General features: G+C 66.2%; 54 protein-coding genes, 1 tRNA gene and 1 pseudogene. 28 read left to right on the forward strand and 28 right to left on the reverse strand.

The genetic code is table 11. The annotated features are described in order from the left end of the window. Positions 1-80: 80 nt before the first annotated feature. The 6 genes and pseudogenes from AM590_RS02860 to AM590_RS02885 all read right to left on the reverse strand — a co-directional run. A pseudogene (locus AM590_RS02860) lies at positions 81-818 on the reverse strand (mechanosensitive ion channel domain-containing protein); the annotation flags it as partial. Positions 819-1011: 193 nt separating this feature from the next. Next, positions 1012-2670: a tRNA uridine(34) 5-carboxymethylaminomethyl modification radical SAM/GNAT enzyme Elp3 gene (locus AM590_RS02865; protein WP_058826131.1), complete on the reverse strand. Its 1659-nt coding sequence runs from the start codon at positions 2668-2670 to the stop codon at positions 1012-1014. Between the two features lie 129 nt (positions 2671-2799). Continuing rightward, positions 2800-5013, reverse strand: coding sequence for a DHH family phosphoesterase (locus AM590_RS02870; protein WP_058826132.1), 2214 nt, complete (start codon positions 5011-5013; stop codon positions 2800-2802). 126 nt (positions 5014-5139) lie between these two features. Continuing rightward, positions 5140-5667 carry a YIP1 family protein gene (locus AM590_RS02875; RefSeq protein WP_082677639.1) on the reverse strand — a complete coding sequence of 176 codons (528 nt, stop codon included), beginning with the start codon at positions 5665-5667 and terminating at the stop codon, positions 5140-5142. A gap of 83 nt (positions 5668-5750) precedes the next feature. After that, the gene (locus AM590_RS02880) at positions 5751-6338 is read right to left on the reverse strand and encodes a thymidine kinase (protein ID WP_058826134.1); all 588 of its coding nucleotides are present in this window, start codon (positions 6336-6338) and stop codon (positions 5751-5753) included. A gap of 118 nt (positions 6339-6456) precedes the next feature. Next, entirely contained in the window at positions 6457-7035 is a 579-nt protein-coding gene (locus AM590_RS02885) for an NADPH-dependent FMN reductase (protein WP_058826135.1), read from the reverse strand. Between the two features lie 98 nt (positions 7036-7133). On the opposite strand from AM590_RS02885, the gene AM590_RS02890 reads away from it, so the two are divergent. Further along, a complete protein-coding gene (locus AM590_RS02890; RefSeq protein ID WP_058826136.1) occupies positions 7134-7475 on the forward strand; it encodes a DsrE family protein in 342 nt (113 codons plus the stop codon). A gap of 13 nt (positions 7476-7488) precedes the next feature. On the opposite strand, the gene AM590_RS02895 is transcribed toward AM590_RS02890, so the two are convergent. The 3 genes from AM590_RS02895 to AM590_RS02905 all read right to left on the reverse strand — a co-directional run bounded on the left by AM590_RS02895 (position 7489) and on the right by AM590_RS02905 (position 10198). After that, complete coding sequence (locus AM590_RS02895; protein WP_004044712.1) at positions 7489-8133, reverse strand: helix-turn-helix domain-containing protein; 645 nt, start codon at positions 8131-8133, stop codon at positions 7489-7491. Positions 8134-8167: 34 nt separating this feature from the next. Beyond that, positions 8168-9172 (reverse strand): alpha/beta fold hydrolase, encoded by a 1005-nt coding sequence (locus AM590_RS02900; RefSeq protein WP_058826137.1) that lies wholly within the window; start codon positions 9170-9172, stop codon positions 8168-8170. A gap of 108 nt (positions 9173-9280) precedes the next feature. Beyond that, positions 9281-10198: an A/G-specific adenine glycosylase gene (locus AM590_RS02905; protein WP_058826138.1), complete on the reverse strand. Its 918-nt coding sequence runs from the start codon at positions 10196-10198 to the stop codon at positions 9281-9283. Positions 10199-10343: 145 nt separating this feature from the next. On the opposite strand from AM590_RS02905, the gene AM590_RS02910 reads away from it, so the two are divergent. After that, complete coding sequence (locus tag AM590_RS02910; protein WP_004969267.1) at positions 10344-10667, forward strand: hypothetical protein; 324 nt, start codon at positions 10344-10346, stop codon at positions 10665-10667. A 65-nt stretch (positions 10668-10732) separates the two neighbouring features. Here the strand turns inward: AM590_RS02910 and AM590_RS02915 are convergent, their stop codons facing one another. Further along, positions 10733-11170 (reverse strand): hypothetical protein, encoded by a 438-nt coding sequence (locus tag AM590_RS02915; protein WP_058826139.1) that lies wholly within the window; start codon positions 11168-11170, stop codon positions 10733-10735. A gap of 90 nt (positions 11171-11260) precedes the next feature. Between AM590_RS02915 and AM590_RS02920 the strand changes: the two genes are divergently transcribed. Continuing rightward, positions 11261-11524 carry a BolA family protein gene (locus AM590_RS02920; RefSeq protein ID WP_004974320.1) on the forward strand — a complete coding sequence of 88 codons (264 nt, stop codon included), beginning with the start codon at positions 11261-11263 and terminating at the stop codon, positions 11522-11524. A gap of 89 nt (positions 11525-11613) precedes the next feature. Here AM590_RS02920 and AM590_RS02925 read toward each other — a convergent pair whose 3' ends face one another. The 4 genes from AM590_RS02925 to AM590_RS02940 form a co-directional block, all read right to left on the reverse strand. Beyond that, on the reverse strand, positions 11614-12753 hold the full coding sequence (locus AM590_RS02925; protein WP_058826140.1) for an ABC transporter ATP-binding protein: 1140 nt from the start codon (positions 12751-12753) through the stop codon (positions 11614-11616). A gap of 93 nt (positions 12754-12846) precedes the next feature. Further along, a complete protein-coding gene (locus AM590_RS02930; protein WP_058826141.1) occupies positions 12847-13806 on the reverse strand; it encodes a carbohydrate ABC transporter permease in 960 nt (319 codons plus the stop codon). After that, the gene (locus AM590_RS02935; RefSeq protein WP_058826142.1) at positions 13803-14873 is read right to left on the reverse strand and encodes a carbohydrate ABC transporter permease; all 1071 of its coding nucleotides are present in this window, start codon (positions 14871-14873) and stop codon (positions 13803-13805) included. The genes AM590_RS02930 and AM590_RS02935 overlap by 4 nt, the downstream gene beginning before the upstream one ends. A 24-nt stretch (positions 14874-14897) precedes the next feature. After that, positions 14898-16268 (reverse strand): ABC transporter substrate-binding protein, encoded by a 1371-nt coding sequence (locus AM590_RS02940; RefSeq protein WP_058826143.1) that lies wholly within the window; start codon positions 16266-16268, stop codon positions 14898-14900. Between the two features lie 243 nt (positions 16269-16511). Here AM590_RS02940 and AM590_RS02945 point away from each other — a divergent pair, with 243 nt between their 5' ends. From AM590_RS02945 to gatE, 3 genes are all read left to right on the forward strand, one after another. Beyond that, on the forward strand, positions 16512-17921 hold the full coding sequence (locus AM590_RS02945) for a class II fumarate hydratase (RefSeq protein WP_058826144.1): 1410 nt from the start codon (positions 16512-16514) through the stop codon (positions 17919-17921). A 236-nt stretch (positions 17922-18157) separates the two neighbouring features. Next, the gene (locus AM590_RS21320) at positions 18158-18322 is read left to right on the forward strand and encodes an HVO_2901 family zinc finger protein (protein ID WP_191965854.1); all 165 of its coding nucleotides are present in this window, start codon (positions 18158-18160) and stop codon (positions 18320-18322) included. A 47-nt stretch (positions 18323-18369) separates the two neighbouring features. Then, positions 18370-20244: a Glu-tRNA(Gln) amidotransferase subunit GatE gene (gene gatE, locus AM590_RS02950; protein ID WP_058826145.1), complete on the forward strand. Its 1875-nt coding sequence runs from the start codon at positions 18370-18372 to the stop codon at positions 20242-20244. 39 nt (positions 20245-20283) lie between these two features. Here the strand turns inward: gatE and AM590_RS02955 are convergent, their stop codons facing one another. Together AM590_RS02955 and AM590_RS02960 are read right to left on the reverse strand one after the other, a co-directional pair. After that, the gene (locus tag AM590_RS02955; protein ID WP_058826146.1) at positions 20284-20811 is read right to left on the reverse strand and encodes a hypothetical protein; all 528 of its coding nucleotides are present in this window, start codon (positions 20809-20811) and stop codon (positions 20284-20286) included. Position 20812: 1 nt separating this feature from the next. Further along, a complete protein-coding gene (locus AM590_RS02960; protein ID WP_058826147.1) occupies positions 20813-21733 on the reverse strand; it encodes a M48 family metallopeptidase in 921 nt (306 codons plus the stop codon). 181 nt (positions 21734-21914) lie between these two features. On the opposite strand from AM590_RS02960, the gene AM590_RS02965 reads away from it, so the two are divergent. Next, positions 21915-22373, forward strand: coding sequence for a MaoC family dehydratase (locus AM590_RS02965; protein WP_058826148.1), 459 nt, complete (start codon positions 21915-21917; stop codon positions 22371-22373). A gap of 11 nt (positions 22374-22384) precedes the next feature. Here AM590_RS02965 and AM590_RS02970 read toward each other — a convergent pair whose 3' ends face one another. Continuing rightward, positions 22385-23164, reverse strand: a complete 780-nt coding sequence (locus AM590_RS02970) for an RNA methyltransferase (RefSeq protein ID WP_058826149.1) — start codon at positions 23162-23164, stop codon at positions 22385-22387. Next, positions 23161-23748: a hypothetical protein gene (locus AM590_RS02975; protein ID WP_058826150.1), complete on the reverse strand. Its 588-nt coding sequence runs from the start codon at positions 23746-23748 to the stop codon at positions 23161-23163. Before AM590_RS02975 ends, AM590_RS02970 begins: the two co-directional genes overlap by 4 nt. A 142-nt stretch (positions 23749-23890) precedes the next feature. Here AM590_RS02975 and folP point away from each other — a divergent pair, with 142 nt between their 5' ends. Then, positions 23891-25030 (forward strand): dihydropteroate synthase, encoded by a 1140-nt coding sequence (gene folP, locus AM590_RS02980; RefSeq protein ID WP_058826176.1) that lies wholly within the window; start codon positions 23891-23893, stop codon positions 25028-25030. A 188-nt stretch (positions 25031-25218) separates the two neighbouring features. Further along, complete coding sequence (locus tag AM590_RS02985; RefSeq protein ID WP_058826151.1) at positions 25219-25902, forward strand: 6-hydroxymethylpterin diphosphokinase MptE-like protein; 684 nt, start codon at positions 25219-25221, stop codon at positions 25900-25902. Positions 25903-25954: 52 nt separating this feature from the next. Here the strand turns inward: AM590_RS02985 and AM590_RS02990 are convergent, their stop codons facing one another. Next, the gene (locus AM590_RS02990) at positions 25955-26722 is read right to left on the reverse strand and encodes a hypothetical protein (RefSeq protein ID WP_082677640.1); all 768 of its coding nucleotides are present in this window, start codon (positions 26720-26722) and stop codon (positions 25955-25957) included. 389 nt (positions 26723-27111) lie between these two features. On the opposite strand from AM590_RS02990, the gene AM590_RS02995 reads away from it, so the two are divergent. From AM590_RS02995 to sod, 3 genes are all read left to right on the forward strand, one after another. Further along, the gene (locus AM590_RS02995; protein ID WP_058826153.1) at positions 27112-28560 is read left to right on the forward strand and encodes a deoxyribodipyrimidine photo-lyase; all 1449 of its coding nucleotides are present in this window, start codon (positions 27112-27114) and stop codon (positions 28558-28560) included. Between the two features lie 84 nt (positions 28561-28644). Continuing rightward, positions 28645-29250, forward strand: coding sequence for a DJ-1/PfpI family protein (locus AM590_RS03000; protein ID WP_058826154.1), 606 nt, complete (start codon positions 28645-28647; stop codon positions 29248-29250). A 137-nt stretch (positions 29251-29387) separates the two neighbouring features. After that, complete coding sequence (gene sod, locus AM590_RS03005; RefSeq protein WP_058826155.1) at positions 29388-29987, forward strand: superoxide dismutase; 600 nt, start codon at positions 29388-29390, stop codon at positions 29985-29987. Between the two features lie 115 nt (positions 29988-30102). On the opposite strand, the gene AM590_RS03010 is transcribed toward sod, so the two are convergent. Further along, positions 30103-30528: a hypothetical protein gene (locus AM590_RS03010; protein WP_058826156.1), complete on the reverse strand. Its 426-nt coding sequence runs from the start codon at positions 30526-30528 to the stop codon at positions 30103-30105. A gap of 164 nt (positions 30529-30692) precedes the next feature. On the opposite strand from AM590_RS03010, the gene AM590_RS03015 reads away from it, so the two are divergent. Next, positions 30693-30983 carry a DUF5827 family protein gene (locus tag AM590_RS03015; RefSeq protein ID WP_058826157.1) on the forward strand — a complete coding sequence of 97 codons (291 nt, stop codon included), beginning with the start codon at positions 30693-30695 and terminating at the stop codon, positions 30981-30983. A 104-nt stretch (positions 30984-31087) separates the two neighbouring features. Beyond that, positions 31088-31846, forward strand: a complete 759-nt coding sequence (locus AM590_RS03020; protein WP_058826158.1) for an SDR family oxidoreductase — start codon at positions 31088-31090, stop codon at positions 31844-31846. 57 nt (positions 31847-31903) lie between these two features. On the opposite strand, the gene AM590_RS03025 is transcribed toward AM590_RS03020, so the two are convergent. Then, positions 31904-32482, reverse strand: a complete 579-nt coding sequence (locus AM590_RS03025) for an MBL fold metallo-hydrolase (RefSeq protein ID WP_058826159.1) — start codon at positions 32480-32482, stop codon at positions 31904-31906. Positions 32483-32590: 108 nt separating this feature from the next. On the opposite strand from AM590_RS03025, the gene thyA reads away from it, so the two are divergent. From thyA to AM590_RS03040, 3 genes are read left to right on the forward strand one after another with little or no spacing between them, the layout of a single operon-like run. Beyond that, complete coding sequence (gene thyA / locus AM590_RS03030; RefSeq protein WP_058826160.1) at positions 32591-33589, forward strand: thymidylate synthase; 999 nt, start codon at positions 32591-32593, stop codon at positions 33587-33589. Then, positions 33586-34140, forward strand: a complete 555-nt coding sequence (locus AM590_RS03035; protein WP_058826161.1) for a dihydrofolate reductase — start codon at positions 33586-33588, stop codon at positions 34138-34140. The genes thyA and AM590_RS03035 overlap by 4 nt, the downstream gene beginning before the upstream one ends. After that, positions 34137-34349 carry a DUF4177 domain-containing protein gene (locus tag AM590_RS03040; RefSeq protein WP_058826162.1) on the forward strand — a complete coding sequence of 71 codons (213 nt, stop codon included), beginning with the start codon at positions 34137-34139 and terminating at the stop codon, positions 34347-34349. The genes AM590_RS03035 and AM590_RS03040 overlap by 4 nt, the downstream gene beginning before the upstream one ends. A 3-nt stretch (positions 34350-34352) precedes the next feature. Here the strand turns inward: AM590_RS03040 and AM590_RS03045 are convergent, their stop codons facing one another. Both AM590_RS03045 and sufB read right to left on the reverse strand, forming a co-directional pair. Further along, positions 34353-34838 (reverse strand): hypothetical protein, encoded by a 486-nt coding sequence (locus tag AM590_RS03045; RefSeq protein WP_058826163.1) that lies wholly within the window; start codon positions 34836-34838, stop codon positions 34353-34355. A gap of 57 nt (positions 34839-34895) precedes the next feature. Continuing rightward, complete coding sequence (gene sufB / locus AM590_RS03050) at positions 34896-36329, reverse strand: Fe-S cluster assembly protein SufB (protein ID WP_058826164.1); 1434 nt, start codon at positions 36327-36329, stop codon at positions 34896-34898. Positions 36330-36786: 457 nt separating this feature from the next. On the opposite strand from sufB, the gene AM590_RS03055 reads away from it, so the two are divergent. Further along, complete coding sequence (locus AM590_RS03055) at positions 36787-38730, forward strand: hypothetical protein (protein ID WP_157575415.1); 1944 nt, start codon at positions 36787-36789, stop codon at positions 38728-38730. A gap of 180 nt (positions 38731-38910) precedes the next feature. Continuing rightward, on the forward strand, positions 38911-39651 hold the full coding sequence (locus AM590_RS03060; RefSeq protein ID WP_253805834.1) for a hypothetical protein: 741 nt from the start codon (positions 38911-38913) through the stop codon (positions 39649-39651). A gap of 34 nt (positions 39652-39685) precedes the next feature. On the opposite strand, the gene AM590_RS03065 is transcribed toward AM590_RS03060, so the two are convergent. Further along, positions 39686-41578 carry a S8 family peptidase gene (locus AM590_RS03065; RefSeq protein ID WP_253805836.1) on the reverse strand — a complete coding sequence of 631 codons (1893 nt, stop codon included), beginning with the start codon at positions 41576-41578 and terminating at the stop codon, positions 39686-39688. Positions 41579-41953: 375 nt separating this feature from the next. Here AM590_RS03065 and AM590_RS03070 point away from each other — a divergent pair, with 375 nt between their 5' ends. From AM590_RS03070 to AM590_RS03090, 5 genes are all read left to right on the forward strand, one after another. Continuing rightward, positions 41954-42136, forward strand: a complete 183-nt coding sequence (locus AM590_RS03070; protein WP_058826167.1) for an HVO_2922 family protein — start codon at positions 41954-41956, stop codon at positions 42134-42136. 161 nt (positions 42137-42297) lie between these two features. Then, positions 42298-43047 carry a proteasome subunit alpha gene (psmA2, locus tag AM590_RS03075; RefSeq protein ID WP_058826168.1) on the forward strand — a complete coding sequence of 250 codons (750 nt, stop codon included), beginning with the start codon at positions 42298-42300 and terminating at the stop codon, positions 43045-43047. Then, positions 43048-43905 (forward strand): MOSC domain-containing protein, encoded by an 858-nt coding sequence (locus AM590_RS03080; RefSeq protein ID WP_058826169.1) that lies wholly within the window; start codon positions 43048-43050, stop codon positions 43903-43905. A 99-nt stretch (positions 43906-44004) separates the two neighbouring features. After that, entirely contained in the window at positions 44005-45162 is a 1158-nt protein-coding gene (locus AM590_RS03085; RefSeq protein WP_058826170.1) for an amidohydrolase family protein, read from the forward strand. Positions 45163-45246: 84 nt separating this feature from the next. Further along, positions 45247-45321 (forward strand) — tRNA-Glu (locus tag AM590_RS03090). Positions 45322-45423: 102 nt separating this feature from the next. On the opposite strand, the gene AM590_RS03095 is transcribed toward AM590_RS03090, so the two are convergent. Beyond that, positions 45424-46143, reverse strand: a complete 720-nt coding sequence (locus AM590_RS03095) for a helix-turn-helix domain-containing protein (protein WP_042664384.1) — start codon at positions 46141-46143, stop codon at positions 45424-45426. Between the two features lie 303 nt (positions 46144-46446). Between AM590_RS03095 and AM590_RS03100 the strand changes: the two genes are divergently transcribed. Both AM590_RS03100 and AM590_RS03105 read left to right on the forward strand, forming a co-directional pair. Then, complete coding sequence (locus AM590_RS03100; protein ID WP_058826171.1) at positions 46447-47760, forward strand: 5'-deoxyadenosine deaminase; 1314 nt, start codon at positions 46447-46449, stop codon at positions 47758-47760. 84 nt (positions 47761-47844) lie between these two features. Beyond that, on the forward strand, positions 47845-48459 hold the full coding sequence (locus tag AM590_RS03105; RefSeq protein ID WP_058826172.1) for a GNAT family N-acetyltransferase: 615 nt from the start codon (positions 47845-47847) through the stop codon (positions 48457-48459). A 45-nt stretch (positions 48460-48504) separates the two neighbouring features. Here AM590_RS03105 and AM590_RS03110 read toward each other — a convergent pair whose 3' ends face one another. Both AM590_RS03110 and AM590_RS03115 read right to left on the reverse strand, forming a co-directional pair. Continuing rightward, complete coding sequence (locus AM590_RS03110) at positions 48505-48915, reverse strand: hypothetical protein (protein ID WP_058826173.1); 411 nt, start codon at positions 48913-48915, stop codon at positions 48505-48507. A 54-nt stretch (positions 48916-48969) separates the two neighbouring features. Next, positions 48970-50160: a redox-regulated ATPase YchF gene (locus AM590_RS03115; RefSeq protein ID WP_004974239.1), complete on the reverse strand. Its 1191-nt coding sequence runs from the start codon at positions 50158-50160 to the stop codon at positions 48970-48972. A gap of 263 nt (positions 50161-50423) precedes the next feature. Here AM590_RS03115 and AM590_RS03120 point away from each other — a divergent pair, with 263 nt between their 5' ends. Beyond that, a complete protein-coding gene (locus AM590_RS03120) occupies positions 50424-50801 on the forward strand; it encodes a hypothetical protein (RefSeq protein WP_058826174.1) in 378 nt (125 codons plus the stop codon). A 21-nt stretch (positions 50802-50822) separates the two neighbouring features. Then, positions 50823-51233, forward strand: a complete 411-nt coding sequence (locus AM590_RS03125; protein WP_042664399.1) for a hypothetical protein — start codon at positions 50823-50825, stop codon at positions 51231-51233. Positions 51234-51377: 144 nt separating this feature from the next. On the opposite strand, the gene AM590_RS03130 is transcribed toward AM590_RS03125, so the two are convergent. Next, the gene (locus AM590_RS03130) at positions 51378-52913 is read right to left on the reverse strand and encodes a hypothetical protein (protein ID WP_058826175.1); all 1536 of its coding nucleotides are present in this window, start codon (positions 52911-52913) and stop codon (positions 51378-51380) included. Between the last annotated feature and the right edge of the window lie 383 nt (positions 52914-53296).

Here is a 53296-nt window from a genome sequence, read left to right on the forward strand (position 1 = left end):
CTCGTCGTCGCAATCACCAACTACGAACGTGGAGACAATCCGGGAAGTACCGTGATCACGGTGTGAGAACTCTTCTATGACACCCTCTCGGCGTCGTCTATCTCCACCCAGTCGCCGAGTTCGAACGGTCGAGAGAACATCAGCACGAAGCCCGCGATGAGCGACCCGAGGGTCTGTCTCGCGGCCATGCCGACCACGATGCCGAGGAAGCCCGCGCCGACGAGCAGGCCGCCGATTCGGACCTGCCAAACCGTGAGTGCCGCCATCCCGACCGCGAGGAGGACGACCAGTTGGAGGACGCGGAAGACGATGCCCTGCTGGTGGGCGTTGATGTTGTCCGATGCGGTCGCGTAGGAGTCCAGTTTCTCTTCGAGGACGTTCGTCCCGACGAGCGCCCCGGCGAACAGCGCGACCGTGGCCCCGAGTTTGGCGGCGTTCGGCACCGCGACGGCGAGGACCTCGGTGAGGTCCGCGGCGAGGCCGGTGTAGCCCCAGAGGAGCAACAGCGACAGCGTCGCGCCGACGAAGACCGCGAGTTGGAGCGTCCGGACGACGACTGTCGCGGGAAACAGCCACGCCGCGTCGGTGACGGCGTCCGGTACCCGCGGGTGGGCCAGCACCCGCGTTCGGAACTCGGCGGTCGCCCGCGAGACGAGCCGCGGCGCGAGAAAGACCGCGATGCCGAGCGCGAGCGCCACGAGCGCGGCCGAGATACCGAGTCGCTCTTCTGTCGAAACGAACTGTGCGAGCGCCGAGCGGAGGTCCTGAAGCCACGTCGTCGCCTGCCCCTGAACCGCCGCACCCCCCTGAGGTGCCATTCTACCGTGTGCGGTGGGCCAGAAAGTAAAAGCGTGACGGAGCGACACTCAGGAGTGAGAATCGGGCGCGGGAGCCTTCGTCAGCTACAGCCGCTTCGACACGTACGGGCCAGTCCCACCTTTTTCCGAGGCTCGCTACGCTCGCCTCGGAAAAATCTGGACCAAAAACTCGGACCAAAAATCCAGGTACTCCCTACAGCCGCTTCGACACGTACGGGCCGTCCTGGTGGTAGCCGAGTTTCTGCTTGTAGTACTGCCGGACGCCGATACCCGAGATAACCGAAATCTTGTCGTAGCCGGCGTCGCGGGACAGTTCCTCGGCGTGCGCGAGGAGCTTCTTCCCGTAGCCCTTGTGCTGCCAGTCGCCGTCGGCACCGATGCCCGCCTCGGAGCCGTAGACGTGGAGTTCGCGGACGAGCGCCGCGTCCTGAAGCTCGTGGCGGACCGGGTTACCGGGGAACCGGAGGCGACAGAAGCCGACGAGCAGGTCCTCGACGGGGTCCTCGAACGAGATGAAGTGCTCGGTCCCGCCGGCGACCTCGTAGGTCATCACGTCGAGTTCGATGCGCTCTGGGTCCGGGTCGGCCTCGTTCATGCCGACCTCGCGGGCGCGGATGTCCCGCTGGACGATGCCTCGTTCCTCGGCGCGCTGGGCGGCCAGTTGTCGGAGGTTCGACTTCCAGACGCCCGCGTCGATGAAGTCCGCGGGGATGTCCCGCTGGACGCGCTGGAGACGGGTGTACTTCGGAATCATGCCCATGACCTCCGCGACGATGTCGGCTGCCTCCTCGTTGTTCAGCGGTTCGTACTCGTCGCGCCGCCACATGTCGTAGGTGATGGTGTCGCGGACGATGAGCGTCGGGTAGATCTTGAGATAGTCGGGCCGCCAGTCGCTGTTCTCGAACAGTTGGCGGAAGTCCTCCAGACACATCTCCTTGGTCATGCCCGGCTGGCCGGGCATCATGTGGAAGCCGACCTTGAACGCCGAGTCGCGGAGCCGGCGGTTGGCGTCGATGGAGGCCTGCACGCCGTGGCCGCGGTGCATCTCGCGGTTGATGCGCTCGTAGGTCGTCTGGACGCCGACTTCGACCTTCGTCGCGCCCAAATCGAGCATCCGGTCTATCTGCTCGGGGTCGCACCAATCCGGCTTCGTCTCGAAGGTCGTCCCGATGTTGCGGATGTCGTTCGTCTCGTTTTCCGCGATGACGTCCTCGATATACTTGAACTCGACATCCTCGGGGTCGGGTTTGAACGACCGGTCCTCGGCCGGTTCGGGCTCCTTGTCGAGGTCGTAGTCGTTCATGGCTTCGAGCGCCCGCTTGACGAACCACTCCTGGTAGTCGTGGCTCCGGGCGGTCATCGTCCCGCCCATCAAGATGAGTTCGACCTTGTCCACGGGGTGGCCGATATGTCGAAGCTGTTCGAGGCGGAGCGTGACCTGCCCGTAGGGGTCGTAGTCGTTCTGGACACCGCGGGCGGCCGCGGGCTCGTGGCCCGTGTACGACTGCGACGAGGAGAACTCGCTGGCGGGCCCGCCGGGACAGTAGAGGCACTTCCCGTGGGGGCACATGTGCGGCGAGGTCATGATGGCGACCGGCGAGACGCCGGAGGCGGTGCGGACGGGCTTGCGCTGGACGACCTCTTTGACCTCCTCACGGCGGTCTTCCGGGGCGTACTGCAGAATCTCGGTGTTCTTCGGGACTTTCGGCGAGGAGTGTTCCGAACAGGCGTCGAGCTTTGCCGATTCGAGGTCGTCGCGGTCGACGTCGCCCGCGAGGATGCGCTCGACGAGCGCCTCGCAGGTCCGCTCGAACGCTTCGGACTCCGTCTCGGTCTCGGCGCTCACGGACACACCTCCCGTTCGGCGACGTGGTGGCGGTTCATGGGCGCGAATCGGGTCGTTTCGTGGATAAGCGTGTCGCTCGGGAGGCTGGAATACAGCCCTCCGTCGAACCGCGCGAGGAGGAGTCTGGATTGCGGCTTAGAACTGCTCGGCGGCGGCGTCGAGGACGGCTTCGAGCGCCTCGTCGCGCGCGCCGGTCAGGAACTCGATACGACCTTCGCGGATGCCCGCGGCGGCGAGGCCGGCGGCGGGCGCTTTCTCGGCGGCCGACTCGACGACTGCGCGGAGGTCGAGGTCGCCCGTCGAGCGCAGGTAGAGTTCGTCCATGCCGAGCGCGACGGTCACGAAGGCGTCACCCTCGCGAGTGCGGCGGTGGAGTTCGTCCACGAGCAGGCCCGTCGGCGGGAAGTCGAAGCGGTGACTGTAGGCGTCGGAGTCGAGGACGGCCGCGGAGATGGCACCGACATCGCGGCGTTCGAGGTTCGCCTGCGCCGTCTCGATTTCGTCTTCGAGCTTGATGCGGAACTGCTCGGAGACGTGGCCGGCGAGGCCCTCGTCGGCGTCGAACAGCAGGTCGGCGATGAGTTCGCGCTTGTCCTGGTACGACTGGTAGTACGCTTCCAGCGCGACGGCCTCGCGGAGTTCACGGACGCGGTCGGCGTCGAAGCCGTGGGACGCGGCGAGGTCGAGGTACTGCTGCGGGCAGTTCTCCCAGTAGCTGACGGCGGGGAGGTGCGACACGTCGTCGCGGATGTCCTCGTTGACGGCGACAGAAAGCGTGGAGGCGAGCGCGCCGACCGAGAGGTCGCGGGCGTCGGCTCCCTCGCGGGCGGGGTTGACGAGCACGTCGACTTCCTCGGCGACCTCGTCGTCGGCGGGCGCGGCGTCGACGACGACGCGCTCGGAGCCGTAGACGCCGAGCAGGCCGAGACCGTCGAGGGATTCGGCGGTCGAACCGGCACCGAGGAGAAGCACGAGCGGGAGCTTCTCGTCGTGGCGGTCGCGGTCTTCGAGCATCCGCGTCACGTCGTTCGTGGCGGCGTCCATGCCGTAGACGGCCTCCTCAAGCGGGCGACGGGTGAAGTAGTGGTACTCGGCGTCGTCGCGGGGGTGCTCCTCGCGGATGAGTGGGAGCACGGCGCGCTCGACAGCGGCACCGGCGACGTAGCCGTCGGCGGTGGCCGTGTGGCGAACGACGATGGGGCGCGATTCGAGGACGGCGCGGCGGATGGCCTCCGCGGCGTCGAGCAGCGACTTGCCGACGGCGGCGACCGGCTCGTGGGCCGCGAGGGGCGCGACGGCGTCCGGGCGGGCCTCGTCCGAGAGGGCGTCCGCGAGGCGCTGGGCCACGGTGTCGGCCTCGTCGCCGTCGAGAACCGTCAGCTCCTCGGTCTCGATCTGGAGTTCGCCGCGGCGGCGCTCGACCTCGCCGTCGATGCGGACGTAGTCGCCCACTTCGACTTCGGGGTACGCGCGGACGCCGGCCTCGACGAAGGCCGCGCAGTCGGCGATGGCCGTCTCGTCGCGGAGTTCGAACACCGTCGGGCCGCCGGTCTGGCGGACGCTTGCGATTTCGCCCTCGACGCGAATCACGTCGCCGACGCGGTCGTCGATGCTGGCGAGCGTCACGCGCTCTGCCTCGTCAGCGTCGGCGTCAGCCTCGGTCTCGGCTTCCTGCTCGGCGTCGGTGTCGTCCTGCTCGGGCTCCGACTCAGGCTCGGCCTCGCTCTCCGGTTCCGGTTCCGCTTCGACGTCCTGCTCGGACTCGCCGTTGGCGGCGATGTCGTCGACGATGTCGCCGGCGGTCGGCGCGCGGTCCTCGTCTCCGGCGTCGGACTCGGACGCGGCGTCCTGTTCGGGCTCAGATTCGGCTTCCTGTTCGGGTTCCTGTTCGGGTTCGGACTCGGCCGTCTCGGACGACGTGCTCGCGCCGACGGGCTTCGTCGTCTTGCCCGTCTTCGGGCGCGTCTTGACGGTCGCCGGGCCGCTGCTCTCGGCTTCCTGCTCGACGGGCTGGCCGTCGGCGTCGCCGTCGGGGTCGTGGATGCGAGCGCCGCGGAACTCCGAGTCGGACTGGCGAATCGACCAGCCGAGGTCGATGTTGCCGTTGTCGCGGACGTTCTTCACTTGGACGAACACCTCGTCGCCCGGCTCCCATTCGAGGGATTCGAGGCGGCGGTCGAGTTCGCTGCGGTGCAGAAGTCCGGTCACGTTCGAAGCGAGGTCAACGAAGACACCGAAGTCGGCGTACCCGTCGACGGTGCCTTTGTAAAATCGGCCGGGGACGAGCTGGTGGGGGCTATTGCCCCGGAATTCGAACCAGACGTCCTCCTCGTGCGTAATCCAATCCATTGCGTTGAGCAAACAACCCCTAACTAAAACGATTGTCGAAAAACGCTCAGAGGAGAGTAGCGCGTGCACGGGCGAAAAAACGGCGCTCCGTCGGTCAAAACGCGGGAATTCGAGGCGAGGTTCGACTCAGACGAGCGCGAGCGCCGCGGCGAGTTCCGAGAGGGCGCGGAAGCCGCCGAAGGCGTAGCCGAACACCACGCCGGCGGGGACGGCCGCGGCGAGCGCCGCCTTCGGAACCGTCGTCTGGTGGACCTCGCTGATGCCGACGACGAGGAGGGCCGCGCCGTAGACGGCGCACAGCGCGCGGACGCCGGGAATCGGGAGGCTGGCGAAGGCGCACGGCGCGGCGGCGTAGGCGATGACCTGCACCGTCTCGCTCACTCCCGCGCGGCGGGACAAAAGCGGGATGAGAAGCGCCGTCTGGATGGCCGCCGTCAGGTGGAGGAGCGCCGGCGCGACGAACAGCGCGACGACGAGCAGGGCGACGAGCGCGGAGACGAGCGGGCCGCCCTCGATGGCCGGAATCGTCGCCGGCGCGAGGGCGAACCCGAGCCCCTGGTAGACGAGCGCAACCGCGATGGCGAACACCAGTCCGGGCGCTTGGTCGCCGGGCGCGACCCCGTCGCGGAAGAACTGACGAGGGCGGACGACCACGGCGAGCCACGCGCGGAGGAGACCGGTCAGCCCGCGGTCCCGGCCCTCCCGTGGGGTTTCGACCCAAGTAGTCACGCTAGCCTCTAGTCCCGCCGGAGGGTATGACAGTTCCGGCACCGCGCCTCGTAGGACTCCTCCGCGCCGACGAGGATGGTCGGGTCGTCAACGTGGGCCGGCTCGCCGTCGATGAGCCGCTGGTTCCGGGTCGCCGGCTCGCCGCAGATGGTGCAGATGGCCTGAAGCTTATCCACGTACTCGGCGAGCGCCATCAGTTGGGGGACCGGTTCGAACGGTTCGGCGCGGAACGTCTGGTCGGTCCCCGAGACGAGGACGCGCTTGCCGTCGGCGGCCAGCGCCTCGCACACGTCGACCAGCTCGGCCGAGAAGAAGTTCGCCTCGTCGATGGCGACCACGTCCTCGCCGTTGAGTTCCTCGGCGATTTGCCAGACGCCCTCGCCTTCGGAGGGGACGACGCTCGCCTCCCACGAGCGCCCGGCGTGAGAGCCGACCGTCGTCTCGCCGTAGCGGTCGTCGAGTTGGGGTTTGAACACCGAGATCTCCTGTCCCGCGATTTCGGCCCGGCGGAGGCGTCGAAGGAGCTCCTCCGTCTTCCCCGAGAACATAGAGCCGGAGATGACCTCTATCCATCCGCTCTGCGTGATGGCGTGCATATCCTGACTGGGGGACGAGGAGGGTCAAAACGATTGTTCATCTGCCGCGACGGTCGGGAGTCGAGACGGGTCGGCCCACCGAACCGTCGCCGCGTTCGAAACAGCGCGTGACGGCGGCTCAGTCGTCCGCTCCGACGTTCTCGCCGCTTTCGAACGTCGGCGGCTCGGGCTCGATGTTGGCGTAGACGACCGCGTCGCGGCCGAGTCGCTCGACCCGCTTGCGCAGGTCCTCGCTCGCGAGGTCGTCGCCGTCGAACGACGAGGTGACACGGGGAATCGCGACCTGATGGGGGAGCACCCACGAGTTCAGCGACCGGCAGACCGACCGGAGGTGTTCGAGGGCGGTCACGGGGAACGAGCCGCCGGCGACGGCGAGGAGGCCCACGGTCTTCTCGCCGAACTCGTCGAAGCCGCAGTAGTCGAGGGCGTTCTTGAGGACGCCGGAGTACGAGCCGTGGTAGACCGGCGTGCCGAGGATGACCGCGTCCGCGCCGTCGACGACGCGGCGGAGTTCGGCCGAATCCCCTTGCTCGTCGTAGTCGGCATCGAGCGGCGGAAGGTCGTACTCGCGGAGGTCCACGAGTTCCGTCGTACCGCCGGCGGCCGACGCACCGGCGAGAGCGTGTTCGAGCGCCAATCTGGTGTAGCTGTGGTCGCGGAGACTGCCGCAGATGGCGACTACGTGTGGCTGCGTCATACCCTGTATCTCCGAGAGCGCCGTGAAAATCTCGTCGGCCGCACTCGGCCGTGCTGGACGGACACAACACACAGGGACCCAGGGTGCGAAAACCAACCGTGAACGTCGTCTTCCACGTCTCCAGCGCCGACCTCGGCGACTGGCGGCACGCCATCCGCAACGTCCGAAACCTGCTCGACGACGAGACGGTCGAGACGGGCGAGGTCACGCTCCTCGCCAACGGCGACGCGGCGCTCCTCTTTCTCGCCGACTCGCCCGTCCGCGACCGCCTCGACCCGCTGTTCGAGGCCGGCGTTCGCTGTTGCGCCTGTCGGAACTCCCTCGATGGCCGCGGCATCGACACCGACCAACTGGCCGACGGCGTCGAGGTCGTTCCCTCGGGCGTCGGCGAACTCGTGACGCGACAGGCCGCGGGCGACGCCTATCTGAAGGTGCCGTAAGCGTCGGCGCGCGTCACCCCGAACCGACGAACTCCCGGAGCACCGTCGCCTCGGCCTTTCGGAGTAGCTCGCCGGCCGTACTCGTCGAGCAGTCGAGCGCGTCGGCCACGTCTGCGACCGACCCCTCGCGGGGGATTTCGTAGTAGCCGGTCGAGACCGCGGTCTCCAGCGCGGCCCGCTGTCGGTCGGTGAGCTGCGAGGGAGACCGCCGCCGGTCGAAGGGTTGCACGCGCTCGACCGTGAGGTCGCCGAGCGCTGCGATGTCGTCGTAAAACGCGCTGAGCGCCGACACCTCCCCGACCGCCTCGAACCGGACGGATCCGGTGGCGTGGAACACCACCGGCGGGAGGAAGATCACCCGCGAGTCGGCGATGACTCCGAGAAGCGGGTCCGCGAACTCGTAGTCGCGCTGGTGGAGGAAGCCGTAGGTCCCCTCCGCGCCCTCGACGAAGTGCGCCCGAACGAGCGAATCGACGCCCGAAACGAGCGCGTCGGCCGCGTCTCGGTCGCCGTCGAACCAGAACAGCGTCGTCGCGTCGGCCGTCGGACTCCACATCAACAGCTCCGCCCGGTCGACCGGCGAGTCGCGCATCATCCCGCGCTGGAGCGGGTGGACCAGTCGGTCCGGGTAGTCGACCGAGAACTGGGCGTGTTTCATTCCGTTTCGACCGACCGTTTTTCGGTCCGGTATATCAAACGCGGTGGTGCGATTCGGCGGCGGCGGTCGACCCCGGAGAGGCGTCCGAAGCATCCGGGTCGAGCGACCCCGCGGCACGGCACTGTTCGTCCAGCGCGTCGGGGACGCTCCGGAGAAGCGTCCGGAGGTGATCTGCGCCGCGCACCTCTCGAAGCCGCGCGCCGGATATCTCGGATTCGAGGCGTCTCGCGCCGGCTATCGGGACGTTCGTGTCGGCGTCGCCGTGCCACAGAGACACGTCGGCCTCGATGTCGTCGAAGGGAATCCCCCACGGCGCGGCCGCGGCCCGGAAGTCGTCGACTACGCCCCGCCGCGAGCGACTGACCCCTGCAACGAAGTCGTCTCGCACCACTGCGGCGACCCCCTCTGGAACCGCTCCGGCCGCGTCGTCGGCCGTGTACTGCGCGACGACGACCGAGGGGTCGAGTCTGTCGGCGAGCCACGCCTGTCCGCGGAAGAGATAGCCGAGGAGCGCCGGCACGTTCGTCGCCAGCCACGACAGGAGTCGTTGCGTGCCGGGCGTCTCCTCGCGCGCTCCCGGGGGAACCGCCCCCGCGACGACGCTCACGTGCCGAACCCTGTCCGGCCGCGCCGACGCGACAGCCAACGCGTCGCGGCTCCCACCGGAGAACGCGACGACCCCCGCCGATTGCGCGCCGATGTCGTCGAGAAGCGCATCGAAGAAGTCCGCGGGTGCAAGTGCCGCGGACCGCTGGCTCGACTCGCCCGATTCCTCGGGTATCGGGCGCGGCGACGACAGCCCGTAGCCGGGTCTGTCGGGCGCGAGGACTCTGATTCCGCGCTCCTCGGCCGGCGCGTCGAACAGCGCCCCGAGCAGGCGCGACCCCGGCGCGCCGTGGAGAAACACGACCGGGATGCCGTCGGAATCGCCGTACTCGGCGTATGCGAATCGCCCTCCGCCGTCCAGCGCGAGGGTCTTCGCTTCGGCGGACTCCGCGGCTTCGCGAGGGTCGAACGACGACGCGTCGCGTGTTGCCATCGGGTGTACGTAGTCGGAACCGAGGGGTGCGACTGCTGCCGGACTAGTCCGGTGGGATAAATACGGGCGACGAGACAACCGCGGCGAGCGCCATCAACGGAGCGCGGGCTACTTCGCCAGCGAGACGCGGACGCCGTCGTCGCCCTCCGCGACATCGACCAACCCGTCGGATTCGAGGTCGTCTACGAGGCCGCGAAGCCACTCTGTACCGGTGTCGCCGCCGTAATCGACGCGGACTCGCGGCCCCAACTCCGAGAGGCCGAGTTCGTCGTACTCGCCGAGAATCCTGACGACCCGGCCGCGGAACTGCCGCCGACTCCCTTCGAAACTCGGCTGGGTCGGCACGTCGGGCGCGGTGAAGTCACCCGTCTCGTAGGCGTGACAGAACTGCCGCCACGGACAGCCGGACTCGTCGCAGGTGGGCGTCTTCCCGCAGGCGACCCCGCCGAGTTCCATGATGGCGTTGTTCCAGACGCGGGACTCGCCGTCGGGCATGAGTTCCGAGGCGGCGGCCTCGAACGCCGCGTCGTCGTCGGGGACCGCGAAGGCGCGATGGAGGACCCGCTTAACGTTGGTATCGACCACCGCGTCGCCGTTGTTGAACGCGAAGGAAGCGACCGCGTTGGCGGTGTAGGGGCCGACGCCCATCAGTTCCGAGAGGCCGTCGGGCGTCCGGGGGAACTCGCCGCCGTGGTCCTCTTCGACCTGCCGGGCGGCCTCGTGGAGGTACTTCGCGCGGTTGTTGTAGCCCAGTCGGTGGTTCGTCCAGAAGCCCACCACGTCGGCGCGGTCGGCCGCCGCGAGGTCGGCCGTCGTCGGCCACTCGTCGAGGAACGCCTCCCACGCCTCGACCACGCGGCCGAGTTGGGTCTGCTGGCTCATCACCTCGGAGACGAGAATCTCGTAGGGGTCGTCGGTGCGCCGCCACGGGAAGTCCCGGTGGTCGGCCTCGTACCACTCGGTGAGCGCGGACTGGACTGCTTCGCGGTCGAGGTCGGCGGGGAGTTCGGACGGCGCGTCACTCATCGCCCCGGCTTGGGACGGCCCGCGTTTAGCCGTGGCGATGCCGGAGCGTCGGGGCGACTACAGCCAACGGGCGACTGTGTCTCTGCACGACGGACCGCTACCGCGGTCGAAACGCGTATCCCCGTGACGGCCCCATCGCCGGGCGATGACGCTCGACGAACTCACAGACGACGTTGACGCGGCCTACGGAGACCTCGGCGACAGCCTCGACGTGTCGCTCGACCGCGAGACGCGACACGAACTCGCCATGCTCGTCGCCCTGTTCGACCCCGACGACGCGGACGAACTCGTCCGCCGGGCGGTCCACGCGCTGTTCCAGTCGGAACTCGACCGCGGCCAACTCGACTTCCACCTCCGGCAGGGCTACGACGTGACCTACGACGAGTACCTCGCGGGGATGACCTACGAGGAGATGACCGGGCAGTCACAGGCCCCGCCGCGGGACGACGTGCGCCGCTACCAGATGTAACCGCGGGCGAGACCGACACGCCGGGTGACGAAGCGCGCTCCGCGGTCGAGACGCAGCGACTCGGCTCAGACGATTTCGGCTTCGATTTCGACGCCGTCGATGCGGCGGTAGCGGTGGTCCCCGTCGTCGCCGTCGCGGACGACTTCGAACGTCCGGAGGAGCACCACCAGTCGCTCCTCGCCGAGGTTGGCGCGGAGGACGACGCCCTCGCCGGTGACGACCACGTACGGCGGGGACGCGACGGGCGGCGCAGCCATCGGTCTGCCGGTGGCCGTCACCGCGTCGGCGAGCGCCCGCGGGAGGCGAGAAAGCGCGCCGGAACCGTCGAGAGCGCGCCTGAACGGCGGCATGACGCGCTCGCGGTCCGCCACGGAGTCGCCGTCCCACTCCGCGGCGACGGCGGTGGCGCATTGGCCGACGACGGTCAGCAGTCGCTCGTGTTCGTCGCGGAGCACGCGAGCGGCCTCCTCGGCGAGTCCGTCGTGAGATGTCACGTCAGTCACGAACCGAGGTGGGTCGTCACCGGATAAAAACCTCCGCGAGTGCGCCCGGTTCCCGGACGCTTTTTGCCGGCGCGGGCCGCCAGTACGCACATGGAACTCGCCGCCATCGAGGAACTCATCGAATCGCACATCGAGGACGCCGACGCGACGGTCTCGCGGCCGCGAACGGTCGACGAGAACCACGAGGATGACCACTACGCCGCCGTCGTCGTCTCGCCCGCCTTCGAGGGGAAGTCGCTGGTCAAGCAGCACCAACTCGTCTACGACGCCCTCGGCGACCACATGACGACTGACATCCACGCGATGGAACTGAAGACGTACACGCCCGAAGAGTACGCGGCGCTGGAGGAGTGAGCGAACCGCCGCGAGCGACGAACTGAGGAAAAGGGACCGGACCGAAAAGCGACCGACTGACTGAACCCGACCGAACCTGAACGGCCCGCTCAGAGGTTCGCTTCCGGCGCGTCGAGGTCGGCCGACTCTAACGACCGGTTCTGGAGCGTCTCGCCGGTGGTCGCGTCGAACAGGTGAACCGCGTCCTCGGGGATGCGGGCGACGACGGACTCACCGGCTTCGACCCGGCGCATGCCGCCGACGGTGGCGACGAAGCGGCGCTCGCCGCCGAGGTCGAGGTAGACCGCGTTCTCGTTACCCATCGGTTCGACCACGTCGACGGTCGTCTCGTAAGCGTGGTCCGCGGCCGCGTCGCCAATGACTTCGACGTCCTCGGGACGGATGCCGAGCGTGACGCGCTCCGAGCCCTCGACCGCCTCCGCGGACTTCGCGGAGAGGTCGTAGGAAAAGGCGTCGCCGACGAGTTCGTCGCCCTGCACGTCCATCTCGAAGAAGTTCATCGACGGCTCGCCGATGAAGCCCGCGACGAAGCGATTCGCCGGCCGGTGGTACGCCTCCAGCGGCGTGGCGACCTGCTGGAGTTCGCCGTCGTTGAGGATGGCGATGCGGTCGCCCATCGTCATCGCCTCCGTCTGGTCGTGGGTGACGTAGACGGTGGTGACGCCGAGGTCCTCCTGGAGGCGCTGGAGTTCGGTCCGCATCTGCGAGCGGAGCTTCGCGTCCAGGTTGGACAGCGGTTCGTCCATCAGGAACACCTCGGGGTCGCGCACGATTGCGCGGCCGAGGGCGACCCGCTGTTGCTGGCCGCCGGAGAGTTCGCCGGGCTTGCGGTCGAGCAGGTCGCCGATGCCGAGCATGGACGACGTCTCCTCGACGAGTTCGTCGATGTCGGCGTCGGCCATGTTGGTCGACTCCTCCAGCCCGAAGCGCATGTTCCCGCGGACGGTCATGTGGGGGTACAGCGCGTACGACTGGAACACCATCGCGATGTCCCGGTCGCGCGGCGGGCGGTTGTCCATCCGGTCGTCGCCGAGGCGAATCTCGCCCTCGGAGACGGTCTCCAGCCCCGCAATCATGCGGAGCGTGGTCGATTTGCCGCACCCCGAGGGACCGACGAGAACGAGGAACTCGCCGTCCTCGATGGTCACGGAGGCGTCGTCGACGGCGACGACTTTGGATCCGCCGTCGTCGAAGAACTTCGATACGTGGTCGAGCGTGAGGTCAGCCATGGGTCTGTGTGCGTGTCGTGGTGGTCGTCTGCGATGCGACGAGAGGGGTGCGACGGGTGCGGCAGGTGCCGAACGCGCCGCGTGCGAGTCGGCTCATGTGTTGCCCGCAACCCCCTTCGCGAACTTGTCCCCGAACAGGACGTAGACGAGCAACGTCGGCAGGGCGGCGACGAACGCGCCGGCCATCTGCGTGTTGAACGTCTGGATGATGCCGCCGGTCAGTTCGTTGAGCGCGATGGTCGCCACCGCCGCGGGGCCAGACCCCGAGGGGATGATAATGAGCGCGAACAGCAGGTCGTTCCAGACCTGCGTGAACTGGTAGATGAGGGTCACCGCGAACATCGGCATCGAAAGCGGGAGCACGATGCGGCGGTAGACGGTGAACGCGCCCGCTCCGTCGAGGCGGGCGGCCTCCAGCATCTCCGTCGAGAGCTTCTTGTAGTAGCCTCGGAACAGCAGCGTCGTGATAGGAATCCCGTACGCCGTGTGGGTGATGATGAGGTTGATGATGCTCGCGTAGTGCGGGTGCGTGGCGAGTTCGACCGTCCCGAGGACGGGTACCTGCGCCGAGAACACCGTGATGTCGAGAACCGGCGCGAGCAACGACTGCGTGTCCACGATGGCCCAGAGCCGCGACAGCGGGATGAGAACCGCCTGGTACGGGATGAAGATGCCCGCGATGAACAGCGCGACGACGCCGAGTTGGCCGCGCCACTCGAAGTTCGTGAGGCCGTACGCCGCGAAACTGCCGAACAGCGCCGACAGCACCGTCGCCGGCACGGCCAGCATGATGCTGTTGAGGATGGCCGACGACAGCGTGTCGAGGGCGACGCCGAACGGTTCGAGCGTGAAGCCTTCGACCGTCGGCGGCACGAACGGCGGCGACGTGGCGAACTCGGCTTCGGTCTTCAGCGCGGTCATCAGCCCCGATTCGAGGGGCGACAGGTAGAACGCCACCAGCCCGACGAGCGTCGCGTAGAGGGCGACGCGCAGCGGGTCGACGGCTTCGAGGTCGACGCCGACTCGCTCTGCGAGGTCGTCGCGGACGCTCATAGTTCACCCCGCCGGTACTCGCCGTAGAGGTACGGCGCGACCACGGTCAGTGCCACGAGGAACAGGATCACGGCGATGGCGGAGCCGTAGGCCCACTGGTTGGCGGAGAACGCCTGTCGGTACATCATCGTCGAGAGGATGTCCGCCGTCGGCCCGGGGTTGCTCCCGAACAGGACGTACAGGAAGTCGAACGCCTTGAGCGCGAACACCATGAGGACGACCGCGGCGCTCACCGTCGAGGCGCGGAGTTGCGGCAGGATGACCCGCCGGTACATCCGCAGGATGGACGCGCCGTCGACCCGCGCGGCCTCGTACTGGTCGTTCGGAATCGCGCGGAGCCCCGCGAGGTAGACGACCATCGCGTAGCCGCTGAACTGCCAGAGCAGCGCGAAGATGACCGCGAACAGCTTGAAGTAGAACGTGTCGGGGACGAGCGGTATCGCCCCGAGCGCGCCCGTGTCGATGCTGCCGGTGAGCCACTTCGACGCGACGAAGTCGAGGCCGATACTCCGCAGGGAGGCGTTGATGAGCCCCGAATCGAAGTTGTACATCCACCGCCAGAACACCGCCGTCACGACGAACGACAGGCTGAACGGCAGGAGGTAGATGGTGCGGAACCAGTTTTCGAACCGGATGCCGCGGTCGACGAGGATGGCGAGGCCGAGCCCCCCGGCCAGCGAGAGGCCGGTAAACGAGATGAGGAGCACGAACGTGTTTCGGGTGGCGATCCAGAACTGGCCGTCCGAGAAGGCCCGCCGGTACATCTCCAGGTCGAACGTCGAGGGGTCGTACGTCGGCAGTGTGAGCCCGCCGAAGTCGGTGAAGGAGATGACGATGTTCCAGCTGATAGCGCCGTAGACGAAAAAGCCCATCAGCAGGAACGGCGGGAGCCAAAACGGCGCGGAGCGGACCGCGTCGCTCTCGCGGAGCGACGACAACGCCGACCCGAGGTCGGGGGCGTCCCCGGCCGTTTCACTCCCCGCGGCGGCCGTCCCGCCGTCGGTTCGAACCGGCTGGCCGTCGTCTCGCAGACGGTCCAGGAGTCGCTTGAGGATGTGTGATGACATAATCGGAAATGGGGGAGTGCTCCCTTACTGGAACGCCGACTGGATGGCGCTGTAGGCCGCCTCCACGTCGTAGCTGGAGATGAACGAGGCCATCGCGTCCTCGAACGCGGTGAGCGCGTCGGGGGCGACGGCGAGGCCGTGCTGAATCGACAGCGGCTGGGCCTCGGAGTTGGAGAAGTCGTCCATCTGGTTCTGGAGGAACGGCCCGAAGGCGTCCTGCGGCACGTCGGTCCGCGGCGGGATGGAGCCCTTCTTCGGGTTGAACCGCTCTTGGGCGTCGACCGAGCCGACGTAGCGGAGGAACGCCTTCGTCGCCTCGGGGGACGGGTTGTTCGTCGGCATCGGGAACGAGTCCATGTTGAGCGAGTAGAGTCCCTCAGTGCCCGGGAACGCGACGTGGTCCCAGTTGGTCTCGTACTCGAAGTCGTCCTGTGCGCGGTACATTCCCGCCGCCCAGTCACCCTGGTGGAAGAACGCCGCGTCGCCCGAGATGACCTTCGAGTTGGCGTCCTGCCACGAGATGGACCCGGCGTCGTTCGGGTAGTACTCGGAGTACTGCTTGACGATGTCGAGCGAGTCGCGGACGGCGTCCGCGTTGGCCTCGACGTTGCCGGCGGTCACGTCGGCGTACACGTCTGCGCCGTACTCGCCGAGGAGCACCTGCGCCCAGAGCTGGCCGGTCGACCACGCGGAGTTCGTCTGCTGAGCCATCCCGACGTAGCCCGCCTCGTCGACGGTCGCCATCGCGTCCACGAGGGCGCTCGGCGAGTCGATGCTCGCGGGGTCGACGCCCGCGTCCTCGACGACCTCGACGTTGTAAAAGAGGTTGTTGAGGCGGTGGATGTTCAGCGGGACCGAAACGTAGTTACCGGCCGGCTGAGCCGCCTCTTGGGGGCCGTCGAGGTAGGCGTTCTTCATGTCGTTGTGGCCCCAGACGGACTCCTCGATGTCCTCCAGTTTGTCGGCGTCCGTGAAGGGCTGGAGGTTCGCGCCGGGCCACGCCTGCCACGTGCTCGGCGGGTCGTTGTTCAGGATGCGCTTTTTGATGACCGCGCGGAGATTTTGGCCAGCGCCGCCCGCGACGGGGTTCTCCGTGAGTTCGATGTCCGGGTACTGCTCGCTGAAGCCTTCGAGGAGTGCCTGCACCGCGGCACCGCCGTCGCCGCCGGTCCACCAGTGCTGCACTTCGAGCGCGTTGTACTCCGTCGAGGAGTCGGAGTCGTCACCGCTCGTCTCCTCGGTGCTCTCGGAGTCGCCGGAACCGTCCGTGGACTCCGTCGTCGACTCTCTGCCGCCGCCGGTACAGCCCGCGAGGAAGGTCGCGGCTCCGGCACCGCCGGCGAGTTTGAGATACGTGCGTCGAGAAACGTCGTCCGAATCGGGTGTGTCAGTCATGATTGTTGGTCCGTGACAAGTCCAGCCAATGAATTTTACACGATTTACTTAAGACTTTCCAAATCAACAATTCGAAATCGAGTAAATTTTTTTGTTATCAGATAACTGTTTGGTCAGAATCGGAAGACTGCATCCACTTACGAGGACAATTAATAATTATTCAAACATGAGTTAATTTTCATGAACGAGAGTCGGACGCACGGACCAATGGATTTTACCCCCTGCCAAAACGACCCCCGAACCATGGGCGACGATGATTATCGAATCGAGCGGGACAGTCTCGGCGAGATGGAAGTTCCTGTCGACGCCTACTGGGGCGCACAGACCCAGCGGGCGGTCGAGAACTTCCCCATCTCCGGTATCACCTTCGGGCGGCGCTTCGTCCGCGCGCTCGGCGTGGTGAAGAAGGCCGCCGCACAGGCCAACCGCGACCTCGGCATGATAGACGAGGACGTCGCGGCCGCCATCGTCGAGGCCGCCGACGAGGTCATCGCCGGCGAACTCGACGACCAGTTCCCCGTGGACGTGTTCCAGACCGGTTCCGGGACCTCCTCGAACATGAACGCCAACGAGGTCATCGCCAACCGCGCCGCGGAGATTATGGGCGAGGGCATCGGCGACCGCGTCGTCCACCCGAACGACCACGTCAACTTCGGCCAGTCCTCGAACGACGTGATTCCGACCGCCATGCACGTCGCCTCCCTCGAAGCCGTCGAGAAGGACCTCCTTCCTGCGCTGGAGACGCTCGCCGAGGCGCTCGGCGACAAGGAAGACGAGTTCGACGGCGTCGTCAAGACCGGCCGCACCCACCTGCAGGACGCCACGCCCGTCCGCCTCGGACAGGAGTTCGGCGGCTACCGCACGCAGGTCGAAAAGGGCGTCCGCCGCGTCGAGAACGTGCGCGAGCACCTCGGCGAACTCGCGCTCGGCGGCACCGCGGTCGGCACGGGACTGAACACGCACCCCGAGTTCCCGGCGAAGGCCGCGGAGTACATGTCCGAGGAGACCGGCGTCGAGTTCCGCGAGGCCGACAACCACTTCGAGGCGCAGGCGGCCCACGACGCGATGAGCGAGGCCCACGGCGCGCTCCGCACGGTCGCCGGCTCCCTCAACAAAATCGCCAATGACCTCCGCCTGCTCGCGTCCGGCCCGCGCAACGGGCTCGGCGAACTCGAACAGCCGGAGAACCAGCCCGGCTCCTCCATCATGCCCGGCAAAATCAACCCGGTCGTCGCAGAGGCCGTCAATCAGGTCCACAAGCAGGTCGTCGGCAACGACGCCGCCGTCTCCGCCGGTGCCGCGGAAGGCCAAATCGACCTCAACCTCTACAAGCCCGTCCTCGCGCACAACTTCCTCGAATCGGCGAAACTGCTGGCGAACTCCTCCGAGGTGTTCGCCGAGCGCTTCGTCGCCAAGCTCGAAGCCAACGAGGAACACTGTGAGACGCGGGTCGAACAGTCGATGGCGCTGGCGACGGCGCTCAACCCCGCAATCGGCTACGACAAGGCCTCGAAGGTCGCCAAGAAGGCGCTCGCGGACGGGAAGAGCGTCCGGCAGGTCGCCGTCGACGAAGGCTACCTCACCGAGGCGGAAGCCGACGAGGTGCTCGACCCCGAGAAGATGACCCATCGCGGTATCCTCGGCGACGACTGAGCCCCGCCCGAAGAACAGTCTACTTTTTGACACACCTGGGTGACCGGGAAAGTTCCCCGATTCGAGGTGCGCGCTCGATGGTTTCGGTCAGTTCAGCCACAGAGAGGGTTATATTTACTCGGCTCGCGGTAGCAATCGCACTCCTGCACCGCCGTGACATTCACCCCCAAGTGAAGAACTGTCACGAAATCTCAAAAATCGGTATTTTGAAGCCTGATTTTGACGATTATACCAGTATGGCCGGACTGCAAGAGCAGCGGGCCCGCGGGCGAGACATGTTGGAGTGTCGAGGTTGTGGGGCCGTATTCCCGGAGGGACGAGCGACGAACGACGGGTGGACGTACGTCTGTCCCGAGTGTGAACAGGTCGAAGGTATCGGCGAGGGGCTTCGTCGCCTCTGACGGCAGACTGAATCCTTTTTTACTCCCCCCGAACGCAGGGAGTAGCAATGACCGACTACGACTACGACTACGAGGACCTCGGCCTCGTGGCTGGGCTGGAGATTCACCAGCAACTCGACACCGAGACAAAGCTGTTCTGCGGGTGTCCGACCGACCTCCGCGAGCCCGACGAGGCCGCGCGCACGTTCACGCGCTTCCTCCACCCGACCAAGAGCGAACTGGGCGAACTCGACGACGCCGCGCTCGAAGAGAGCCGCGTCGAACGCGAGTTCGAGTACCTCGCCTACGACTCGACCTGTCTGGTCGAAGAGGACGACGAGCCGCCGCACGAACTCGACCACGAGGCGCGCACGGTCGCCATGCAGATCGCCGAACTGCTCGACATGAACGTCGTCGACGAGGCGCACGTCATGCGCAAGCTCGTCATCGACGGTTCGAACACCTCAGGCTTCCAACGCTCGTCGCTCATCGCGCAGGAAGGCGAGATTCAGACCAGCGAGGGCCCCGTCTCCGTGGTCGACCTCATGCTCGAAGAGGAGTCCGCCCAGCGCGTCGAAGAGCGCGACGACGGCGTCCTCTACAGCCTCGACCGCCTCGGCATCCCGCTCGTCGAAATCGGCACCGGGCCGGACATCTCCTCGCCCGAGCAGGCACGCGAGGCGGCCCAGACCATCGGCATGCTCCTGCGTTCGACGGGCAAGGTCAAACGCGGCCTCGGTACCATCCGACAGGACGTGAACGTCTCCATCGCCAACGGTGCGCGCGTCGAAATCAAGGGCGTGCAGGCGCTCGACCAAATCGACGAAATCGTCCGCTTCGAGGTCTGCCGACAGGCCGAACTGGTCGAGATTCGCGACGAACTCCAGTCGCGCGACGCTTCCGTCGGCGGCGTGACCGACGTGACCGACGTGTTCGAGGACTCGGACTCCGGCGTCATCCGCGGCGCGCTGGACGCCGGCGGGAAGGTCACGGCCGTTCCCCTGTACGGCTTCGACGGCCTCGTCGGCCGCGAACTCCAGCCCGACCGCCGCCTCGGTACCGAACTCTCCGACCACGCCAAGCGCCACGGCGCGGGCGGCATCTTCCACACCGACGAGCTCCCGGCCTACGGCGTCACCGAGGCCGAAGTCGAGTCGCTCCGCGACGCCGTCGACGCCGGTCCCGAGGACGCGGTCGCCATCGTCGCCGACGACCCCGAGACGGCCGACCTCGCCATCGACGCGGTCGCAGAGCGCGCCGAAGTCGCCATCGAGGAAGTCCCCGAGGAGACCCGCGGAGCCAACGACGACGGCACGACGCGCTACCTCCGGCCGCTCCCCGGCGCGGCCCGGATGTACCCCGAGACGGACGTGCTCACCGTCGACCTCGACCCGAGCGACGTGGAGACGCCCGAACTCCTGACCGAGAAGGTCGACCGCTACCAAGCCGAGTTCGGCCTCGACGCCGGCCTCGCGGAGCAGGTCGCCTACGGCCGGACGATGCCGCTGTTCGAGGAGGCGGTGGACGCCGGTATCGACGCGACGTTCGCGGCCGGCCTGCTCGAATCGACGCTGACCGAACTCCGCCGCGACGACGTGGCCGTCTCCGAACTCACCGACGACCACCTGCTCGCGGTCATGCACCTCGTCGAGGACGGCGACCTCGCCAAGGAGGGCGTCAACGACGTGCTCGCCACCATCGCCGAGAACCCGAGCCTCACGGCCGAGGAAGCCGTCGAGGAGGCCGGTCTCTCCGGCGTCTCCGAAGACGAGGTCCGAGATGCCATCGCGGAGGTCGTCGAACGCAACGCCGACCAAGTCGAACAGCAGGGCATGGGCGCGTTCTCTGCGCTCATGGGCGAGGCGATGGGCGCGCTCCGCGGCAAGGCCGACGGCGGCGTCGTCAGCGACGTGCTCCGCGAGGAGATTCAAAAGCGCGCCTGAGCCAACTCTAACTGCTCTCTCCGGCCGTCTTTTTCGTTCTCACGTCGCCGAGCGCCCGCCGTCGCGGACGAACCGCCGCCAGCCCCATCGACCCGCGTACTCGACGCCGGCCGCGACGAGGAGAAGCACCAACAGCGCCGGCCCGACGAAGAGGAACATCCCGAGGGCGTCCGTCTCGCCGCGGACGTGGAGGAACGCCCACCAGACGAGTTCCGTGACGCCGAACAGGCCGACGAGCGGCGCGACCAGCCCGCGGCGGGCAAACAGCAGGGCTGCAGCGACCACGAACCCGGCGAGCATGAGGAACGAGAACCCGAGGAAGCCCGCCGCGGTCAGCGGGTCTTCGACCAGTTCCGAGGGGACCGCGTCGGTGGCGAGTCGCGCCGCGGTCCAGACGGCGAGCGTGGCGAGGGCGTAGCCGCCGCCGAGGAGCGCGGGCGTCAGGGAGCCGCGGGCGCTCCGAGCGCGGGTCGCGTAGACGACGCCGACGGTGCCGAGCGCGGCGGCGACGGCGACGACGTGGGTGAGAAGCCAGTTACCGAGCACCGGGTCGGGTGAGCCGGGCATCTCACCGCACCTCGATTCGCGTCATCGACTCGTCGGCCATCGCGGCCAGTCGCTCGACGCGCTCGTCGGTCGAGGGGTGGGTCGAAAGCAGGTCCGACACCGGGTCTTCGACCTCGACCTCGCCGTACACCCACAGCGGCGACAGGCCGAGTTGCGGCCGGGCGGCCCGGTCTAACTTCCGCAGGGCCGACGCGAGCGCCATCGGCTTGCCCGTCACCTCGGCGGCCCGCGCGTCGGCCGCGAACTCCCGCTTTCTCGACTGCGACCGGACGAACACGGTGAGGCCGAAGCCGAACAGACCGACGAACTCGTCCAGCCGGAGGCGAATCCGGCCGGCGAACGTCTCGGGCCACGACTTCGGCCGGCCGCGCATCCACGCCGAACCGAGGGCGACGCCCGTCGTCAGGAACGTCACGGGCGAGACGAACAGGTAGCCGACGCCGACGACCGTCTGGAGGACGCTCGCCACGAGCGACTGGACCAGCCCGTCTTTCCGTTCGAGGTGCGCGAGTTCGTGCGCGAGCAGCGCCTCGAACTCGTCGGTGTCGAGGAGGCGGAACAGCGCGGCGTCGAGGACGACCACGTCGCGGCCCATCGGGTCGAGCGCCAGCGCGTTCGGCGCGGAGAAACGCGCGAGTTTCAGCGTCGGCGGGTCGAGGTCCATCCGCTCGGCGAGGCGGTCTCGCAGGCGGTGGACTGACGGCGACTCCGCGGGCGACATGTCCCGCGCGTCGAGTTGGCTGAGCAGTCGCACCGTACCGAAGCGGAAGCTCAGATAGCCGAGGACGACGGCGACTGCGACGGCGACGACGGCGGCGGTCACGGGGTCGGGACGGAGCCGCCAGAGCGTCACCACCGCGAACGCGCTGAGCGCGCTGAGCGAGAGGTAGAACGCGAGGACGACGGCGCCGACGACGATCATCGGGAGGCGAGAGCGGCGCGGGGGCGATGCCATCTCGCGTGACGATAGGGCGTCGGGTCGCAAAAGCTGTCTGGCGCGTCGGGGGAGGGGGATCGAAGTCGTGGAACGCGCCCGGGCGAGCGTGCCGCGCCCGGACCGCCGCCACCGCTACTTTCTCCACGGGTCCGGCCGAAGGGGAGTCATGCAGTTCTTCGAGGATTTCGCGGTCGGCGACACCCACGAGTTCGGCGCGTACGACGTGACCGAATCGGAGATTCTGGCGTTCGCCGAGCAGTACGACCCGCAGTGGTTCCACACCGACCCGGAGCGCGCCGAGTCCGAGTCGATGTACGGCGGCGTCATCGCCAGCGGCTGGCACACCACATCGATGACGATGCGCCTGCTCGTGGACGGCTTTCTCGCCGACTCGGCGTCCCTCGGCGCGAAGGGCGTCGACGAACTTCGCTGGTGGAAGCCGGTGTACCCGGGCGACACGCTCGTCGTGGAAACCGAGGTGCTGGACACGACCGCCGAGACCGACAGTCGCGGCCTCGTGGAGATTCGGACGACGACCCGCGCCGAGCGCGAGTCGGGCGAGGTGGAGAAGGTCTGTTCGTTCGTGAGCTACGTGATGTTCGCCCGGCGAGACGGCGAGGAGTAGCGCAGAGCGCGTCAGTTCTCGTCGTCGCGGAAGCGGTCCGGGTCGCGGACGGCCTCGGCGGCGCGGCGGAACACGCCCGTCAGCGTCGCCGCCTCGCGCTCGGTCGGGTGGGCGCGGCCGAGCAGCCGGCGCATCATCCGCGAGGTCTTGGTCCGCTTGTGCTCGCGGTAGTCCACGGCGTCGAGCAGTTCGTCGAAAAAGCGGTAGACGACCTCGATTTCGGCCTCGGAAGCGCGCTCGCGCTCCACGTCGGGGAGCTGTGTCTCCTCGACGGTAAACCGGCGAAGCTCGTACATGAGAAGCGTCGCCGCCTGCCCGAGGTTGAGCACGGGGTAGCGGTCGTCGGCGGGGATGCAACAGACCTCGTCGAGCATCGCCAACTCCTCGTTGTCGAGGCCGGTGCCCTCGCGGCCGAAGACGAGCGCGGTCTTCGTTTCCACCGACTCCAGCGAGTCGGCGATTTCGACCGGCGTCTTGAACGGGTAACGGATGTGCCGGGTGGAGTCCTCGTGGGAGACCGCGGTCGTCCCGATGGTGTGGAACTCCTCGACGACCTCCTCTAAGGTCGTCTCGGTGGCGTTCGGGAGCACGTCCTCGCGGGCGTGGCCGGCGAAGCCGTAGGCCTCGCCGTCGGGGTCGAGCGGCGGTGGGTTGACGAGGCGGAGGTCGTAGATGCCGAAGTTCTTCATCGCCCGCGCGATGGTCCCGACGTTGCCGGGCGTCTCGGGTTCGACGACGACGACGACGAACTCGCGGTCCCCGGCGGCACCGGCGTCTGGGTCGTCGCTCATTTCGTCGGGTAGTCCGTGTCGAGGTCGACGCCGTCGAGGTCGTCTTCGGTCAGGGGCGTCGCGTCCTCGTCGTCCGCGCCGGGGCCGTAGTCGCGGAGATTGATTCGCTCGCCCTCGACGAAGTTCTCCTCCAGCCGGCGCTGAATCTCGTTGGCGTCCGGCGGCGACGGCAGTTCGTCGGGTTCGGTGTCGACGTACTCCAGTCCGCCGTAGCCGTCGGGGGCGCGGCCGTCGCCGGCGAACCACTCGTGGAACGCGTCGGCGAACACCGCGTCGCCGACGAGGTCGCGGCCGTCCTCCTCGCGGAACCAGTAGAGGAAGTCCGGTTCGTGCTGCTCGCAGAGGAGCACTTCCTCGCGGGGCTCGCCGTAGACGATGGACGCCTGTCGGCACTGCTGTATCTCCTCGTCGCCGTGGACCAGATAGCAGGCGTCGCACGGTTCCTCGACGAGCGAGACGAGGCGCATGAGTCGCTCCCGCGGGTCCTCGGGAATCTCGTCGAGCGGTTTGAACTCGCCCTCGTCGGTGAATATCTCGGACTCTTCGAACCGCCATCCGCGGAGTCCGACGCTGACCTTCGCCATGGGCCGAGGTAGCCGAGCGGCGGATAAAAATGGCGTGATGCCGGTCAGCCGTCCGCGAGAGACGGCGAGCTGCCACCACGGGGCGACCCGACGTGTCTTCCGCGACCGGTCGGCATATGTTCGTGTGGTCCAACCGACGGGTATGCGAACCGTCGATGCGGCAGGACTCGAAATCGGCGACGACCACCCGCCGCGAATCATGGGTGTGCTGAACGTCTCCAAGGAGTCCCCGTACAAGCCGAGCGTGTTCAACGACCCGAGCGAGGCCGCCGAGTACGTCGACCGCGAACTCATCGACGAGGGGGCCGACATCGTCGACGTCGGCCTCGAATCCGCGAACAAGCGCCTCGACGTGCTGTCGGCCGAAGACGAACTCGACCGGCTCGACACGGCGCTTTCGGTCCTCGACAGCGTCTCCGGCGACGCCGTCTTTTCCATCGAGACGCGCTACCACGAGGTCGCCGAGGCGGCGCTCGACGGCGGCTTCGACATGGTCAACGACATCTGCGGCTTCGCCGACCCGGAGATGCCCCGCGTCTGCGAGGAGTTCGACGCCGCCGTCGCCAAGATGGCCAGTCCCCCGGACCTCACTCGCCCCGGTGCGATAGCGGAAGTCGACGACATCTACGACGCCCTCGAACTGAATGGATTCACCGACAAGACCATCCTCGACCCCGCCTTCGGCGGCTGGTCGGAGGCGAAGACGCTCGAACACGACCGCGAGACGTTCGACCGCCTGCGGGAGTTCCGCGGCTACGGCTACCCCATCTTGGTCTCCATCAACCGCAAGAACTTCCTCCGCAACGTGGCCGGCCGTTCGACCGAGGAAGCGCTGCCCGTCAGCCTCGCCGCCACCTCGATGGCAGTCGAACGCGGCGCACACGTGGTCCGGACCCACGACGTGAAAGAGACCCGTGACGCCGCCCTCATCGGCCACGAGTTCAAGCGCCGTCGCGTCCGCGAACCCGGAGACGTGTCGGTCGAGGAACTCGACGTGACGACGCCCGGCGAGGCCGCCAGACACCTCGACCGCGTCGGCGCGAACCGCGAGGTCGCAACCGAGAGCGTCACGCGCGTCTTCGAACTGGAGGGGCTCGGCCCCGACGACCGGGAGTCCCTCGCCGCTGCGGCCGGCGATGCGGGAGCCGTCCTCGCCGCCGGTGACACCGGTGCGCTTCTGGTCGGGAGTCCCGCCGCGCTCGCCCGGCTTCCGACGCTCGTCACGGACGCCTCAGATGCCCTCGAAGCCGCTTTACAGACCGTCGAGCGGGCGACGAACTAACCGGTACGCTATCCCGTACCAGACCCGTCGATTCGTCTGACGTTCGGCAGACGTTGACCGTTCTACTAAGAGAAAACTTATACCATCCGACCCTAAAACGGTCCTGTGGACGCCGGAAGGGCACGCGGGTAGGGGTACACGAGTGCCATTCCGGCCCATACAGTTACATTCTGAGCGACAGCTACACCATGGATTTCACCACGTGGGAACCCGTCTACGAACGGATTCTCGATGATTTCGGCTTCGAACGAACCGGCGACGAGCGCGCCAGAGACGCGCTCGCCGACCTCGTGAGTCCCTTCGACCGCGACCGACTGGACTGGGCGGACGCGACCGTCGCCGTCTGCGGGGCGGCCCCGACGCTCGAGGACGAACTCGACCGACTCGACGACCCCGACGTGGACGTGGTCGTCGCCGCCTCCACCGCCGCCGACGCGGTCCGAGCCGCCGGATTCGACCTCGATTTGATGGTGACCGACCTCGACAAGAACCCCGAGACGGCGGTCGAACTGACCGAATCCGGCGTCCCCGTCGCGGCCCACGCCCACGGCGACAACCTCCCCGCGGTCCGCGAGTGGGTGCCGCGGTTCGACGCCGACCACGTCCTCGGGACGACGCAGGCGGCCCCGGTCGGCCCCGTGGTCAACTGGGGCGGCTTCACCGACGGCGACCGGGCCGCCTTCATCGCCGACGAACTCGGGGCGAAACGGCTCGTCTTCGCCGGCTGGGACTTCGACGACCCGGCCGTAGACGCGATGAAAGCACAGAAGCTCAGGTGGGCAGAGCGCCTGCTCCGGTGGCTCGAACGACGCCGCGGAGAGCGCTTTTCGGTTCTCGACGGCCGGCGCGACGGCATCGACTCGCTCCCCTGAAAATCCCGCTCACGCGGGTCGGCGGCGCGGCGTTCTCGCGCTCGCGCCTCGCTTACCGCGTGTTCTGCGGATGCACGCCGGCACCCTCGTCGGATCCGGACTGTTCGGCCGACGACTCCTCGACCACGCCGTCGAACAGCGAGGCGTCGCACCCGCGGCAGGTCGCCGAGACGCGTCGCTTCGTCCGCCCGCTGTCGGGCCGTGCAACCCGTTCGCTCTCGACCGCGACTGTACCGTCGCAGGTCGGGCACGTTCGGAGACACAACCGAAGGGCGCCGAGGACGCGGTTCCGGTCCGCCGTCGGGAGCCGCCACCACTCGGGGTAGTATCGGCGGAACGTCGCGACCGCCGTGAGGTCGGCGACGAACGCGGCGCGGGAGGCCCACTGGCCGACGGTTCCGCGGTCGAGTCGCGCGAACAGCCCCCGCTCGTTCCACCCCATCTCGATTCTGTCCGGGTCGACACCGAGGAGCTCCGCGAGGGCCTCGCGGTCGTGGCTTCTGCCCTCGGTTTCGAGCATGCGGTCGCGCCAGTCCTCGGCGAACCGCGGCGACAGCGAGAGGTTGTCGTCCGCGTCGGTCGCGAAGATGCCCGCGCCGTGTAGCGCGGCGGCGAGGTCGACGCGGCCGTCGAGTGAGAGCGGCGGCGAGGGACGCGCCGACGGAAGCATCGGCGGCGACGGCGAGGTCGGCGAGAGTTCGGCGAACGCGAAGCCGAAGACGACCAGGGGCGGAAGTACGCCGAGGAACACGCCGTAGGGAGCCCAGACGAGCCAGCCGAGCGTCCCGCAGACGAACGTCAAGAGGAGGAGCGGAAACACGAGTGGGGAGCGGAGACGCGGCTGTCGGACCGCGGAGTCAGGAAGGAAGCGATGCCCGGACATACCAGAACCGTGGGTACGACGCGGTATAGGTATGAACTGGGTACACCAGATAGCAAGAACGTAAACGTGCTCCCGTCCCTGAATTCGGTCGATAACATCACATTACCCGAGACAGTCGCGCCAACCCGAGGGTCGGTCATCGTACCATATCCATGCCAACAGGTGTCCGAAAACGGCCGAATGACCGCCGTTGGGCGCGGTAGGTAGTCATGTCCAGCGTCTCCGGGCGATTAAGTTCGTTCGAACGGACGGGTCGGTCGGTTTTACTTGCGAGTCGAGGTCGGACTGCCGCTACATTGACATAGCCGCCGTCCTGAGGCGCGGCTATGCAACTGCACTGGCACCGCCGGGACCTGCGAGTCGCGGACAACCGCGGCCTCGCGACGGCCGCCGAAGCGGGCCCCGTCGCCCCGCTTTTCGTCTTCGACCGGGACGTGCTCGACCACGCCGGCGTGCCCCGCGTCAGGTACTTACTCGACGCGCTCGCCGAGCTCCGCGACGCGTACCGAGAGCGCGGGAGCGACCTGCTCGTCGCCCGCGGCGACCCCCGAGCGGTCGTCCCGGCGGTGGCGGCGGCGCTCGACGCCGAGCGAGCCACCTGGGGTATCGATTACTCCGGACTCGCCCGCGAGCGCGACGCCGACGTGCGGCTCGCCCTCGACGACGCTGGCGTCGCCCGCGAGTCGGTCCACGACGCCATCTTCCACCCGCCGGGGAGCATCACGACCAACGCGGGCGACACCTACTCAGTCTACACCTACTTCTGGAAGAAGTGGCGCGACCGCGACAAACCCGACCCCTATCCGGAACCGGACGCCGACGACCTCGCCGACGCCGGCACGCTCGAAACCGCGGCAGAGAGCCTCTCCGACGCCGAGTTCGACGTTGCCGTCGGCAACCTCCCGACAATCGCTGAACTCGGGTTCGAGGAGCCGACAGCGGCGGTCCAATCGGCGGGGACCGAGGCGGCCCGCGAGCGCCTGTCGTCGTTCTGCGCGGACGCCATCTACCGCTACGCCGACGACCGCGACTACCCGACGCGGGACGCCACGTCCCGGCTCTCGACGGACCTCAAGTTCGGAACTATCGGCATCCGCGAGGTGTACGCGGCGACCGCCGCGGCCCGCGAGGGCGTCGGCGGCGAGAAAGACGAGTCGGTCGAGGAGTTCCAGTCGCAGTTGGCGTGGCGGGAGTTCTACGCCCACGTCCTCCGGGAGCACCCGAACGTCGTCACGGAGAACTACAAGGAGTACGAAAACGACATCGCGTGGTGCGACGACGCCGAGGAACTGGCGGCGTGGAAGGAGGGGAAAACCGGCTACCCCATCGTCGACGCCGGGATGCGACAGCTCCGCGAGGAGGCGTACATGCACAACCGCGTCCGGATGATTGTCGCGTCGTTCCTCACGAAGGACCTCCTGTGCGACTGGCGACACGGCTACGCGCACTTCCGCGAGCACCTCGCGGACCACGACACCGCAAACGACAACGGCGGCTGGCAGTGGGCCGCCTCGACTGGGACCGACGCGCAACCGTACTTCCGCATCTTCAACCCGATGACGCAGGGCGAGCGCTACGACCCCGACGGCGAGTATATCAAGCGGCACGTCCCCGAGCTCTCGGACGTGACGGCCAACACCATCCACGAGTGGCACGAACTGACCGACCTCGAACGCGAGCGCCTCGCACCCGACTACCCGGAGCCAATCGTGGACCACTCCGAGCGCCGCGAGCGGGCGATTTCGATGTTCGAGGCCGCCCGGGGCGACGACTGAGCGACGACTGACCCCGCCTGCTGTTTTTTGCCCTCGGTCGCCGCGGCACGAACGGCTTTCTGCCCGGGGAGCGACCTCGGAGACATGCACGTCGCTGTTATCCTCTACGACGGCTTCGACGAACTCGACGCCGTCGCGCCGTTCGAGGTGTTCCAGAACGCCGGCGCGGCCGGGGCCGACTGCGAGGCCGAACTCGTCGCGCTTGACGACCGCGAGTTCGTGACCGCGAGCCACGGGATGCGCGTCGGCGTCGACCGCGTCCTCGACCCCGAGACCGACCGCCCGGACCTCCTCGTCGTCCCCGGCGGCGGCTGGAACTCCCGCGCGGAACAGAGCGCGTGGGCGGAGGCCGAGAAAGGCGAAATTCCCGACGCCATCGCGGCGCTCCATGAGGCCGGAACAACCGTCGCCGGCGTCTGTACCGGCGGTATGCTCCTCGCTCGCGCCGGCATTCTCGACGGCCGCCCCGCGGTCACTCACGGCGGCGCGCTCTCGGACCTCCGCGAGACGGCCGCGGAAGTCGTCGAAGCGCGCGTCGTCGACGACGGCGACGTGCTCACCGCGGGCGGCGTCACCTCCGGACTGGACCTCTCGTTACACCTCGTCGAACGGGAGTTCGGGGCAGATATCGCCGACGCCGTCTCGACCGAAATCGAGTACAAGCGCAGGACTGACCCGTTCGACGGCTGACACGCTCGCGCGAACCGGCGTTTCTCGAATCGGAGAAATCGACCGACAGCGACCCGCACGCCGTGGTTTGTGCTAGCATACCTCTCCTCAAGTTTTAACAGGATTCCGCCCGACCCGTGATACGGAGGTTACACATTATGAGCTACGAACTCGACCCGCTTCCGTACGAGTACGACGCCCTTGAACCGCACATCTCCGAGCAGGTGCTGACGTGGCATCACGACACCCACCACCAGGGCTACGTCAACGGCTGGAACGCAGCCGAGGAGACCCTCGCCGAGAACCGCGAAGCAGGCGAGTTCGGCTCGTCCGCCGGCGCGCTGCGCAACGTCACCCACAACGGCTCGGGACATATTCTGCACGACCTGTTCTGGCAGAACATGTCGCCGGAAGGCGGCGACGAGCCTGAAGGCGCGCTCGCAGAGCGCATCGCCGAGGACTTCGGCTCCTACGAAGCCTGGAAGGGCGAATTCGAAGCGGCGGCCGGCGCGGCCGGCGGCTGGGCGCTTCTCGTCTACGACTCGTTCTCGAACCAGCTTCGGAACGTCGTCGTCGATAAGCACGACCAGGGCGCACTCTGGGGCTCTCACCCCATCCTCGCGCTCGACGTCTGGGAGCACTCGTACTACCACGACTACGGCCCGGCCCGCGGCGACTTCGTCTCCGCGTTCTTCGAGGTCGTCGACTGGGACGAGCCCGCCGCCCGCTACGACCAGGCCGTCGAACTCTTCGAGTAGACCCGGTACATCCCGACTTTTCTTTCGGACGCGACGTTGCCAGCGGCGGCACTCTCGGCATTGAATCGAGTGCTGAGGATTGTCAGAGCCGTCTCTCGCGAGTGCGGTCCGCCGCTCAGGGCTGGCGGTCGCGGGCAGTCGGGTCGCTGAACAGTTCCGCCCCGGCGAACTCGTCGTTCAGCGCGCTGACCCGGTCGTTCAGCGCGGCGAAGTCTCGGCCGTCCGTCCCGCGGTCGAAGCTGGCGAGGACGCCGGTCGGTCGGTCGCCGACGAAGGTCCGGAACTGCTCGAAGGAGTCGAATCCGCGGACCGTGTAGCCGTAGTCCGCGTAGTACAGCGTCTCGTAGGTGTCTCTCGTGACGTACCCGAATCGCTCGTTGTCGATGAATCGGGAGACGTCGAGGCATTCGAGCGCGTCCGAGACGTCCGCCCGGAGATAGAGGTGCTCGTAGCCGTGGTGGTCGAAAATCCAGAGGTCTCGAAGGTCGTCCCCACCGAAGTCTCGGAAGGTCTCGACGAGTCGTGCGGCGGCGTCGCTCATCGTTTCGGGTCTCGCGTCGCGCCTGATAAGCCTACTCATGGGGCCATCGAGGCCTGTGCGGGGGCTATGTGCGCGCTCGTCAGTCGCACTACTGTCGCGCCCCGCGACCGTCACCCGCCGCCCGCGGTCGTCGGGGTTTTGCCCGTCGGCCGAGAAGCGTGAGTATGCCCAAGCCGAAAGACGAGTTCGACACCCTCTACGGGTATCTCCTGTACGAACCCGCGGATATCCTCGACCCCGACTACATGTACACCGTGGGCGAAATCGCCCGCCTCATGCAGGGGCTGTCGCCGCAGGACGACCTCAGCGAGGAGACCGAAGACCGCATCGTCCAGTGGACGATTCCGTGGATCGTCGCCAATCAGGAGGACTTCGTCATCAACGACCCCCGGAGCGACGAACCGGGCTACTTCGGCCTCCACCCCGACGCCGTCCCCGAAGAAGACGAAGAGTAACCACGGTCACGCCCTCCTTCGCGCTGGTCGGCGTCCGCGACGTTCTTCCGACGTGAGAGTCGCACGAACGGTTATCTGTCAGGTAGTTGCTTCCTCTAGGTACTATGGCTCAGTTCGACACAGAAGTCGCGGTCGTAACCGGTGCTGGCTCGGGGATCGGTCGCGCGACGGCGGAGGCGTTCGCCGCCGAGGGTGCGCGGGTCGTCGTCTCCGACGTGAACGTCGAGGGAGGCGAGGAGACCGTCGCGCGCATCGAGGAGGCTGGCGGAACGGCGACGTTCGTCGAGACGGACGTGACAGACGGCGACGCCGTCGCCGCGATGGTCGAAACGGCGGTTTCGGAGTACGGGCGACTCGACTTCGCCTGCAACAACGCGGGCGTCGGCGGCGCGCAGAAACCGGCCGCGGACCTCTCGTTCGACGAGTGGCAACAAGTCATCGACGTGAACCTCAACGGCGTCTGGCGGTCGATGCGGCACGAGATTCCCGCGATGCTCGACGGTGACGGGGGCGTCGTCGTCAACATGGCGTCGATTCTCGGGAAGGTCGGCTTCGCGAACGCGAGCCACTACGTCGCCGCGAAGCACGGCGTCCTCGGACTGACGAAGAGCGCGGCCATCGAGTACGCCGAACAGGGCGTCCGCGTCAACGCGGTGTGTCCGGGGTTCGTCGATACGCCGTTACTCAGCGAGGGCGGCCTTGACGACCCCGAAGCCCGGAAGGGCATCGAGTCGCTCCACCCGATGAACCGCCTCGGCGACGTGGACGAAATCGCCTCCGCGGTCGTCTGGCTCTGTTCCGACGGCGCGTCGTTCACGACGGGCGAGGCGCTCACCGTCGACGGCGGCTACACGAGCAGATAGGAGAGCGATTGGGCGGCGTCGAGGCCGGTTGAGCGGCGGCAAGGCCGAGTGGGTGACTCACCTCGTCCGCGCCGCACGCGCCGCGAGTTCGAGGTCTTCGCTCGGGCGAGTCGTGACGCTCGGTCCGTGGCCGGTGTGGAGTTCGGTCAGGTCGTCGCCGACCACCTCGCGCAGGCGGTCGATGCTCTCGACGAGCGCGCCGCGGTCGCCCTCGGGGAGGTCGGTCCGGCCGAATCCGCCGTTGGCGAAGACGAGGTCACCCGCGAAACAGACGCCCGACCCGCGGGAGAAAAAGCACAGGTGGTCGTCCTTGTGACCCGGCGTGTGGACCGCCTCGAACACGTCGTCGCCGATTTGGACGCGCTCGCCGTCGTCGATGCGCTTGTCCACGGCGAGGTTGCCGGTGTCGTAGCCCCACGTCTGCACGTCGAACGCCTCGCGGACAGCGTCGACGTTTCCGATGTGGTCCGGGTGGGTGTGCGTGAGGTACACCGCGTCGAGCGAGTCCGTGAACTCACGGACCTTCGGCACTACGTCGAAGTTCGCGCCGGCGTCGACGAGCGCGGTGGTCTCGCCGTCGACGAGAAAGACGTTGCTCGTGAAGACTCGGATTCCCTGCGCGAGGTTGCGAATCATGGGCACAGGTACGAAAAGCGGGCTATTCGGTGTTGCGGGCGCTGTGGACCTGAGCCGAAAAGCGAAAGAACTCGCAACCGAGAGCAACACCCAACCAGGACACCTCTCATGCGCCAATATCTCGACCTCGTGACAGACGTTCTCGGCACCGGACAACACAAACCCAACCGAACCGGCGTAGACACCATCTCGGGCTTCTCGAAGCACTACACCGTCGATCTTCAGGAGGGCTTCCCGCTTCTCACGACCAAGGACCTCTCGGGCTTCCGCTGGAACTCCCTCATCCACGAACTGCTGTGGTACCTCTCCGGCGAGGAACACATCCGCACCCTGCGCGAGGAGACGGGCATCTGGGACGCGTGGGCCGACGAGGAGGGCCACCTCGACACGGCCTACGGTCGGTTCTGGCGGCGCTACCCGGTCCCCGAGGAAGGGCTTGCGGGCGAGGCGTGGCCCGAAGACGACCACCGCTGGATGAACGACGAGGGGACGTTCGACCAGCTCGCGTACGTCCTCGACACGCTCGACGAGAACCCGAACTCGCGCCGGCTGGTCATCAACGCGTGGCACCCCGCGAACGCGGCCGTCTCGACGCTTCCGCCGTGTCACTACACCTTCGTCTTCAACGTACAGGGCGACGAACTCAACCTCCATCTGACCCAGCGCTCGGGCGACATCGCGCTCGGCGTCCCGTTCAACCTCGCGGCGTACGCCATCCTCGCGCAGGTCGTCGCCCAGCGCGCCGGCTTCGAACTCGGGTCGTTCGCCCACACCATCGTCGACGCCCACGTCTACTGCGGCACCGGCGAGCGCGGCGCGTGGTACGGCGACCACCTCGATGAACTCCAGACCCGCCTCGCCGACGTGGAGTCCCCCGAAGGATACCTCGACGTACGCGAGTGGCTCCTCGACGCGGCACCCGAGGAAGCCGAGGGCGAGGAGGACTACGACCACGTTCCCGGGCTGCTCCTGCAGGCCTCGCGCGAGCCCCGCGAGCGCCCCACGCTGGACGTGGCCGACGTGCCGCTCGAAGACCTCTCGTTCGAGGACATCGTCCTCCGCGACTACGACCCCGCCGACGGGATTCGCTTCGCGGTGGCCGAATGAGCGGCGAGGAGCCTGCTGGGTCTGAACCCGAGGACGACGCCGCGGTCCGGTTCGTCCTCGTCGCCGCCGTCGCCGACAACCGCGTCATCGGCCGCGACGGCGACATGCCGTGGCACCTCCCCGAGGACCTGAAACACTTCAAGCGGACGACGACCGGCCACCCGGTCGTGATGGGCCGCAAGACCTACGAGAGCATCGCCCGCCAGCTCGGCGGCCCGCTTCCGGACCGTCACAGCGTCGTCCTGACGACCCGCGACCTCGACCTCCCCGAGGGCGCGGAGGCGGTCGGTTCCGTCGAGTCCGCGGTTGCCGCCGCCGAGGACGCGGCCGACGAGATGGGCGTCGAGACCGTGTACGTCGTCGGCGGCGCGACCGTCTACGAACAGTTCCTCGACCGCGCCGCGGGGCTGATTCTCACCGAACTCGACAAGGCTCACGAAGGCGACACGCGGTTCCCCGAGTGGGACCGCGAGGAGTGGGTCGAGACCGACCGAGACGACCGGGAGGGATTCTCGTTCGTCGTCTACGAACGTCGCGAGGTGCAATCGTGAGCGACGCTGGAAGTCGCTGGGAGTACAAAATCGTCCGTACGGCCGACGGTGGCCTGTTCAGCGGCGATACCTCTCCGATGGAGGACGCCCTCAACTCCCTCGGTGGCGACGGCTGGGAACTCGTGGACACGATTTCCGACTCGCGCGGTGCCGGTGCGAACAGCGGGCAGACGGCGCTCGTGTTCAAGCGGCCGGCACCCGAGCAATAGGGACTAGCCTTCCAGCGACCGGAACAGGGGGCCCGACCCGTCGTTCTCGATGGTGACCATCTCTTCGCCGTCGAACGTCACCGTGAACGTCTCGTAGTCACTCGGAATCGTCACCACGGCGTCCATCGTCGTCCGCGGCGTGCAGTCTTCGGATGGCGTCTTCTCGCTGTCTTCGTCCGGACTCGTCGTCAGGTGGTAGACGTACTCGCCGTCTGCGACCATCTCGACGTCTCCGTCGATTCTGACGCTCGGCGTGTCGTGGGTGAACGTCCGATTGAAGGCGAACGACGTCTGCTCGCCCGCGGGCATTCGGACGGCCCACGACGAGGGGGCAGTCTCGCCATCGACGAGACACCCAGTCGCGGCGGCTATCGAAGATGTCGGGGAGGAAGCCGTCTCCGTGGGGGTGACGAAGGTGACACCGACACCACCGAGGACGAGGCCGACGAGAAAGACGGCGACGAGTGCCGTCATCGAGTAGGAAGGCATGCGTAATCTGACGCTTCGAAGGGAGATAATAACAGAGTGAGATACGATATCGCGAGCCTAGCCGAGGCTCCCCTCCATCTCCAACTCGACCAGTCGGTTGAGTTCGACGGCGTACTCGATGGGGAGCTCCTTCGTGATGGGTTCTATGAACCCGGAGACGATGAGCTGTTTCGCTTCCTCGTCGTCGAGTCCGCGAGACTGGAGATAGAAGATGTCCTCGTCGCCAATCTTCCCCACAGTCGCCTCGTGAGCGACGTCGACTCTGTTCTCGTGAATCTCTATGTGGGGCATCGTGTCCGAGGTAGACGCGTTGTCGAACATCAGTGCGTCACACTCGACGGAGCACGACGAATCGGTCGACCCGTGTGCGATACGGACGAGTCCGCGGTAGTTGGTGCGGCCGCCACCGCGAGAGATCGACTTCGAGACGATAGTCGATTTGGTCTCGGGGGCGTTGTGGTAGACTTTCGCGCCGGTGTCGATGTTTTGCCCTTCGCTGGCGAAGGCGATGGTGATGTGATTGTCGGAGGCACCGCGGCCGTTGAGAATCGTCGCGGGGTAGAGCATAGTGGCCTTCGAGCCCATCGAGCCCGAAACCCACTCCATGCGGCCGTTCTTACCGACGATAGCGCGTTTGGTGTTCAGATTGTAGGTGTTCTTCGACCAGTTCTGGACGGTCGAATACTGCACATGGGCCCCCTCTTTGACGAACACTTCGACGCATCCCGAGTGAAGGTTGAACGCGGAGTACTTCGGTGCCGAACAGCCCTCGATGTAGTGGACTTCGGAGTCCTTCTCCGCAACGATGAGGGTGTGTTCGAACTGGCCCATTCCAGCGGAGTTCATGCGGAAGTACGCCTGCACCGGCATGTCGACGGTGACGCCCTCGGGGACATAGACGAACGACCCGCCGGACCAGATTGCGCCGTGGAGTGCGGCGAACTTGTTGTCGCTCGGGGGGACGCACTTCGTCATGAAGTACTCCTCGACGAGGGCGGGGTGTTCGCGGACAGCTTTGTCCATATCCATGAAGATGACGCCCGACTTCTCCCACTCCTCGTGCATGTTCTGGTAGACGATTTCGGACTCGTACTGCGCGCCGACACCCGACAGCGCGTTCTTCTCGGCTTCCGGGATACCCAGTTTGTCGAAGGTGTCTTTGATATCCTCCGGCAGGTCGTTCCAGTCGCGGACACCGCCGCGGACTTCGACATCGGGGCGGATGTACGGGACGATAGCGTCGACATCAACTTCCGAGAGATCAGGTTGCCCGGGCCACCCACTCGGCATCGGCATCTGTTGGAACATCCGCAGGGCTCGAAGGCGACGCTCCAGCATCCACTCCGGTTCCCCCTTGTCCTCGGAGATGACCCGAACAGTCTCTTCGGTGAGTCCCTTCTCGGCGACGAACGCGGCCTTCTGTTCCTTCTTGAAGTCGAACCGGCTTTGAACGTCGGTTTCCTCGAAGTGCTGTTCCTCGCGTGAACTCATAACACCTAGAGAGGGGTTCCCAGCTGATATGAGGATGCCCCCTCCCTCAGAAACGAACGACAGTCCGGTCGTTCGGAGAGACTTCGAACCGGGAGAGTTCCGAAAAAATGGTTCGTTTTCGACACCTCACGGTGTTTTGTTGTAGTCCACACGACGAATTATTAATCAAGCTGATTCGCATTCAGTCAGTACACATATACTATCAGAATACGATAACATACAGACAAATCTGAAGTTAATTTCAATTAATTTGCATATACCTTCTTAAGAGTCCGTTGTACGCTGGTTATGCGATAGTACATAGAGCTGGCAGGGCTGTGGTGGCGGAGCATAGTGCCTGGAGTGGAGACACTATCAGAATAAAGATAATAAAATGGACGATACAACGACGAAACCGGACGACACAGAGGAGACAGAGAAGAAACGTGGATACGTACCGATAACGCGGCGGAACGTGATGAAGTCCGTCGGGGCCGTCGGTGTGCTCGGTGGGTATGCTGGGGCGGCAGGTGCGACGGTACAGGAGTGTAGTTGTGAGGGACTCGGCGGTGGGTCGAGTGCGTGTTTTACCACCTCTGACGACGACCCGTGTTCGTACTGTAAAATCGACGACAGCGTTCTCGGGGTGGGTCAGACGTGTACCGTCCCCGGGACGAGCATCACCGTCACGCGCGAGAGCGAAGACTGCATCAGTTGGACCGACTCGAACGATGAACTAGACGATATCGCGTTGAAGGCAGGTTCAGGAGCAGAGTCCTGTACGCGCTTATCGGAGTTCGGAACAGACTCGAACGGCCAACTGTGCACACAGGACGGCAAAGACATCAGCCACATCACGGTCAGGTACAACTGTGGCGACGGCAACGGCGGACCGACGCCGAGCGGTGAAGTCCTGACGTGTACGACCGCTGAGATAGACGTGACTGGACTACCCGCGAACGAGGACGTCACGCTCACGGTCAGCTTCTACGACTGCGACGATTACTCGGAATCGTTCACTGCCGACAGTGACGGAAACGTCACAGCCAGTATCGACCTGACTGCCGTGGGACGCTGTTACTGCACACCCACAGAGATGACGCTGACGGACTCGGGTGGAAACGTCCTCGTCGACAGCTTCCAATCCGGCCTCGCAGAAGGGTTCTGCGAACCCACAGTTGAGGCGACCGGTGACTGCAGTACGGTGACCGCCAGCGTGACCGACAAGATGATAGAGGGTTGCCCGGTCAACGCAACCCTTTACTTCGACGAGTGTTCGCCCACCGATTCGGTCGAACTCAACGCGAGCAATGGGTGGACCCACGACTTCACCGACTACTGCTACTGCACGCCCGACAGAGTCGTGTTCGAATACGACGCCGGGTCGCAGACAGTTGATGTGGATCCGACCGACGAACCGTGTGAGGTCTCCGTGACCGATTCGAGCATCGAATGCTCGAACATCTCCCTCAGCGGAGATGGCGTCGGTAGTTGCCCAGTCACTATCGTCACCACGTTCGACCAAGACGGATGCGCGGACTACGAGACGACTGTCAACGCAAGCGGCGGCAAGTGGTCCGCCAGTATCGACTTGTCTGACGTTGGACGGTGCTACTGCACGCCAACGAAAGTCGACGTGTACGAGGGTGACTCGGCCAGTGGCGAGCCAGTTGACACGGTCTACCCGTCCTCTGAACTCGACTGCGAACCGACCTTCGAGGAGACGTTCTACTGTGACGCAGTGGACGTCAGCGGTACCGGCCTCGTCGAAGGCTGTGACGTCACGGCGACAGTGTACACGAAAAAGGACACCGAAGGGCACGACTTCGACGTGACCTGCGATGGTGAATACACCGCCACGCTGTCGGCGAGCAGTCCCTCGGCGACCGTCGACCTCTCAGGTCTGCCATGTGGCTGTGAGCCAGATTACGTCGAGTACTCCTACGATGGAGTCGTCTTCGACGACGAGACGGAGTCCGCAGGTCCGCTCAACTGCATCTGTGACGACTTCACGGACGTCTGCAAGTTCGAGTGGTACGACGACGATCGGAACGAGATACTGTTCGATACGTGGCTCGACTGTCACGGCGGACAGGTCAGGTTCACCAACCCGACCTACAAGGACGGTGACGAACTCGTCTGCTTCGACTTCGAATCGACCTTCCCGGTCTTCGAAGTGTTCGTGAAGGGTGGTGGCGGCAAAGACGCTGGCAACACCTACACGTGGCCGTGCGGAACGATGGATTCCAGCACTGCGCCGTCGAAGATTACGGACGCGAACGGTAACGACATCACCGATGAGTGGGACGGCCAACTCTGCGCGAACGAGCACCCGAAGAACGGCCGGCAGACGGCGGTCAGTCACGTGACCTTCCGCGTCTGCGTGGACGAAACCCTCGATAACAAACCCTCGAACGGATAGTCGAGTGAACCACGGCGAGAACACGACGAAGTGTCTCTCGCACGCAACTTTATCGGTCTCAACGTCGAACTAGAGACGAATCCAACAATTGACAATATGACACGTTTTGCAATCGTAGACAGATTCCGCCAGCCCGAATACACCGGTGAGAATCGATGCACGCCATGTACCATCGTCAACGTGGCCATTGCGGCCGTCGCGAGCCTCGTGCTTGGCCTCGTGTGGGCCCCGCTTGTGGTGGTTTCGTTCGCCCTCTTCGTGGCCGTCATCTACACCCGTGGCTACCTCGTGCCGGGGACGCCGACACTCACGAAGACGTACTTCCCCGACCGAGTCCTCCGGTGGTTCGACAAGGAACCCGAACCCGCCTTCGCCGTCGCCGTCGACGAGGACACCGACCTCGACGTCGAAGCGGTGTTGCAAGACACCGGCGCACTCGAACCATGCGAAGACATCGAAGACCTGTGTCTGACGCCGGCGTTCGAGAGTGTGTGGAGCGACGAACTCGAGCGCACAGACGAGTCGGCGGTGCGGAACCAACTGGCCTCGATAATCGGTGTGGACCAATCGCGCATCTCGACGGCGCAAGCCGGCGAGTGGTTCGTCGCCAGACTCGATGGTGACCAAATCGGCAGGTGGGAGTCACAGGCGGCACTAGCCGCGGATATGGCCGCCGACGTGGTTCTCGCGGACCGAGTCGCCGACTGGGAGGCACTCAGCCCCGATTCCCGGAGTGCACTCGCCAGAGGTCTCCGAATCTACCTCGAACAGTGCCCCGACTGTGGCGGGGCGGTCGCGTTCGGGAAAGAGACGCGTTCGTCCTGCTGTCGGTCGTGGGAGGTGGTCGTCACTCGCTGTGACGACTGCGACACGAAACTCTTCGAAATCGAATCGGCACAACTCGAACAAGACGCCGCATAGGAGCTGACGGGCAGTCCTAGCGGTCGTCTCCCCCTCAGGAACTGACGTGTTCTGACCGTACTGCGCTCCGGCCACTGGCGTCGGTGACCGTCAGTTGGACCTCGAAGGTAGTCGACCCGACTTTCTTGAGTTTGAACGAATCCGACCCACTCGCCCTGTCGCCACCGACAGACGACTGTGCCGAATCGGCCACGGACCCGCTACTATCGAGTACGTCCACGACGACGGTCGCGAGGTCACCGTCGACGTCCGCGACGGTCCAGTCCGCTGTCATCTCCGCGTGTGGGTCGCGCTTGCCCGCTTCACTCACAGCGTACGATTCGACCGTCGGGGGCGATAGCTCCGAAGCGGCGGCATCGGTCGTTAACGTGGCCGTACTACCGGTGTCAGTATCACCATCGCTCGCGGTGGCGACTGCCCGGTACTCGTAGGTGACACCGCTTTCGAGGCCGCTCAGCGATTCGCTGAACGTTCCCGTCGACGAAACCGTCTGGGTCGCAGTCGTCGACCACGACGTGGTGTCCTGTTTCCGGTAGTCGAAGGCAACGTCCGCGGAACTCGCGCCGCCGAGGTCAGAGACCGTTCCGTCGAGTGTGGCCGCCGTCTCGGTGACGTTCGTGGCCGAATCTGTCGACACGACGACGCTCGGGTCGGTAGTCGTCTCGAGCGTCACAGTAGAACCGGTGTCGGTGTCGCCGTCGCTCGCGGTGGCGGTTGCCCGGTACTCGTAGGTCGTTCCGCTTTCGAGACCACTCAGCGTCGCTGTGAAACTTCCCGTCGAGGAAACCGTCTGGGTCGCAGTCGTCGACCACGACGTGGTGCCCTGTTTCCGGTGGTCGAAGGCAACGTCCGCGGAACTCGCGCCGCCGAGGTCGGTCAGCGTTCCGCCGAGCGTCGCCGCCGCCTCGGTGATATCAGTCGCCGTGTCCGTCGAGACGACGACTGCCGTGTCGGTGGTGTCGCTCGCTCCGACTGCCGCTTCCACGTCGAGGAGTCCGTACCCTTGATCTGAACTCGAGAGGCCGAGGTCCTCTGCCGTCTCCTGAAGTCGCGTCCGTGCCTCGGTGTTGGTGTATCCCTTCGCCATCAGCTGGCCCCCCGCGGCGGCGACGTGCGGACACGCCATCGAGGTGCCGGAGTAGTACTGGTAGCCGTCGACGATGGTCGAGTAGATGTAGGTCCCCGGTGCGGTGAGTTCGACTTCCGGCCCAGTAGAGGAAAACGAGGACAGGTCGTCGTCCATGCCGACTGCGCTCACTGCAATCACCGTCGAGTAGGCGGCGGGATACTCCACACAGTCGGTACAGGGGCCGTCGTTGCCCGTCGCGGCGACGAGGAGGACGCCGTTGTCGTACGCGTACTGGCAGGCGTCCCGGAGGGTGCTGGACGATGACGCCGCGCCGAAACTCATGCTGGCGACGTCGTACCCGCGTTCGACGACCCACGAGAGACCGTCTGCGACGCCGGACCACGTCCCAGACCCGTACTCTCCGAGCACCTTGACGGCGTGTAACGTTGCCTCGGTGGCGACGCCGATGGTACCGTCGGTGTTGTCGACGGCACCGACGATACCCGCACAGTGGGTTCCGTGGTCGTTGTCGTCGCCCCAGGCGGCCGAACAACCGGAATCGCACGTTTCGGCCGCGTATCCGTCACCGAGGTTCGCCTGCAGATCCGGGTGGTCGGCGTCGATACCGGTGTCGAGGATTGCGACGTGCGAACCGGAACCGGTTTCGCCCGCGCTGTGGGCGACCTCAGCGTCGACCCGGTCGATACCCCACGGGAGTTCTTCAGCGACCGCTTCCACGCGGCCGTCCGGTTCGACGTATCGGACGTCGGGGTGCGATTGGAGGGCGTCCAGTGCTTCCTGTGGGAAACGCCCTGCGACGGCGAATCCAATATCACCGAAATCTAACTCTCGGTCCACCGCGTTCGCGCGCGCTTTCGCAGCTCGAACTCCCTCCTTCGAGCGAGTACCGACGATGTATCGCCCGGGAGGGTTGCGTCCTGTTGCTTCACCCGCGAGACCAATAGTCGCAAATCCTGTCCCAACCGTTCGGAGAAGATTTCGACGGGAGACATTCAGATCATCGAGACGTTCGTTCACGTACGAACGAGTGGAAGACAGATACATAAATTTCTCTGAACTTGTATTTAGAATTAATTTAAATATTTCTTATATATTCTAGCACATTCTAGTGAATACTAGTATGGTGGTGAATGAATTAATCTCTGCGACAGGTCGGCCGTCGTCCGGGAATCCCACCAAGAATATTTACTTCGTTGATATGAATTGTTCTGTATGAGCAAGGCGCACTTCGAGGTGTTCGTCGACGCGGCGGACAAGTATCGGTGGCGACTCGTCCACGACAACGGGAACATCCTCGCCGACTCCGGCGAGGGCTACGCGTCGAAACAGAAGGCGAAGCAGGGAATCGAGAGCGTGAAGCGGAACGCGCCCGACGCAGACGTGGTCGAGGAGTAAACAACGGGCGTTGACCCGCCGGATTCGGCTGAAATCGGCGGTTCGCCCGGCGATTCGAGCGTGAACCCCACACCGATGCCGGGTGTGGAGGCTTTTTCCGCCTCCGGAACTGACCGAAGAGTAATGACGAACGTCGCCGACGCGAGCGAGGAGGTTGCACGATGAACCGAAACGACAAGCAGGCTTACGACCGCGGTACGTCGCTTTTCTCCCCCGACGGACGCATCTATCAGGTCGAGTACGCCCGCGAGGCCGTCAAGCGCGGCGCGCCGGTCCTCGGCGTGCGCACCGCCGACGGCGTCGTTCTGGCGGCCCTCCGGTCGACTCCGTCGGAACTCATGGAAGCCGAAAGCATCGAGAAGCTCCACAAGCTCGACGACGCCCTCGGCGCGGCCACGGCCGGCCACGTCGCCGACGCGCGGAAGCTCGTCGACTTCGCGCGGACGACCGCCCAGCGCGAGCACCTGCGCTACGGCGAGCCCATCGGCGTCGAGACGCTGACGAAGACCATCACCGACAACATCCAAGAGAGCACGCAGTCCGGCGGTACCCGCCCGTACGGCGCGTCGCTTCTCATCGGCGGCGTCGAAAACGGCTCGGGCCGCCTCTTCGCGACCGACCCGTCCGGAACGCCCCAGGAGTGGAAGGCGGTCGCCATCGGCGGCCACCGCGAGGACGTGCAGGCCGCCCTCGAAGACGGGTACGCCGAGGATCTGTCGCTCGAAGACGGCCTCGCGCTCGCCGTCGAGGCGCTCGTCGCGGCCGACGACGAAATCGAGAGCGACGAGCTGAACCTCGTCACCGTCTCCGAGGCGGGCTACGAAATCGTCGACGAGGAGACCATCGCCGAGCTGTTCGCCGACGCGACCGCGGATGACGAGTCCGACGAGACGGACGAAAGTGAGGAGTAGATGACAGACGGGAGCCCGACTGACGATAACACCTCAGCCGTCGCCGAGGGTGGAGCGGGCGCGACCGCCGGCGCGGCGGCCGTGACGCTCGACCGCATCGCCATCTACCCCGTGAAATCGCTCGACGCCGAGTTCGTCGATGCCGCCGATATCGTCGAGAACGGCGGGCTTCGCGGCGACCGCGAGTACGCCATCTTCGACGAAGACGGCGAGTACGTCAACGGGAAGCGCGAGCGGGCGGTCCACCGAATCCAGAGTTCCGTCTCGCTCGCCGACGGGACGGTCGAACTCTCGGCACCCGAGATGGACGACTACGACGGCTCGATAGACGATGCCGACGGCTGGCTCTCGGCGTACTTCGGCTACCCGGTCGAACTCCGACGGGACCCCGCCGGCGGGTTTCCCGACGATACCGAGGCCAGCGGGCCGACAGTCATCTCGACGGGAACGCTCGAAGCGGTCGCCTCGTGGTTCGACGGCGTCGACGCCGTCGAGATGCGCCGTCGCCTCCGGCCGAACCTCGTCTTAGACGCGACCGAACCGTTCTGGGAGGACCACCTGTTCGACCGGCGCGGGACGGTCGTCGAGTTCGCTATCGGTGCCGCGGCCTTCGAGGGCGTCAACCCCTGCCAGCGCTGTGTCGTCCCAAGCCGCGACCCCGACACGGGTGAGGTGACGCCCGACTTCCGAACGACGTTCATGACGAAGCGTCGTGAGACGCTCCCCGAGTGGTCCGGCGGCGACTGGTTCGACCACGACTTCCGACTCATGGTTAACACCGCCGTCCCGGAGTCGTCGTGGGGCGAGACGCTATCCGTCGGCGACGCGGTCACCGTCGGCGACGTCGTTCCCGAGTAAGTCGGTCCGTTTTTCGTCGCGTTCGAACGCCCCGCAGTCGGGCGGTTCCACCTCGCCGACACCCGCGTCTTTACGTCGTCTCCCCCGGTTGAGAGAGCCATGTTCACGCTGACCGGCGTGCGGGTCGTCGACGCCGACGGGGCCCGCGAGGCGAACGTGGTGATAGACGAGTCGACCGGGCGCATCGCGTCCGTCGGCGACGAGACCGAAGGCGAGACACGAAACCTCTCGGGCGCGGTCGTCGCGCCGGGGCTCGTCGACGCCCACGTCCACCTCATGATGGACGGCCGCCCCGACGTGGCCGCCTACCAGTCCGAACCGGTCGAACGCGCCTGCTATCGAGCGGCGGCCAATCTCCGGAAGACGCTGGAAGCGGGCGTCACGACCGTCCGCGACCTCGGTTCGCCCGGCGACCTCGCGACGAGTGCGAAGGCCGCAGTCGCCGACGGCGAACTCGACGGCCCGCGCGTCCTCGCCGCCGGGGAAAACATCACCATGACCGGCGGCCACGGCCACTGGTTCGGTCGGGAGGCCGACGGCCCGAACGAGGTTCGCAAGGCCGCCCGAGAGCAACTGAAACGCGGCGCGGACGTGGTGAAGTGCATGGCGACCGGCGGCGTCCTCACGACCGGCGCGGTCACGGGCGCGCCCGAGTTCACGGAGGCGGAGATTCGCGGCCTCGTGGAGGCCGCGAGCGCGAAGGGCGTCCCGACCGCGGCCCACGCCCACGGCGAGGAAGGTATCAAAAACGCCACCCGCGCGGGGATTTCGAGCGTCGAACACGGGATGTTCATGGACGAGGAGGCCGCCGACCTCATGGTCGACCACGGCACGTACTGGGTGCCGACGGCCTCAGCGGTTCGGGAAATCGTCGAGGCGGGCGTCGAGGCCGGTATCCCGCCCGAGGCGGTCGCGAAGGCCGAAGACGCCGCCGAGCGCTTCGAAGGCGCGTGGGAACACGCGCTCGACGCCGGCGTGAAAATCGCCATGGGGACCGACGCGGGCACGCCGTTCAACGACCACGGCGAGAACGCGCTCCGCGAGATGGAACTGCTCGTCGAGTACGGTCTCTCGCCTACCGAGGCGCTCGAAGCCGCGACTGTCGGCGGCGCCGACCTCCTCGGACTGGACGACGTGGGGAAGGTCGCCGAGGGCTATGTCGCGGACCTCGTCGTCCTCGACGCCGACCCGAGCGAGGACGCGGGCGCGTGGCGGACAGTCCAGCAGGTGTATCGCGAGGGCGAGCAGGTCGTCTAATCGCAACACGGCAGTCGGTATCACACCCGATTTGAAGCGACAACCTTTTACAATCGCGAGCAATATCTGGTGATGTACCAACGTGCTCTGTTGGTGTAGTCCGGCCAATCATATCACCCTCTCACGGTGATGACCAGGGTTCGAATCCCTGACGGAGCACTTCTCTCAATCTTGAACCGCGAGCGGTAGCGAGCGTGTTCGGGTTCGAAATTGACGACGATTCGGATTAGCCGACGTTCGCTTCCGAGCGTCGTCGATTCCTTACCGATTCCGGTCGCCGAGTTTCGACATCACGAGGTCTTCGGCGGTTCGCAGTCGGTACTGAACCGTCGAGCGCGGCACGTCGAGCACCTCGCTGAGGTCCTCGACGGTCACCTTGCGCGGGCGCTCGTAGTAACCGTGTTCGACGGCGGTTTCGAGCGCCTCCCAGTGGGCCGACGAAAGGTCGGCCGCGATTCGCGATTCGGCGTCCCAGTTGCCGGCGCTCGTGAGGTGTTCGACATCCAACTGCAGGCCCTCTCTGAGTTGCGCCTCGATGGTTTCGTACAGTTCGCCGAGCGGGTGGTCACCGGGGTAGAGGATACGCCAGCGGTACGCGCCCGCACGGCGGGATGACTCGAAGATGACGCCCGGTCCGACGTGTTCGAGGACGTACCGTGGAATCGAGTGGCAGTTGCTCACCTCTTCGCGGTAGGTGTAGACGGTCATCGAGTTGCCCGACCGGTCGAGGACGTGGTAGTCGCGGTGGGTGTGGCAGTCGGGCGCGTCGAGACACTCGTTGCACCGCGTCTCGTCGAGGAACACCCCCTCGAACGCCGACAGCGCCTCCGGCGTGCCGACGACGTGGTCGACCCGCCACATCACGTCCTCGGTGGACGAACAGACTGACGAACGGGACCGCAGACTCGGATACTCGTAAAACAGGTCCATCAGCTCGTCGGTGCCCTCGGAAAAGCGAACGACGAATTCGAACTCACGCATTCGGTCTCCGCTCTATCGCGAACGGACTTAGCATGTACTAATCTCGTCGGGGTGTGTTCAGGGTTCTATCCGAGCTATACATGGGTGACATTGCTCGAGTCAGGAAGGTTTAGCATATGCTAGCGTGATAGTGAGGGAAGCCGCGAACGGAGTGAGAATCGGAGTGACGCGGGGTCCACTCGCCCCGCGGAATCGGTCCCGACCATCCACACCACCACCGCCGACCGCAACCTCACTCCAACCAACCTCGGACAGCGACCGGGACACCACCTATTTTACGCCCGGTCGTCTACCCGCACGAGGATGTTACTCGCGGGAACGGTGGTCGCCGACGCGTCCACTATCATCGAAGAGGGAGCCGTCGTCGTTGACGACGACCGCATCGCCGCGGTTGGAGAGCACGCGGACCTGACAGAGCGGTATCCCGACCACGTGCGACGCGAGTTCGACGTTATCGCGCCGGGACTGGTCGGCGGGCACGTCCACTCCGTGCAGTCGCTCGGCCGCGGCATCGCCGACGACACGTCGCTTCTCGACTGGCTCTTCGACCACGTGCTTCCGATGGAGGCCGGCCTCGACGCGGAGGGGATGCGCGTCGCCGCCGAACTCGGCTATCTCGAATGCATCGAGTCTGGGACGACAACCGTCGTTGACCACCTCTCGGTCCGACACGCCGAAGAGGCGTTCGAGGCCGCGGGCGAGATGGGCATCCGCGGACGCATCGGTAAGGTTCTCATGGACACGAATGCGCCCGAGGGACTACAGGAAGACACCGACGCGGGCCTCGCCGAGTCCGAACGCCTCATCGAGCGCTACCACGACGGCTTCGGCGGCCGTATCCAGTACGCCGTCACACCCCGGTTCGCCGTCACCTGCTCGGAGGCGTGTCTGCGGGGCGTCCGCGAACTTGCAGACCGGTACGACGGCGTCCGCATCCACACCCACGCGAGCGAGAACCGCGACGAAATCGCCACCGTCGAAGCGGAGACGGGCATGCGGAACATCCATTGGCTCGACGAGGTGGGCATCACCGGCGACGACGTGGTGCTCGCCCACTGCGTCCACACCGACGAGTCCGAGCGCGAAGTGCTCGCCGAGACCGGTACGCACGTCACCTACTGCCCGTCGTCGAACATGAAGCTCGCGTCGGGCATCGCGCCGATTCCGGACTACCTCGACCGCGGCATCAACGTCGCCCTCGGCAACGACGGCCCGCCGTGTAACAACACGCTCGACCCCTTCACCGAGATGCGGCAGGCCAGTCTCCTCCAGAAAGTCGACGCGCTCGACCCGACGAGTACACCCGCCGCGACCGTCTTCGAGATGGCGACCCGCAACGGCGCGAAGGCCGCCGGTTTCGACCGGGTCGGCGAGCTCCGCGAAGGATGGAAAGCCGACGTCATCGGTATCGACACCGACCTCACCCGCGCGACACCGATGCACGACGTGCTTTCGCACCTCGTGTTCTCCGCCCACGGCGACGACGTGGTGTTCACCATGGTCGACGGCGACGTGCTCTACGACGGAGGCGAACACGTACGCGTGGACGCCGACGACATCTGCGAGCGGGCGCGGGCGGTCGCCGACGCCCTCGACGCGGCACCGTCGAGCGACTGAGCGCCGGTTCGACCTTGAGTCGAGTCATCTGCGAGACCGGCTGCCATCGTCGCATCTTTCTCTTCGCGCGACCCTACCTGAGTCATGACTGTCCGCCTCCGCGCGGCGACGGCGTCCGACCTCCCCGCGATTCGGGAGATTTACGCGCCGTTCGTCGAGGACACCGCGATCTCGTTCGCCTACGACCCGCCGAGCGTCGCGGACCTCGAAGCGAAACTGGAGAAGAAGACCGACTACCCGTGGCTCGTCTGCGAACTCGACGGTGAGGTGGCCGGCTACGCCTACGCCGGAGCGATTCGAGAGCGCATCGCCTACCAGTGGGCCGTCGAGACCTCGATTTACGTCCACCCGGACTTCCAGCGCCGCGGCGTCGCCCGCGGTCTCTACACGGCGCTTTTAGACCTGCTCGAACGGCAGGGCTACGTCTCGGCCGTCGCCGTCGTCACGACGCCGAACCCCGCGAGCATCGCCTTCCACGAGTCGTTCGGCTTCGAGCGCGTCGGCCGTTTCGAGCGCGTCGGCTACAAACACGACGCGTGGCACGACGTGGAGTGGTGGAGTCTCGACCTCGGCGACCGACCCGAAGAACCCCCAGCACCGCTGTCCGTAGCCGACGCTCGGGAATGCGACTGGTGGGACGACGCGCTCGCTCGCGGCGCTGCGCTCGTCGAAGACACCGGACAGAACAGCACTCCCTGAGCCGAGGTCCCTTCCCGTCTCCCGGCCCGTCGCCCGCGTCTGCGTTCAGACGCCGGCTTCGAGGGAGTCTTCCGTCTCGGCTTCCGCCGAGTCGCTCCCCTCGACCGCCTCGACTTCGCCGATGTCGTCAACCTCGGCGACCGCGTCAGCGTCCGGGTCGTCGGCCCCCGCCTGTTCGAGCACGTAGCGCTCGACGCCGGCGGAGAGCATCGCCTGCCAGTCGTCGAACTCGGTGTTCGCGTCGACGTACCGGTCCAACTCGTGGGCCGGTATCGACTCGAAGGACTCCTGGTCTGCGACCGCGAAACCGCTTTCTTCGAGGAATTCACTAATCGATGCCGCCTCACAATGTGACTCGACCCACGGCGACGGGAACAAGTCGGCCAGCGTCACCTCGCCGCCGAGACCCCCAATCTCGACGTCAAGTGTCGCGGCCGTCGTTTCGGCCTCACCCATACCCGGGTCCTACAGCCACGGATATAACGGTGTTGCGGTTGGCGTCCGAGAGAGTCAGTTCGTCGAGACGATTTCGACCACGTCCCGGTGTGCGAGTTCGTGGTCCGAACCGATTTGGCGCTTCGAGTGGCAGTCGATGCCGTGGAGGAGGCCGTCGCCGATGTCCGAGTGCAGGTGGTACGCGAAGTCCTCGGTCGTCGAGCCTTCGGGGAGGATAAAGCAGTCCCGGAAGACGCCCTGCGAGTCGCTCTTGCCGTTCGCGCTCCCCGGGAAGATGGCGATGGCACCCATCACGTCGAACAACGCGTTTTCGAGCGACTGCTGGACGCCCGTGCCGCCGAACTCCGCGACGAACTCGCGAATCTGTTCGAGACCCGCCTCCTGTTCGTCGCTCACGTCGCCGACGATGTCGAAGTCGTCGTCGCCGGGGCGGTAGTCGACGACGCCGCCCTCGTCGGCCTTCTTCAGCGCCTTCTCCGCGTGCGCCGAGGTCGGGACGAACGTTAGATGTTCGTAGTCGGCGTCGGCCGTGATTTCCTCGTAGTTCTCTTGGGAAACCGGCTTGTCCATCTTGTTCGCCGCGATGATGATGGGCTTCGTCCGCTTTCGAATCTCGCGGGCGAGCGACTCCTTGTCTGCGTCGTCCCACTCGTCGGGGTCGAGCTCCAAGCCGAGCGAGAGGATGATCTGCTTGATTTCGTCTTTGTTCGTCTTGAACGCGGACATCTGTTCCGCGAGGTCGACTTCGATGTCTTTGTCCTCGCCGTGGTAGCCCGAGCGGTAGCGGTCGATGCCCTTCTCGAGGACGCCGAGGTACCACATGTCCAGTTCGTTCTCGAGGAAGTCGATGTCCTCCCGGGGGTCGTGGCCCTCCGTCGCCTCGCCTTCGATGTCCGTCTCACCGGAGAAGTCCACGACGTGGACGAGCACGTCCGCCTCGTTGAGGTCGGTGAGAAACTGGTTCCCGAGGCCCTTCCCCTCGTGCGCGCCGGGGATGAGACCCGCCACGTCGACGAGTTTGACCGGGACGTATCGCATTCCGTGGTCGCAGTAGCCAACAGAGGGCGTACACGACTCGTCGAACTCCGGAGCCGCACACTCGACGCGGACGTACGCCTCGCCGATGGAGGGGTCGATGGTCGTAAACGGGTACGCGCCCTCGGGCACGTCGTTCATCGTCGCCGCGTTGAAGAAACTCGACTTCCCGACGGACGGTTTTCCGACGAGACCGATCTTGTAACTCATTCGTTGGTCGGACTGGTGTCTCGAACGCTAATAACCGTTCGACGTTCGTCTCTGCATGCGTGATATTCGCACGCTATCGGGGGCGAGGACGGTGATTCCCCGCACTCGACGCCCGGGTTCGAGCGCCGGAAACGCGGCTCCGTCACCGGGTTCGCGGCACGTGGTAGCCGGGTCACGCCGAGGCGTCGGTGACGACGCGCTCGTGGTTTGCCTTTCAGCTCACGTCCGGTGCATCTTTGTCTCCACGTCTCCGACAGCCGGGCATGACCGACCCCGACGAGACGGCGAGCGAAACCGCGCCCGCGTCAAGCACGGACTTCGACGCGGCCGCCACCGAGCGTTCGCCGGACGATTCGACCGACGGGGACACGTTCCGCGTCGGCATCCACGTCACCGAGACCGAACTCCGGTTCGTGGTCAACGTCCCGTCCGATATCGATTCGGGGTGGACCGACCCCGACGCGTTCCAGCGCCTCGTCGAACGCGTCACCTGGGAACAACTCGACCAGCGAGCGACGCTCCAGACCGTGGCGACCAACGCCGCCGAGGGCGAGACGGTGTTCCTCGGGACGGTGACGCTGCGACCGGACGAAACCGTCGTGGACCACACACTCCGCGTTCCGCCGCTCGACGGCGCGTGAGCTAACTCCGTCTCACCTCCGATGACCGACCCGACGGCAGAACGCGCGATTCGAGAGATTCAGGACGCCGCGCTTAGCCGCGCGCTCACCGACGACGACCACGCGAGGCAGTCGCTCGCAGTCGCCGGCGCGCTCGAAACGGCCAGAACAGAAGCGACCGACGCGGAGTTCGACGACGGCGGCGTGACGCTCGCGGCGTCGCTCGCGTTTGTCTCGACGCTGTTCGCACACCATCGGCTCCGCGAGTCGCTCCGGTCGAACGTCCGCGCATCCGACGACTCGGCGTGGTATCCCAGCGGTGTGCCCGCTCGCGTCGACGACGACCTCGTGGTCGCAGGCGCACGGCTCGCGGTTCGACGGTTCGGCGTCGACCCGGCGCTCGTCGGCGCGCTCGGTGACGTTTCCACAGAAAAAGTCGCGTCGGGCGAGTGAGTAGCCCGACCGTTGGGCTCTGACAACCACGGTCGGGGGCGTAAGGGATGTGGGGGGTGCCTCTGTCCACAGTACCCGCCCGGGCGCGTGCGAAGGGTGAAACCCAAACCCACGCTTGCTGCGTGGGAACCCGTGTTCGATTAGTTAGTTGTTGTTCGCGTGCTCCGGCGGGCCACCACCGTTGCCGTTACCGTTGGACTCGTCATCGTCTTCCGACTCCTCGTCAGCGTCATCCGACTCCTCGTCAGCGTCATCGTCGGTCTCGGTATCCTCGGCGTCGGCCTGCTCGGTCTCGGCGGTCTCCTCGTCGTCTTCGTCGCTCGCCTTGTCGTTGTTGGCGTGTTCCGGCGGGCCACCCGCGTTACCGTTCTTGGCTTTGCCGGAGTTTCCGGGAGCGTCCTCCTCGCCGTCAGCGTCGTCGCTGCTGTTCTTCGGGCCGGCGTGGTCCGGACGCTTGTCGTCGGCGTTACCCGGGTTGTTCTGGGTCACGAAGTCGGAGACGGCCTGTCCGAGCGGGCCGTCAGTACCCGTGTCCTTGAGTCGCTCGACGAAGCTGCTGACGAGTTGCCCGAACGGGTCGTCCTCGGCGACCTCACCCTGCAGGGTGGCGCTCGTCTCGGCGTTGAGGCCGTCGTACTCGGCGGTCACGTCGACCGTGACACTCTGCAGGGGCGCGATGAGTTCGACGGAACCGTTCGCGTCCGTCTCGTATTCGCCCGCGTCCGTGTAGTTGCCCTCGACCGCGACCGAGGCGTTTTCGACGGGTTCGCCGTCTTCGGTCACGGTGATGGTGACCGATTGGTTTTCGTCCTGCGAGACGGAGACGTTGAGGTCGTCAGCCTCGACCGCGACCGTGGTCTCGGCGGAGAGGCCGTCGGCCGTCGCGACGAACGTCAGGTTCGTCGTGGTCGTCGGCTCGGCGACCTCAACGGTGCCGTTGGCGTCCGTCTCGTACGTGCCGTTGTCGGCGTAGTCAGTTCCGTTGACCTGAACCGATGCGTTCTCGACCGGCTCTCCGTCCTGCGTGACGGTGGCGATGACGGTGTCGTTGGCGTCGTCAACCTCGGCGGTGACGGTGAGGTCGTCGGCCTCGACTGCGACCGTCGTCTCAGCAGTAAGGTCGCCGTCCATCGCGACGAACGTCAGGTTCGTCGTGGTCGTCGGTTCGGCAACCTCGACGGTACCGTTGGCGTCCGTCTCGTACGTACCGTTGTCGTACGCGCTCCCGTTGACCATGACAGATGCGCCCTCGACGGCGTCGCCGTACTGGGTGACGGTGGCGATGAGCGTGTCGTTGGCGTCGTCAGCCTCGACGGAGATGTCGAGGGACTCGTCGAGCGGGACGAGGACGACGGACGTGGCGGTCGTGTTGTTCCCCTCGGTGACGGTGAACGTCGCGTTCACGCGTTCCTGCGGGTTGGGGAGGTCGACGGTGCCGTTCGCGCCCGTCGTGTACGTTCCGTTCCCGGAGTAGTTACCGCTCGATTCGACGACGACCGTCGCGTTCTCGACGGCCGTCTCGTTCCGTGTCACGGTCACTGTCGCGTCGCCCGTGTCGGCGTCCTGCGTGACGCCGACCTGGAGGGCATCGGTGCTCGCTGCACCGACGGTCCCGGGGACCATCGCGACGGCGAGCATCGCAACGACCATGACTACGGTAAGGTGTTTGCTGCCGCGCATGCAACCCTCCCTTCTAACCCAGATACGGTAAAAGGGGAGAATCGTAACCCCGGTTTTCGCTGAATTTCACCCCAATCAACGTGTTCGAAATCGGGCTTTCGTCTGTCGATTTCGTCGAGTTTCGAGTCGAACGACTGTCCGGATCCCGCCGAAACACCATCACGGTCGAAGGCGAGTGGTGTCGGCGGAACCGATGCGTTCGACGAGAGCGTTGCCACTCTCGGGCGTTTTCGCTGTCTCGACCGAGGGAGCGGTCGCTGTCTGTGCAGTGCGCGAGCGATTGCCGCTCGCCGTAAATGAAAAAAGCCCACTGGACCGAAGTCCAGTGGGCTCTGTATGAGTGGGGGCGGCGAACTGGATTTCCCAGAGGATCGCTCACTCCA

Origin of the sequence: Haloferax sp. Q22 (genome assembly GCF_001482285.1) — an archaeon.
Classification (GTDB): domain Archaea; phylum Halobacteriota; class Halobacteria; order Halobacteriales; family Haloferacaceae; genus Haloferax.

Excerpts from the sequence above, each read along its gene's own strand:
- AM590_RS02870 (WP_058826132.1), bottom strand. The coding sequence starts at position 5,013 with ATGGATTGGATTACGCACGAGGAGGACGTCTGGTTCGAATTCCGGGGC.
- AM590_RS02880 (WP_058826134.1), bottom strand. The coding sequence starts at position 6,338 with ATGCACGCCATCACGCAGAGCGGATGGATAGAGGTCATCTCCGGCTCT.
- AM590_RS02885 (WP_058826135.1), bottom strand. The coding sequence starts at position 7,035 with ATGACGCAGCCACACGTAGTCGCCATCTGCGGCAGTCTCCGCGACCAC.
- AM590_RS02895 (WP_004044712.1), bottom strand. The coding sequence starts at position 8,133 with ATGAAACACGCCCAGTTCTCGGTCGACTACCCGGACCGACTGGTCCAC.
- AM590_RS02900 (WP_058826137.1), bottom strand. The coding sequence starts at position 9,172 with ATGGCAACACGCGACGCGTCGTCGTTCGACCCTCGCGAAGCCGCGGAG.
- AM590_RS02905 (WP_058826138.1), bottom strand. The coding sequence starts at position 10,198 with ATGAGTGACGCGCCGTCCGAACTCCCCGCCGACCTCGACCGCGAAGCA.
- AM590_RS02910 (WP_004969267.1), top strand. The coding sequence starts at position 10,344 with ATGACGCTCGACGAACTCACAGACGACGTTGACGCGGCCTACGGAGAC.
- AM590_RS02920 (WP_004974320.1), top strand. The coding sequence starts at position 11,261 with ATGGAACTCGCCGCCATCGAGGAACTCATCGAATCGCACATCGAGGAC.
- AM590_RS02925 (WP_058826140.1), bottom strand. The coding sequence starts at position 12,753 with ATGGCTGACCTCACGCTCGACCACGTATCGAAGTTCTTCGACGACGGC.
- AM590_RS02930 (WP_058826141.1), bottom strand. The coding sequence starts at position 13,806 with ATGAGCGTCCGCGACGACCTCGCAGAGCGAGTCGGCGTCGACCTCGAA.
- AM590_RS02935 (WP_058826142.1), bottom strand. The coding sequence starts at position 14,873 with ATGTCATCACACATCCTCAAGCGACTCCTGGACCGTCTGCGAGACGAC.
- AM590_RS02940 (WP_058826143.1), bottom strand. The coding sequence starts at position 16,268 with ATGACTGACACACCCGATTCGGACGACGTTTCTCGACGCACGTATCTC.
- AM590_RS02945 (WP_058826144.1), top strand. The coding sequence starts at position 16,512 with ATGGGCGACGATGATTATCGAATCGAGCGGGACAGTCTCGGCGAGATG.
- AM590_RS21320 (WP_191965854.1), top strand. The coding sequence starts at position 18,158 with ATGGCCGGACTGCAAGAGCAGCGGGCCCGCGGGCGAGACATGTTGGAG.
- gatE (WP_058826145.1), top strand. The coding sequence starts at position 18,370 with ATGACCGACTACGACTACGACTACGAGGACCTCGGCCTCGTGGCTGGG.
- AM590_RS02955 (WP_058826146.1), bottom strand. The coding sequence starts at position 20,811 with ATGCCCGGCTCACCCGACCCGGTGCTCGGTAACTGGCTTCTCACCCAC.
- AM590_RS02960 (WP_058826147.1), bottom strand. The coding sequence starts at position 21,733 with ATGATCGTCGTCGGCGCCGTCGTCCTCGCGTTCTACCTCTCGCTCAGC.
- AM590_RS02965 (WP_058826148.1), top strand. The coding sequence starts at position 21,915 with ATGCAGTTCTTCGAGGATTTCGCGGTCGGCGACACCCACGAGTTCGGC.
- AM590_RS02970 (WP_058826149.1), bottom strand. The coding sequence starts at position 23,164 with ATGAGCGACGACCCAGACGCCGGTGCCGCCGGGGACCGCGAGTTCGTC.
- AM590_RS02975 (WP_058826150.1), bottom strand. The coding sequence starts at position 23,748 with ATGGCGAAGGTCAGCGTCGGACTCCGCGGATGGCGGTTCGAAGAGTCC.
- folP (WP_058826176.1), top strand. The coding sequence starts at position 23,891 with ATGCGAACCGTCGATGCGGCAGGACTCGAAATCGGCGACGACCACCCG.
- AM590_RS02985 (WP_058826151.1), top strand. The coding sequence starts at position 25,219 with ATGGATTTCACCACGTGGGAACCCGTCTACGAACGGATTCTCGATGAT.
- AM590_RS02995 (WP_058826153.1), top strand. The coding sequence starts at position 27,112 with ATGCAACTGCACTGGCACCGCCGGGACCTGCGAGTCGCGGACAACCGC.
- AM590_RS03000 (WP_058826154.1), top strand. The coding sequence starts at position 28,645 with ATGCACGTCGCTGTTATCCTCTACGACGGCTTCGACGAACTCGACGCC.
- sod (WP_058826155.1), top strand. The coding sequence starts at position 29,388 with ATGAGCTACGAACTCGACCCGCTTCCGTACGAGTACGACGCCCTTGAA.
- AM590_RS03010 (WP_058826156.1), bottom strand. The coding sequence starts at position 30,528 with ATGAGCGACGCCGCCGCACGACTCGTCGAGACCTTCCGAGACTTCGGT.
- AM590_RS03015 (WP_058826157.1), top strand. The coding sequence starts at position 30,693 with ATGCCCAAGCCGAAAGACGAGTTCGACACCCTCTACGGGTATCTCCTG.
- AM590_RS03020 (WP_058826158.1), top strand. The coding sequence starts at position 31,088 with ATGGCTCAGTTCGACACAGAAGTCGCGGTCGTAACCGGTGCTGGCTCG.
- AM590_RS03025 (WP_058826159.1), bottom strand. The coding sequence starts at position 32,482 with ATGATTCGCAACCTCGCGCAGGGAATCCGAGTCTTCACGAGCAACGTC.
- thyA (WP_058826160.1), top strand. The coding sequence starts at position 32,591 with ATGCGCCAATATCTCGACCTCGTGACAGACGTTCTCGGCACCGGACAA.
- AM590_RS03035 (WP_058826161.1), top strand. The coding sequence starts at position 33,586 with ATGAGCGGCGAGGAGCCTGCTGGGTCTGAACCCGAGGACGACGCCGCG.
- AM590_RS03045 (WP_058826163.1), bottom strand. The coding sequence starts at position 34,838 with ATGCCTTCCTACTCGATGACGGCACTCGTCGCCGTCTTTCTCGTCGGC.
- sufB (WP_058826164.1), bottom strand. The coding sequence starts at position 36,329 with ATGAGTTCACGCGAGGAACAGCACTTCGAGGAAACCGACGTTCAAAGC.
- AM590_RS03055 (WP_157575415.1), top strand. The coding sequence starts at position 36,787 with ATGAAGTCCGTCGGGGCCGTCGGTGTGCTCGGTGGGTATGCTGGGGCG.
- AM590_RS03070 (WP_058826167.1), top strand. The coding sequence starts at position 41,954 with ATGAGCAAGGCGCACTTCGAGGTGTTCGTCGACGCGGCGGACAAGTAT.
- psmA2 (WP_058826168.1), top strand. The coding sequence starts at position 42,298 with ATGAACCGAAACGACAAGCAGGCTTACGACCGCGGTACGTCGCTTTTC.
- AM590_RS03080 (WP_058826169.1), top strand. The coding sequence starts at position 43,048 with ATGACAGACGGGAGCCCGACTGACGATAACACCTCAGCCGTCGCCGAG.
- AM590_RS03085 (WP_058826170.1), top strand. The coding sequence starts at position 44,005 with ATGTTCACGCTGACCGGCGTGCGGGTCGTCGACGCCGACGGGGCCCGC.
- AM590_RS03095 (WP_042664384.1), bottom strand. The coding sequence starts at position 46,143 with ATGCGTGAGTTCGAATTCGTCGTTCGCTTTTCCGAGGGCACCGACGAG.
- AM590_RS03100 (WP_058826171.1), top strand. The coding sequence starts at position 46,447 with ATGTTACTCGCGGGAACGGTGGTCGCCGACGCGTCCACTATCATCGAA.
- AM590_RS03105 (WP_058826172.1), top strand. The coding sequence starts at position 47,845 with ATGACTGTCCGCCTCCGCGCGGCGACGGCGTCCGACCTCCCCGCGATT.
- AM590_RS03110 (WP_058826173.1), bottom strand. The coding sequence starts at position 48,915 with ATGGGTGAGGCCGAAACGACGGCCGCGACACTTGACGTCGAGATTGGG.
- AM590_RS03115 (WP_004974239.1), bottom strand. The coding sequence starts at position 50,160 with ATGAGTTACAAGATCGGTCTCGTCGGAAAACCGTCCGTCGGGAAGTCG.
- AM590_RS03120 (WP_058826174.1), top strand. The coding sequence starts at position 50,424 with ATGACCGACCCCGACGAGACGGCGAGCGAAACCGCGCCCGCGTCAAGC.
- AM590_RS03125 (WP_042664399.1), top strand. The coding sequence starts at position 50,823 with ATGACCGACCCGACGGCAGAACGCGCGATTCGAGAGATTCAGGACGCC.
- AM590_RS03130 (WP_058826175.1), bottom strand. The coding sequence starts at position 52,913 with ATGCGCGGCAGCAAACACCTTACCGTAGTCATGGTCGTTGCGATGCTC.